This window comes from Salegentibacter sp. Hel_I_6 (assembly GCF_000745315.1).
Lineage (GTDB): Bacteria > Bacteroidota > Bacteroidia > Flavobacteriales > Flavobacteriaceae > Salegentibacter.
Genome location: NZ_JQNQ01000001.1, coordinates 3,056,044 through 3,113,714 on the forward strand (window position 1 = coordinate 3,056,044; position 57,671 = coordinate 3,113,714).

The 57,671-nt window shown below is 36.9% G+C and carries 59 protein-coding genes (2 of these 59 only partly in view); 31 read left to right on the forward strand and 28 right to left on the reverse strand.

The window, feature by feature from the left end:
* Together FG27_RS13440 and FG27_RS13445 are read right to left on the reverse strand one after the other, a co-directional pair.
* Positions 1 to 1,168, reverse strand: the 5' portion of a protein-coding gene (locus FG27_RS13440; RefSeq protein ID WP_037319941.1) for a glyceraldehyde-3-phosphate dehydrogenase. Its footprint begins 281 nt before the window's first position; the window shows 1,168 of its 1,449 coding nt (coding positions 1-1,168); its start codon is at positions 1,166 to 1,168; the stop codon falls past the left edge of the window.
* Positions 1,169 to 1,293: 125 nt separating this feature from the next.
* The gene (locus FG27_RS13445; protein ID WP_037319944.1) at positions 1,294 to 2,691 is read right to left on the reverse strand and encodes a S1C family serine protease; all 1,398 of its coding nucleotides are present in this window, start codon (positions 2,689 to 2,691) and stop codon (positions 1,294 to 1,296) included.
* A gap of 137 nt (positions 2,692 to 2,828) precedes the next feature.
* Between FG27_RS13445 and dapF the strand changes: the two genes are divergently transcribed.
* From dapF to FG27_RS13465, 4 genes are all read left to right on the forward strand, one after another.
* Entirely contained in the window at positions 2,829 to 3,623 is a 795-nt protein-coding gene (gene dapF / locus FG27_RS13450) for a diaminopimelate epimerase (protein WP_037319946.1), read from the forward strand.
* Positions 3,611 to 4,135 carry a GNAT family N-acetyltransferase gene (locus FG27_RS13455; protein WP_037319950.1) on the forward strand — a complete coding sequence of 175 codons (525 nt, stop codon included), beginning with the start codon at positions 3,611 to 3,613 and terminating at the stop codon, positions 4,133 to 4,135. The genes dapF and FG27_RS13455 overlap by 13 nt, the downstream gene beginning before the upstream one ends.
* Complete coding sequence (gene mltG, locus FG27_RS13460) at positions 4,135 to 5,178, forward strand: endolytic transglycosylase MltG (protein WP_037319953.1); 1,044 nt, start codon at positions 4,135 to 4,137, stop codon at positions 5,176 to 5,178. The genes FG27_RS13455 and mltG overlap by 1 nt, the downstream gene beginning before the upstream one ends.
* A gap of 213 nt (positions 5,179 to 5,391) precedes the next feature.
* The gene (locus FG27_RS13465; RefSeq protein ID WP_037319955.1) at positions 5,392 to 6,063 is read left to right on the forward strand and encodes a hypothetical protein; all 672 of its coding nucleotides are present in this window, start codon (positions 5,392 to 5,394) and stop codon (positions 6,061 to 6,063) included.
* Here the strand turns inward: FG27_RS13465 and FG27_RS13470 are convergent.
* From FG27_RS13470 to dnaA, 3 genes are read right to left on the reverse strand one after another with little or no spacing between them, the layout of a single operon-like run.
* On the reverse strand, positions 6,060 to 6,785 hold the full coding sequence (locus FG27_RS13470; protein ID WP_037319957.1) for an SAM-dependent methyltransferase: 726 nt from the start codon (positions 6,783 to 6,785) through the stop codon (positions 6,060 to 6,062). The genes FG27_RS13465 and FG27_RS13470 overlap by 4 nt on opposite strands.
* Positions 6,786 to 6,790: 5 nt before the next feature.
* Complete coding sequence (locus tag FG27_RS13475; protein ID WP_037319959.1) at positions 6,791 to 7,261, reverse strand: low molecular weight protein-tyrosine-phosphatase; 471 nt, start codon at positions 7,259 to 7,261, stop codon at positions 6,791 to 6,793.
* An 11-nt stretch (positions 7,262 to 7,272) separates the two neighbouring features.
* The gene (dnaA, locus tag FG27_RS13480; protein ID WP_037319962.1) at positions 7,273 to 8,700 is read right to left on the reverse strand and encodes a chromosomal replication initiator protein DnaA; all 1,428 of its coding nucleotides are present in this window, start codon (positions 8,698 to 8,700) and stop codon (positions 7,273 to 7,275) included.
* 205 nt (positions 8,701 to 8,905) lie between these two features.
* On the opposite strand from dnaA, the gene FG27_RS13485 reads away from it, so the two are divergent.
* Positions 8,906 to 9,301: a thioesterase family protein gene (locus FG27_RS13485; RefSeq protein ID WP_037319964.1), complete on the forward strand. Its 396-nt coding sequence runs from the start codon at positions 8,906 to 8,908 to the stop codon at positions 9,299 to 9,301.
* 174 nt (positions 9,302 to 9,475) lie between these two features.
* Here FG27_RS13485 and FG27_RS13490 read toward each other — a convergent pair whose 3' ends face one another.
* The 4 genes from FG27_RS13490 to ribD form a co-directional block, all read right to left on the reverse strand.
* Complete coding sequence (locus FG27_RS13490) at positions 9,476 to 10,090, reverse strand: YigZ family protein (RefSeq protein WP_037319967.1); 615 nt, start codon at positions 10,088 to 10,090, stop codon at positions 9,476 to 9,478.
* A gap of 202 nt (positions 10,091 to 10,292) precedes the next feature.
* Positions 10,293 to 11,165, reverse strand: coding sequence for an EamA family transporter (locus FG27_RS13495; protein WP_037319969.1), 873 nt, complete (start codon positions 11,163 to 11,165; stop codon positions 10,293 to 10,295).
* Complete coding sequence (locus tag FG27_RS13500; protein WP_037319971.1) at positions 11,162 to 11,770, reverse strand: HAD family phosphatase; 609 nt, start codon at positions 11,768 to 11,770, stop codon at positions 11,162 to 11,164. Before FG27_RS13500 ends, FG27_RS13495 begins: the two co-directional genes overlap by 4 nt.
* Positions 11,763 to 12,800, reverse strand: a complete 1,038-nt coding sequence (gene ribD / locus FG27_RS13505) for a bifunctional diaminohydroxyphosphoribosylaminopyrimidine deaminase/5-amino-6-(5-phosphoribosylamino)uracil reductase RibD (RefSeq protein ID WP_037319974.1) — start codon at positions 12,798 to 12,800, stop codon at positions 11,763 to 11,765. Before ribD ends, FG27_RS13500 begins: the two co-directional genes overlap by 8 nt.
* A gap of 28 nt (positions 12,801 to 12,828) precedes the next feature.
* Between ribD and FG27_RS13510 the strand changes: the two genes are divergently transcribed.
* The 7 genes from FG27_RS13510 to FG27_RS13540 all read left to right on the forward strand — a co-directional run bounded on the left by FG27_RS13510 (position 12,829) and on the right by FG27_RS13540 (position 18,541).
* Positions 12,829 to 13,314 carry a GNAT family N-acetyltransferase gene (locus tag FG27_RS13510; protein WP_037319976.1) on the forward strand — a complete coding sequence of 162 codons (486 nt, stop codon included), beginning with the start codon at positions 12,829 to 12,831 and terminating at the stop codon, positions 13,312 to 13,314.
* Between the two features lie 230 nt (positions 13,315 to 13,544).
* The gene (gene prmC / locus FG27_RS13515) at positions 13,545 to 14,390 is read left to right on the forward strand and encodes a peptide chain release factor N(5)-glutamine methyltransferase (protein WP_037319978.1); all 846 of its coding nucleotides are present in this window, start codon (positions 13,545 to 13,547) and stop codon (positions 14,388 to 14,390) included.
* A gap of 183 nt (positions 14,391 to 14,573) precedes the next feature.
* Positions 14,574 to 15,179 carry a TIGR00730 family Rossman fold protein gene (locus tag FG27_RS13520; RefSeq protein ID WP_037319981.1) on the forward strand — a complete coding sequence of 202 codons (606 nt, stop codon included), beginning with the start codon at positions 14,574 to 14,576 and terminating at the stop codon, positions 15,177 to 15,179.
* A gap of 10 nt (positions 15,180 to 15,189) precedes the next feature.
* A complete protein-coding gene (locus tag FG27_RS13525; protein ID WP_037319984.1) occupies positions 15,190 to 15,858 on the forward strand; it encodes a VOC family protein in 669 nt (222 codons plus the stop codon).
* A gap of 14 nt (positions 15,859 to 15,872) precedes the next feature.
* Positions 15,873 to 17,867, forward strand: coding sequence for an NAD-dependent DNA ligase LigA (ligA, locus tag FG27_RS13530; RefSeq protein WP_037319986.1), 1,995 nt, complete (start codon positions 15,873 to 15,875; stop codon positions 17,865 to 17,867).
* Between the two features lie 70 nt (positions 17,868 to 17,937).
* A complete protein-coding gene (locus tag FG27_RS13535) occupies positions 17,938 to 18,246 on the forward strand; it encodes a type II toxin-antitoxin system RelE/ParE family toxin (protein WP_231563329.1) in 309 nt (102 codons plus the stop codon).
* Between the two features lie 10 nt (positions 18,247 to 18,256).
* Entirely contained in the window at positions 18,257 to 18,541 is a 285-nt protein-coding gene (locus tag FG27_RS13540) for an addiction module antidote protein (RefSeq protein ID WP_037319990.1), read from the forward strand.
* A 72-nt stretch (positions 18,542 to 18,613) separates the two neighbouring features.
* Here FG27_RS13540 and FG27_RS13545 read toward each other — a convergent pair whose 3' ends face one another.
* Together FG27_RS13545 and FG27_RS13550 are read right to left on the reverse strand one after the other, a co-directional pair.
* Complete coding sequence (locus tag FG27_RS13545) at positions 18,614 to 19,522, reverse strand: bifunctional UDP-sugar hydrolase/5'-nucleotidase (RefSeq protein ID WP_037319993.1); 909 nt, start codon at positions 19,520 to 19,522, stop codon at positions 18,614 to 18,616.
* Positions 19,523 to 19,621: 99 nt separating this feature from the next.
* The gene (locus FG27_RS13550; RefSeq protein ID WP_037319996.1) at positions 19,622 to 20,380 is read right to left on the reverse strand and encodes a 5'-nucleotidase C-terminal domain-containing protein; all 759 of its coding nucleotides are present in this window, start codon (positions 20,378 to 20,380) and stop codon (positions 19,622 to 19,624) included.
* Between the two features lie 203 nt (positions 20,381 to 20,583).
* Between FG27_RS13550 and FG27_RS13555 the strand changes: the two genes are divergently transcribed.
* The 18 genes from FG27_RS13555 (at position 20,584) to FG27_RS13640 (ending at position 42,158) form a co-directional block, all read left to right on the forward strand.
* Positions 20,584 to 21,282: a hypothetical protein gene (locus FG27_RS13555; RefSeq protein WP_156101235.1), complete on the forward strand. Its 699-nt coding sequence runs from the start codon at positions 20,584 to 20,586 to the stop codon at positions 21,280 to 21,282.
* Positions 21,283 to 21,488: 206 nt separating this feature from the next.
* On the forward strand, positions 21,489 to 22,367 hold the full coding sequence (gene dapA / locus FG27_RS13560) for a 4-hydroxy-tetrahydrodipicolinate synthase (RefSeq protein ID WP_037320001.1): 879 nt from the start codon (positions 21,489 to 21,491) through the stop codon (positions 22,365 to 22,367).
* A gap of 300 nt (positions 22,368 to 22,667) precedes the next feature.
* Positions 22,668 to 23,495 (forward strand): outer membrane protein assembly factor BamD, encoded by an 828-nt coding sequence (locus FG27_RS13565; RefSeq protein ID WP_231563330.1) that lies wholly within the window; start codon positions 22,668 to 22,670, stop codon positions 23,493 to 23,495.
* Between the two features lie 13 nt (positions 23,496 to 23,508).
* A complete protein-coding gene (locus tag FG27_RS13570; protein ID WP_037320005.1) occupies positions 23,509 to 23,841 on the forward strand; it encodes a DNA-directed RNA polymerase subunit omega in 333 nt (110 codons plus the stop codon).
* Positions 23,842 to 23,846: 5 nt separating this feature from the next.
* Positions 23,847 to 25,052, forward strand: a complete 1,206-nt coding sequence (coaBC, locus tag FG27_RS13575) for a bifunctional phosphopantothenoylcysteine decarboxylase/phosphopantothenate--cysteine ligase CoaBC (protein ID WP_037320007.1) — start codon at positions 23,847 to 23,849, stop codon at positions 25,050 to 25,052.
* Positions 25,045 to 25,932, forward strand: coding sequence for a DUF4835 family protein (locus FG27_RS13580; protein ID WP_037320009.1), 888 nt, complete (start codon positions 25,045 to 25,047; stop codon positions 25,930 to 25,932). Before coaBC ends, FG27_RS13580 begins: the two co-directional genes overlap by 8 nt.
* Before the next feature lie 355 nt (positions 25,933 to 26,287).
* The gene (recN, locus tag FG27_RS13585) at positions 26,288 to 27,940 is read left to right on the forward strand and encodes a DNA repair protein RecN (protein ID WP_037320012.1); all 1,653 of its coding nucleotides are present in this window, start codon (positions 26,288 to 26,290) and stop codon (positions 27,938 to 27,940) included.
* 117 nt (positions 27,941 to 28,057) lie between these two features.
* Positions 28,058 to 28,885, forward strand: a complete 828-nt coding sequence (locus tag FG27_RS13590; protein WP_037320014.1) for an enoyl-ACP reductase — start codon at positions 28,058 to 28,060, stop codon at positions 28,883 to 28,885.
* Between the two features lie 451 nt (positions 28,886 to 29,336).
* Positions 29,337 to 29,558: a hypothetical protein gene (locus FG27_RS13595; protein ID WP_037320016.1), complete on the forward strand. Its 222-nt coding sequence runs from the start codon at positions 29,337 to 29,339 to the stop codon at positions 29,556 to 29,558.
* Complete coding sequence (locus FG27_RS13600) at positions 29,558 to 29,866, forward strand: type II toxin-antitoxin system RelE/ParE family toxin (protein ID WP_037320018.1); 309 nt, start codon at positions 29,558 to 29,560, stop codon at positions 29,864 to 29,866. The genes FG27_RS13595 and FG27_RS13600 overlap by 1 nt, the downstream gene beginning before the upstream one ends.
* A gap of 39 nt (positions 29,867 to 29,905) precedes the next feature.
* Positions 29,906 to 30,913, forward strand: coding sequence for a glycosyltransferase family 2 protein (locus FG27_RS13605; protein WP_037320020.1), 1,008 nt, complete (start codon positions 29,906 to 29,908; stop codon positions 30,911 to 30,913).
* A complete protein-coding gene (locus FG27_RS13610) occupies positions 30,906 to 31,862 on the forward strand; it encodes a hypothetical protein (protein ID WP_037320022.1) in 957 nt (318 codons plus the stop codon). Before FG27_RS13605 ends, FG27_RS13610 begins: the two co-directional genes overlap by 8 nt.
* The gene (coaE, locus tag FG27_RS13615) at positions 31,859 to 32,449 is read left to right on the forward strand and encodes a dephospho-CoA kinase (RefSeq protein WP_037320025.1); all 591 of its coding nucleotides are present in this window, start codon (positions 31,859 to 31,861) and stop codon (positions 32,447 to 32,449) included. The genes FG27_RS13610 and coaE overlap by 4 nt, the downstream gene beginning before the upstream one ends.
* Before the next feature lie 67 nt (positions 32,450 to 32,516).
* Positions 32,517 to 34,088, forward strand: coding sequence for a sensor histidine kinase KdpD (locus FG27_RS13620; RefSeq protein ID WP_037320026.1), 1,572 nt, complete (start codon positions 32,517 to 32,519; stop codon positions 34,086 to 34,088).
* Positions 34,089 to 34,092: 4 nt separating this feature from the next.
* Positions 34,093 to 34,815: a response regulator transcription factor gene (locus FG27_RS13625; protein WP_037320027.1), complete on the forward strand. Its 723-nt coding sequence runs from the start codon at positions 34,093 to 34,095 to the stop codon at positions 34,813 to 34,815.
* 414 nt (positions 34,816 to 35,229) lie between these two features.
* Positions 35,230 to 39,852, forward strand: coding sequence for an HYR domain-containing protein (locus FG27_RS13630; RefSeq protein ID WP_037320030.1), 4,623 nt, complete (start codon positions 35,230 to 35,232; stop codon positions 39,850 to 39,852).
* A gap of 596 nt (positions 39,853 to 40,448) precedes the next feature.
* A complete protein-coding gene (locus tag FG27_RS13635; protein ID WP_037320032.1) occupies positions 40,449 to 41,357 on the forward strand; it encodes a L,D-transpeptidase in 909 nt (302 codons plus the stop codon).
* A gap of 39 nt (positions 41,358 to 41,396) precedes the next feature.
* Positions 41,397 to 42,158 carry a hypothetical protein gene (locus FG27_RS13640; RefSeq protein ID WP_037320035.1) on the forward strand — a complete coding sequence of 254 codons (762 nt, stop codon included), beginning with the start codon at positions 41,397 to 41,399 and terminating at the stop codon, positions 42,156 to 42,158.
* A 1,059-nt stretch (positions 42,159 to 43,217) separates the two neighbouring features.
* Here FG27_RS13640 and FG27_RS13645 read toward each other — a convergent pair.
* The 13 genes from FG27_RS13645 to FG27_RS13700 form a co-directional block, all read right to left on the reverse strand.
* Positions 43,218 to 44,495 (reverse strand): hypothetical protein, encoded by a 1,278-nt coding sequence (locus FG27_RS13645; RefSeq protein ID WP_037320037.1) that lies wholly within the window; start codon positions 44,493 to 44,495, stop codon positions 43,218 to 43,220.
* A 108-nt stretch (positions 44,496 to 44,603) separates the two neighbouring features.
* Positions 44,604 to 44,996, reverse strand: a complete 393-nt coding sequence (locus FG27_RS13650) for a hypothetical protein (protein WP_037320039.1) — start codon at positions 44,994 to 44,996, stop codon at positions 44,604 to 44,606.
* Between the two features lie 19 nt (positions 44,997 to 45,015).
* The gene (locus FG27_RS13655) at positions 45,016 to 45,636 is read right to left on the reverse strand and encodes a hypothetical protein (protein WP_037320041.1); all 621 of its coding nucleotides are present in this window, start codon (positions 45,634 to 45,636) and stop codon (positions 45,016 to 45,018) included.
* A gap of 118 nt (positions 45,637 to 45,754) precedes the next feature.
* Positions 45,755 to 46,759: a TlpA disulfide reductase family protein gene (locus FG27_RS18720; protein WP_051935862.1), complete on the reverse strand. Its 1,005-nt coding sequence runs from the start codon at positions 46,757 to 46,759 to the stop codon at positions 45,755 to 45,757.
* 103 nt (positions 46,760 to 46,862) lie between these two features.
* Positions 46,863 to 47,057 (reverse strand): hypothetical protein, encoded by a 195-nt coding sequence (locus FG27_RS13665; RefSeq protein WP_037320043.1) that lies wholly within the window; start codon positions 47,055 to 47,057, stop codon positions 46,863 to 46,865.
* A 350-nt stretch (positions 47,058 to 47,407) separates the two neighbouring features.
* A complete protein-coding gene (locus tag FG27_RS13670; protein ID WP_037320045.1) occupies positions 47,408 to 48,250 on the reverse strand; it encodes a CPBP family intramembrane glutamic endopeptidase in 843 nt (280 codons plus the stop codon).
* Positions 48,251 to 48,278: 28 nt separating this feature from the next.
* Positions 48,279 to 48,662: a hypothetical protein gene (locus FG27_RS13675; RefSeq protein WP_037320047.1), complete on the reverse strand. Its 384-nt coding sequence runs from the start codon at positions 48,660 to 48,662 to the stop codon at positions 48,279 to 48,281.
* Positions 48,663 to 48,717: 55 nt separating this feature from the next.
* Positions 48,718 to 49,152, reverse strand: coding sequence for an RDD family protein (locus FG27_RS13680; protein WP_037320049.1), 435 nt, complete (start codon positions 49,150 to 49,152; stop codon positions 48,718 to 48,720).
* Positions 49,153 to 49,338: 186 nt separating this feature from the next.
* Positions 49,339 to 49,464, reverse strand: coding sequence for a hypothetical protein (locus FG27_RS19535; RefSeq protein ID WP_255351538.1), 126 nt, complete (start codon positions 49,462 to 49,464; stop codon positions 49,339 to 49,341).
* 80 nt (positions 49,465 to 49,544) lie between these two features.
* Positions 49,545 to 50,081, reverse strand: a complete 537-nt coding sequence (locus FG27_RS13685) for a 2'-5' RNA ligase family protein (protein WP_037320051.1) — start codon at positions 50,079 to 50,081, stop codon at positions 49,545 to 49,547.
* A 20-nt stretch (positions 50,082 to 50,101) separates the two neighbouring features.
* A complete protein-coding gene (locus tag FG27_RS13690; RefSeq protein WP_037320054.1) occupies positions 50,102 to 50,479 on the reverse strand; it encodes a hypothetical protein in 378 nt (125 codons plus the stop codon).
* Between the two features lie 3 nt (positions 50,480 to 50,482).
* The gene (gene lysA, locus FG27_RS13695; protein WP_037320056.1) at positions 50,483 to 51,715 is read right to left on the reverse strand and encodes a diaminopimelate decarboxylase; all 1,233 of its coding nucleotides are present in this window, start codon (positions 51,713 to 51,715) and stop codon (positions 50,483 to 50,485) included.
* 112 nt (positions 51,716 to 51,827) lie between these two features.
* Entirely contained in the window at positions 51,828 to 53,000 is a 1,173-nt protein-coding gene (locus FG27_RS13700) for an MFS transporter (protein ID WP_037320058.1), read from the reverse strand.
* Positions 53,001 to 53,362: 362 nt separating this feature from the next.
* Between FG27_RS13700 and sucC the strand changes: the two genes are divergently transcribed.
* Positions 53,363 to 54,556, forward strand: a complete 1,194-nt coding sequence (gene sucC, locus FG27_RS13705) for an ADP-forming succinate--CoA ligase subunit beta (RefSeq protein ID WP_037320061.1) — start codon at positions 53,363 to 53,365, stop codon at positions 54,554 to 54,556.
* A 498-nt stretch (positions 54,557 to 55,054) separates the two neighbouring features.
* Here sucC and FG27_RS13710 read toward each other — a convergent pair whose 3' ends face one another.
* From FG27_RS13710 to hutI, 4 genes are all read right to left on the reverse strand, one after another.
* Positions 55,055 to 55,864 (reverse strand): MBL fold metallo-hydrolase, encoded by an 810-nt coding sequence (locus FG27_RS13710; RefSeq protein WP_037322307.1) that lies wholly within the window; start codon positions 55,862 to 55,864, stop codon positions 55,055 to 55,057.
* 64 nt (positions 55,865 to 55,928) lie between these two features.
* Entirely contained in the window at positions 55,929 to 56,387 is a 459-nt protein-coding gene (locus FG27_RS13715; RefSeq protein WP_037320062.1) for a GNAT family N-acetyltransferase, read from the reverse strand.
* Positions 56,388 to 56,409: 22 nt separating this feature from the next.
* On the reverse strand, positions 56,410 to 57,417 hold the full coding sequence (locus tag FG27_RS13720) for a formimidoylglutamase (RefSeq protein ID WP_037320065.1): 1,008 nt from the start codon (positions 57,415 to 57,417) through the stop codon (positions 56,410 to 56,412).
* On the reverse strand, positions 57,417 to 57,671 hold the end of the coding sequence (hutI, locus tag FG27_RS13725; RefSeq protein WP_037320067.1) for an imidazolonepropionase. Its footprint extends 984 nt past the window's final position; the window shows 255 of its 1,239 coding nt (coding positions 985-1,239); its start codon lies off the right edge, out of view; its stop codon occupies positions 57,417 to 57,419. Before hutI ends, FG27_RS13720 begins: the two co-directional genes overlap by 1 nt.

Consider the following 57,671-nt stretch of genomic DNA (forward strand, 5'->3'; position numbering starts at 1 on the left):
CTTCAATTTCAAGATTTAAAATAGCTAGTGAACCGTTTGGCACGGGAACCCTAATTGCATTAGAAGTAAGTTTTCCTTCAAATACAGGTAAAGCTTTAGCAACTGCTTTACCAGCACCGGTTTCAGTAATTACCATATTTAGGGCAGCAGCACGACCTCTTCGGTATTTGCTGTGCATGTTATCTACTAGATTCTGGTCGTTGGTGTAGGCGTGAATAGTTTCTAAATGCCCGTGCACCACGCCAAGTGTATCCTGAACTGCTTTTAAAACCGGGGTTATAGCATTTGTGGTACAAGAAGCTGCCGAAAATATAGAAATCTTATCGGGGTTATGTTCTTTATGGTTTACACCGTGAACAATATTTGGAATGCCTTTCCCAGGAGCTGAAAGTAAAACCTTTGCAGCACCTTTTGCTTTCAAATGCCTGCTTAGTGCTTCTTTGTCTCTAAAAGCACCAGTGTTATCGATAATTAAGGCTTTATTAATTCCGAATTTTGTATAATCAATATCTTCTGGTTTGTCTGCAGAAATTATCTTTACAGTAGTGCCATTTATAATAAGTGCACTATTCGCTTCGTCTATAGCAACAGTTCCTGAAAAATCACCGTGAACTGAATCATTTTTTAATAAAGACGCACGTTTTTCCAATACCGTTCTATCTACCGCACCACGAGTGACAATAGCTCGCAACCGCAACTGACTGCCCTTGCCGGTTCTGGCCATTAATTCTCTAGCCACTAAACGACCAATACGCCCAAAACCGTAGAGCACAACGTCTTTAGGGACCACTTTATCATATTTTTTTGCATCTTTTAATTTATCAGAAACAAAAGCCATGGCGTTTAAATGACCTTGATCTTCTAAATGATATTCGTAGGTTAATTTCCCAATGTCAAGTTTTGCAGGTGGCAAATCCATATCCTGAATTGCTTTCGCAATTTCTACCGAATCAAATATTGAAATAGGTTTTTCTACAAATTCCCCTGCATATTCGTGAAGATTTAAAATATCGCTCACATTTCGATTAAGCAATTGGTTTCTGAATAAGACCAATTCAATTGATTTATCGTACCAGAGATCACTGATAATATTGATAAATTCTACGGTCGCTTTGCGCCGATTTGCCTGAAAAGCAAGTTCCTTTTCGTAAACTTTGTTAAAGCTCATGTGTGGTTGTGTGTTTTTAAATAATGGCGCAAAAGTATATATTTCAAACGTTTTCGTAAAGAAAATTTTGCATAAAAAAACTCCCTGATAATTAGGGAGTTTTCATCGCTAGGTCACACGGTCTCTTAACGCCATACCATGCGTTGTTTTTCGCCATTTTTATCTATAATACTAATGATGATAGATTCTGAAGGATTCTTTTTTCTAATAATGCGTTCTACATCCTGTACATTGTAGACTTTCTTATTATCTATTGCGGTAATTACAATTCCTACTAGTTCTTCAGATGGTAATTCAGGGGATAGGGTTCGATAAATTTTCACCCCATTTTCAGCATCCAAGGCTTGTAATTCTTCTTTGCTGGCATTTGAAACTTCAATTTTTATTGATTCTATAGCGTAGGTTTCAAACTTAGAAAGCGTTACATTAACTTGTTTTTCCCTACCGTCTCTAAGAAAAGTAACTTCAATTTCATCATTAGGTCGCTTTGAATTTATATAACCGGTTAGGTCAGAAAATTTATTAATAGCTACATTATCTAATTTTCTAATAATATCTCCTTCTTTTAAACCAGCTTTTTCAGCTCCGCTTCCGTTGGTAACCTCAGCAACTAACACTCCCTGGGATGTTTTTAGTCCAAATTCCTCGATAATACGAGCGTTAATCCCGGTGCCTTTAATACCTAAAATTCCTTTTTGAACATTACCATATTCCATAATATCTTCCACGATCTTTCTGGTATTATTAGAAGGAACGGCAAAAGCGTAACCTACGTAACTTCCGGTTTGTGAAGTAATAGCAGTATTAATTCCTACTAACTCTCCGTTTATATTTACCAGCGCACCACCGCTGTTTCCGGGATTTATTGCGGCATCTGTTTGAATAAAAGACTGTGGCGTTGCATCATACATATTTAAATCTCTGGCAGTAGCACTAATAATTCCTGCGGTTACGGTAGATTTTAAATTAAAAGGATTTCCAACTGCTAAAACCCATTCCCCTAGTTTTACATTATTAGAATCTCCAAAGGGAATATAATCTAAATTTTCAGCTTCAATTTTTAATAAAGCAATATCTGCAGTTTCATCGGTGCCTATAATTTCTGCAGTGTAAGTTTTGTTATTGTTTAAGGTAACTTCTACCTCATTAGCTTCTCTAATCACATGGTTGTTGGTTACTATATAGCCATCGGGAGAAATAATAACTCCAGAGCCTGCACCCTGAAGGGCTTTTCCGCCGCTGTTATTTCCGTAAATAAAATCTCTCATGGTTCTGGGACCTCTAAAAACGGCTACATTTTTCACGTGCACAACTCCGTTTACCGTATTTTCAGCTGCTTCTGTAAAATCGGCATTTGTGCCATAAATATTACCTGAGTAATTTGCCGGAATTACCTTTGCGGCGCTATTGGAGACCGGTGGTAATTCCTCTAACGTTTCAGCTTCAAAAAACATTTTATAGCTTCCTAAGGTGAGTGCGCCTCCCAGTATAGAAACGAACAGTAATTTTGATAAATCTTTCATTTTTTAAATAGGATTTTTATAAAATTCAACTTTAAAAATATAATATTAGTATATGGGTTATTTAATTTTAACTGCCATTTAACACGGCAAAAAATCGTGTTATTTATGGTATATTTGTAGTCCTTAAAATTTACGTAATGAAAATTCCATTTTATAAATATCAGGGTACCGGTAACGATTTTGTGATGATTGATAACCGCGAAAAATTAATATCCAAAAATAATACCAGATTGATCAAAAGATTATGTGACCGTAAATTTGGGATTGGTGGTGATGGATTAATACTTTTAGAAAATCCTGAAATTGAAGGAGACGATTTTAAAATGGTTTATTTTAATGCTGATGGTAATGAAAGTAGCATGTGCGGTAATGGCGGGCGCTGTCTTGTAGCTTTTGCTAAATTTCTGGGAATTATAGAAAATAATGCAAGTTTTACCGCGATAGATGGACCTCATAAGGCAAGTATAAGTGAGCACGAAGTAAGTTTACAAATGCAGGATCTTTCTGAAATAAAGCAATTAGGGAATAGTGCCTTTTTGGATACTGGATCGCCACATCACGTTATTTTCACTAAGAATGTTGCCGATTTGGATGTGAAAAAAGAAGGGGCGGTAATTAGATATTCAAATGATTATGTTGCAAATGGAGGCACCAACGTAAATTTTGTTGATATGCAGGAAGATAATACTTTCCTGGTGAGAACTTACGAAAGAGGAGTGGAAGACGAAACACTTTCCTGTGGTACAGGGGTGACAGCAGTTGCTTTAGCGGCACACGCCTCTGGAAAAGCCACAGCTAATACTATTAAACTCATTGTTCCTGGTGGAGAATTGTCAGTTTCATTTAAAAAGGAAAATGAAACCTATACTGATGTTTGGTTAACGGGACCGGCAGAACAGGTTTTTAAAGGCGAAATAGTATGTTTAGTTTAAAAGGCGATAAGGTTTACCTGAGAGCCCTGGAACCTGAGGATCTGGATTTTGTTCACACCGTGGAAAATACCGAAGATTTTTGGGAAATTAGCGCTACTCAAACACCCTATTCCCGGTTTATGATTAAGCAATATCTTGAAAATGCACATCGTGATATTTACGATATTAAACAGTTGCGTTTGGTGATATGTGACCTTAAGAATAGGGAAGTAGGTCTCATAGATATCTTTGATTTTGAACCTAAAGATAGAAGAGCTGCCATTGGTATTCTAATAGCCGAAGCTTCTGAACGTGGAAAGGGATTTGGTGCAGAAGCTCTTAAACTTGTTAGTGATTATTGTTTTAAGCATCTTGCCATGCACCAGGTTTATGCGAATATTACCTCCGGCAATGAAACCAGCCTAAAGCTTTTTGAAAATCAGGGTTTTCAAAAAGTGGGCGTAAAAAAGGATTGGACATACTCAGGGGGCCAGTTCAAAGACGAAATTCTATATCAATTGATCAGTAAATAATGTACTTTAAAAAAATATTTTTGGCTATTGCCATTCTTGGCCTTATAGGTCTTTCCATTTTTAGTTATTATATCTACACCAGCATTTTCTCAGCAAACACAAGCTTCTCAGAAAAGGAGAAATTGGTTTATGTACCTACAGGAGCAAATTACCAAACTGTTATTGATAGCCTTCAGCCTTATATTGATGATATGGAATCTTTTGATTTGGTTGCCAGAAAGAAAGGATATGCTTCAAATATTAAGGCGGGTAGATATAGCTTAAAGTCAGGGATGAATAATAATGAATTAGTGAATGCTTTACGCCGCGGGAATGTTCCGGTTAAGTTAACTTTTAATAATCAAGAGCGTTTAGAAAATCTAGCCGGAAGAATCGCCGTGCAAATTGAAGCTGATAGTACTGCCTTAATAGAAGCATTTAAAGATGAAGATTTTTTAGCGGAAAACGATTTTACTGAAGCTGAAGCTTTGGCGATGTATATTCCTAATCAATATGAATTTTACTGGAATACGTCTGCTGAAGAATTTAGAAGTAAAATGAAGCGGGAGTATGAACGTTTTTGGACCGAAGAAAAGATTCAAAAGGCTGAAAAAATAGGGCTTAATCCTAAAGAAGTTTCAACCATAGCGTCTATTGTGCATAAGGAAACAGCAAAAGTAGATGAGCGTCCCAAGGTTGCCGGTGTTTATATGAACCGCTATAAAAATGGCTGGAAACTGGATGCAGATCCTACAGTTATTTATGCGGTAAAACACGAAACTCAAAAATGGGACACCATTATAAAAAGAGTACTGTATAAAGATCTTGAATTAGATTCTCCTTATAATACTTATAAATACAAAGAATTGCCTCCTGGCCCTATTTTTATGCCAGACATATCTGCAATAAATGCGGTTTTAAATTACGAAGATCATAAATACTTCTATTTCGTAGCAGATGTTCAAAATTTCGGTTATCATAAATTCGCGGAAACTTTAGCGCAGCATAATCGAAATAAGCAGGAATATGTGCGTTGGATTAACAAGCAGGGCGTAAAAAGATAAAAAAATTTTCATCTCCAATTTATTAAGAAACCGCTAACGCCTTTAGTATCGGTTTCTTATAGGCTTGTTAAGCTAAAATCAAACTTTATAATTTGCTTAACAGCTTGTTCTTCAGATTTTTAAAATTTGTTGTACATTTGCACGGCAAAATTGAAGGGGGCGTAAGCTTAATTTTTTTAGCCCAAACCATTAACCTTTCAGAAACAAAATGTAATGAGAAGGAAAATTGCAAAATTTTCAATCTTGCCTGTATTCGCAGGCTGTATGTTTTTTAGTTTTTCAACGAAAAAAGCTGCAAATCTGGAAATTGAAGGTTATTCAACTTCCAATCTTGATCTAAACTATACCGTGGCTCTTTTGGAGGAAAGCGAATTAGCAAAAGATCAAAGCCTTGAAAGGGCGTTACCTGAACTGGGAAAGTCCTATGTTGGTTTTAAAGAAGCGCTGGGTTTTAAAGAATCCCGTGGAAATTATCAAACAATTAATGAGTTTGGCTATATGGGTAAATACCAATTTGGAATTGGCACCCTGGAACTATTAGGGATTTATAATGGTGCCGAATTCATGAACTCACCCGAACTACAGGAAGCTGCATTTTATACTAATGCTTCCAGAAACAAATGGATATTAATTCGTGATATTGCTCGTTTTGAAGGCCAGGTTATTAATGGTGTGGAAGTTACAGAATCAGGAATTCTTGCCGCTGCTCACCTTGCAGGACCTGGGAGTGTAAAGAAATACTTACGAAGCTGGGGAGCGCAGTCTTTTAGCGATGCCTTTGGAACTTCTATAAGAAATTATATGAAGAAATTTGGAGGCTATGATACCTCTTTTGTGCAGCCGGAGAAAAATCCAAGGGTGAATATAAAAGCTTATAGAGCTTAGATTTCTTTCTGAAATATAAATATAGCAGGCCTCTTATGGAGGTCTGTTTTTGTTTTACTCCAGTCAGAAACCGGTTTAGTTACAATGTATTCTGTAGGTAAAGTTAAATCACAAGCCACAGAAAGCCTGGTGGATGGATGTAAAAGCTGAAGAAAGTCTTCTAATAGCTTATTATTTCGGTAGGGGGTTTCAATAAAAATTTGGGCTTCCTGTTTTTCTAAAGAAAGCCTTTCTAAATCTTTAATTTCCTTTTTTCTCTCTTTTTTATCTATGGGCAAGTAGCCATTAAAGGTAAAACGCTGGCCGTTCATTCCACTACCCATCATTGCTAATAAAATTGAAGAAGGTCCCACTAATGGGATTACTTGAATACCTTCATTGTGGGCGATTTTTACAATTTCAGCACCGGGATCTGCAACGCCGGGGCAACCGGCTTCACTCAATAAGCCTATATTCTTTCCTTCTTTACAATCGTTTAAAAATGAAGGAATTTCTGAAGTTTCAGTGAATTTATTAAGATGAAAAAATTGAAGTAGAGATTGCTGTTTCTCCGGTAACAGTTTTTTTATATGTCGTCGTGCTGTTTTTTCATTTTCAGCGATATAAATATCCAAAGTTTCCATAATTTCTTTTACCTGTATAGGTAAAACCTGCATTGGGTTTGCAGCTCCCATAGTAGTGGGGATTAAATAAAGTTTTCCGGAATATTTGAAATCTGACATTTAACTTAGGCCTTATTTTCTTCTTTTAACTGCTGGGCGATCTTCTCACAGGCTTCATCCAGCATTTGGTATACATTTTCAAACCCTTGATCGCCGCCAAAATATGGATCTGGAACATCTACGTTTTCGGCAGGGAAAATTTCATCGAGAATCAATTGTACTTTAGCTCGATCGTCGTCATTTCTAGCAAGAGCGATCACATCTTTAAAATTCTGATTATCCATCACATAAATACGATCGAATTTATCAAAATCTTCCTTCTGGAATTGTCTTCCGCGTTGGTAAGTAATATCCAGGTTATTTTTTTTCGCCACTGCAATAGATCTTGGATCGGGAGAATCATCTATATGGTAATCTCCAGTTCCAGCCGAATCCACAAAAACCTTAGATTCGTCTATTTTAGATTTCAAAATACCTTCGGCAAGCGGTGATCTGCAAATGTTGCCTAGGCACACCATCAATACCTTAGTCTTCATAACATGTGCGTTTATATAGTGAGTTTCTTGTTGAGGTCTTCAACAAATTTTTTGAATTGCTTATCGGTGGTAGCTAAATTATCAACCGTTTTGCAGGCATGTAAAACCGTCGCGTGGTCGCGTTTTCCTATTTGAGAACCAATGCTCGCTAAAGAAGCTTTTGTAAATTTCTTTGCGAAGAACATAGCTAATTGCCTGGCTTGTACAATATGTCTTTTACGTGTTTTAGACTGCAAAGTTTGTACATCCATTTGGAAATAATCACTTACCACCTTCTGAATATAATCTATAGAAACTTCGCGTTTGGTATTTTTCACGTAGTTGTCTACAATCTTTTTAGCAAGTTCTAAAGTGATGTCTTTTTTGTTGAAAGAAGAGTGGGCGATCAGCGAAATAATAGCGCCTTCCAGTTCACGAATATTCGTTTTAATATTATTAGCCAGAAACTCCACAATCTCTTCTGGCATTTCTACACCGTCGCGATAAAGTTTGTTTTTAATAATAGAAATTCGGGTTTCAAAATCTGGATGTTGCAATTCTGCAGAAAGTCCCCATTTAAATCTTGAAAGCAGGCGTTGTTCAATATCCTGCATATCTACCGGTGCCTTATCACTGGTTAGAATTACCTGTTTTCCGTTTTGGTGTAAATGATTAAAAATATGGAAGAAAACATCCTGAGTTCCTGCTTTTCCGGAAAGTAATTGGATATCATCAACAATTAAAACATCAATGATTTGATAGAAATGAATAAAATCGTTTCTATTATTTTTCTTAACTGATTCTATGTACTGCTGGGTAAATTTTTCCGCAGAAATATATAAAACAGTTTTCTCTGGATATTTATCCTTTATTTCAACGCCAATAGCATGAGCAAGGTGTGTTTTTCCTAAACCTACCCCACCAAAAATAAGCAGTGGATTAAAAGAAGTTCCTCCCGGTTTATTGGCCACAGCTAATCCTGCCGATCTTGCTAATCGGTTGGAATCTCCTTCCAGGAAATTCTCAAAATTGTAACTAGGGTTAAGCTGAGATTCGATCTTTACATTTCTAATTCCAGGAATTATAAAAGGATTCTTTAATTCAGGGTTTCTGTTTTTTATGGGAACATCTACTTCCTGGGAAGCCATGTTGCTACGCTGGGTACTCGGAATTTTCTCGGTAAATGGCATTTTATTACCATAGGTATTTTCCATTTTGATCACATAGACCAATTTGGCTTTTTCCCCTAATTCTTTGGTTAATGAAACTTTTAAAAGTTTAACGTAATGTTCTTCCAGCCACTCGTAAAAAAACTTTGAAGGCACCTGAATGCTCAGTGCACAATCCGTAAGTTTTACTGCTTGTATTGGTTCAAACCACGTTTTGTAAGCCTGTGGAGTGATGTTATCTTTGATAAAAGCCAGACAGCTATTCCAAACTGATTGCGCAGTTTTTGACATGCTTTGCGTTGTATTATTTTAGATTAGTAGTGGTTTATAAGCAGTTAAAAGATATAGGGGTCTTTCAACTTGAGTGGAACAAATATGTGAACAAATTATGTAATAAAAAAACCTGTTTGGGGTTGAATTTTAAGAAAAATTTATGCATACTTAAATCCGATTATGAAAGTACAAAACCTCATCCACTTAAGCTGTTAAATTAAATATGAAAAGTCACGAATCTTTTGTTAAAGTCCGTTATGCGGAAACCGATCAAATGGGTGTTGTACACCACGGGAATTACGCACAATACTTCGAAATAGCCCGTCTTGACTGGCTTTTGGCACTTGGGATATCCTATAAATCTATGGAGGAAAACGGGGTTATGTTACCGGTTTATGAACTCAATACAAAGTTTTTAAAGCCAGCAGTTTTTGAAGACGACCTTAAGATTGAAGTAAAATTAAAAGAGCTTCCATCGGTAAAAATTACTTTTGAATATTTAATTTATAATCAAAACGAAGAATTACTTACAAAAGCATTTACAACCCTCGTTTTTATGGACGCTAAAACCAAAAAACCAATACGTTGCCCACAGTATATTTTAGATAAGTTGACGTAGAGGTGAGGTTTATATTTTTAAATCATTCCGTCATCCTGAACTTGTTTCAGGATCTGAGCTGTTTAGAATTATTTCAGGTTAGAAGAATCCCGAAGTTGAGTTGGGATAAAGTCTGAAACGAGTTCAGCTTGACGATATGTGTCATTGAATTTCTTCAAGTATTTTACATATCATTTATTCCTCTAATTTTTTAATCCCCACCTTATACGTTGAGTCAAATTTTTCAAAAATAGTTTCGGCATCTTTTTTCCTTACCGAAATATAGATCTTACAATCCAGTTCCAATTTTTGTTCAATAATATTAAGATTGTTTTCCTTTATTAATCGCATCACAATATTCATTTCAGGATAGTCGAAACTGATCTCGAAAAGCTCGTCTATGGTTCTCTTAACGATATTGGCCTCTTCAAGAGCCATTTGTGCTGCGGTCTTGTAGGCATTTATAAGTCCGCCCACACCAAGTTTTACACCGCCAAAATATCTCACAACCACAATTAGAATATTGGTGACTTCAAAAGATTGAATTTGACCATAGATTGGCATTCCGGCGGAGTTGGAAGGTTCGCCATCGTCGTTGGCGCGATATTGAATATCGGTTTCAGATTTTCCAAATTGCCAGGCATAGCACCAATGTCTTGCTTTATGGTGCTTCGTTTTTAATTCTTGTAAATGAATATTTGCTTCTTCTTCTGTCTTAACCGGAAATGCATAGCCGAAAAATTTTGAATTTCGGTCTTTGAATAAGACTTCAGGAGAAGCTTTGGTTATGGTTTTATAGGTGTCTTTCATTATTGCTGATATTGAATTTATAATATGAAGAACCGCTCATTAAATGAAAAAATAAATTACACATTATTCCTATACCTATAAGGTGAAAAAATAGACCTTGCAGGAGGAGCCTTCCTGCGAGGTTTTTGTAACCTCGTAGGTATATTCATTAAAATTTATTTATAGACAGGTTTTAGAAAACTGTGTAGCTTTTGCGATAAAACTACTGGCTACTCGCCACCAAAATAATACTTATCACAGCTAGTGCAATTCCAATCCAGTTTTTCTTTAAGAGAACCTCTTTAAAAAGTACGATTCCCAATATGGTTGATGCTAAAACAATTCCCACGTGGTTTAAGGTAAAGATCACCGAATTTTCAAATCCCGGAGATCGCAGTGCCATTACTAAAAAATAGATCGAAAAATAATTGGGAATTCCCAGTGCGATTCCTCCGGCTATGTTTTTCCAGGTGATCTTTAATTTGCCTAAAACTGCCTGGCCAATTAAAATAGCTGTTCCAATAATACCGGCGATTCCAAAAATACTGGAAGAGAAAAGGCCAACATCGGTTTCAGAAACATAGAAATTTTCAAGGTAGTTTATCGTGGTGTCGATAATCCCACTGCCCACGAAAACCAGTAAAGGAAATATTAGATTTTCTTTCTTTATGCTAATTCCTTTTTTCGTTTTAATGGAACTTAAATAAACCGCCGCGAGTGCTAGAATAATTCCGGTGACTTTTAAAAAACCCAGACTTTCATTATAAATAAAAATTCCGAAGAAAACAGGAATCGCAACCGACATTTTGGTAGCTACTGAAACCACCGAAAGTCCACTGCGTTGGGTGGTAATTGCTGCCAAATTAAAAACCGTAATAAAGAGTGCTCCTAAGATCAGCGTTCCTAAAAACCATTTTTCTGAAGGGATTCTCACAATATCATCAACACTTTCTATATAGCCAAAAAAGCCTACGATACAGGCGATAAAATAGTTAACGATAATGGCTTGCAGCGTATTTACCCCGTATTTTTTATAGAGCCTAAATACGATGAAAATAACTGTAGAAGAAAGTATGCTAAGTAGCAGGTAAATCAAAATAATTCCTTTTTGGTGGTAAATAAATCAATGACATCTTCACGGGTAGGTTCAATATTCCAGGTATGAAAACCTAAATTTTCAGCTGCTTCCGTATTTTCTTTGGTGTCGTCTATAAAAAGACATTCTTGCGGTTTTAGGCCGTGTTGTTTTAGTACGAGCTCATATATTTCAGCATCGGGTTTTCTAAAATTGATCTCGTGTGAAAGATAAAAAGCATCAAAACAAGCTTTAAAATCTTCAAAAAACGATACGTTTTCTTTTACCCAATCAATATGAATTTCGTTGGTGTTGCTTAAAAGAATTAATTGATAATTTTTTTCTTCGGAAATTTTCTTTAAAAACTGGTAACGATATTCAGGGAAATCTATTAAAATCGCGTTCCAGGAATTTTTGAAATGTTCTGGTTCAAGCTGAGAATGTTCGCTCTGATAAGATTTTACAAATTCTGCCGATGAAATAAGCCCTTTTTCATATTGCTGGTTGATATTCAATAAACTTTCTGAAAGTTCTTCGATTTCATATTTATTCATTTCGCGCATCGTGGCCGGTTTGTCCAGGTTGATGAATACGTCTCCAAAATCGAAAATTATGGTTTTAATCATTCTTGTAAATCTTTAAATTATCCCGCTCCAAATTAATTTCTGAAAGTTTAATTCCTGAAAATCGCGGTGCGTTTATTCCCTCATGAAATTCAGAAATTCCGGTAAAGACCCTCGCTTCATCCCAAAGATTTGCGTCAATAAAAGTCTGAAGCGTTTTTGCACCTCCTTCAATTATAACCGATTGTAAATTATGACGGTAAAGTACCTCGCAAATTTGTTGCGCTAGTTCCTGTTGAAAATCTAGCTTTTCAAATACTAAATTATCTCCTGGTTTTTTTTCATTTTCGGTTAAAACAATGGTTTTTATACTGCCATCAAACAATGCAGATTTCTGCGGAATTTTTAATTCTTTGTCTATCACTACCCGCACAGGGTTTTTGCCATTCCAAAGCCTTATGTTTAGTCTGGGATTATCAGCAATGGCTGTATTGGTGCCCACTAAAATGGCCTGTTCTTCACTTCTCCATTTATGCACCAGTTGTTTAGAATAATGATTCGTGATCCAAACCGGCTCGCGTTTTTCCTGGACTTTTGGAGCGATAAAACCATCGGCGGTTTGGGCCCATTTCAAAATAATATAAGACCGTTTCTTTTGATGAAAAGTAAAAAAACGTTTGTTGAGATCCTGGCATTCTTTTTCCAGAATTCCCACCTGAACTTCACACCCGGCTTCCATCAATTTTTTAATGCCACGACCGGCAACTTTAGCAAAAGGATCTACTGTGCCAATAATCACTTTTTTAATGCCCTTAGCGATAATTAGATCGCTGCAAGGCGGCGTTTTTCCAAAATGACTGCAGGGTTCCAGACTCACATAGATGGTAGATTTCTTTAAAAGCGATGCGTCCTTAACCGAATTTACCGCGTTTACCTCGGCGTGTGGAGCTCCAGCTTTTTGGTGCCAGCCTTCGCCAATAATTTTGTCTTTATCAACAATTACGCTGCCTACCAGCGGATTGGGATAAGTAGCTCCCAGTCCGTTTTTGGCCAGTTCAATACAGCGTTTTATATATTTTTCGTGTATATTCACGCCTCTAAAATAGGATTATTTACCAAGAATGAGCACGTTAAAAATACGGGAAATTCAACCCGAAGACAATCAACAAGTTGCCGAAGTAGTAAGAACGGTTTTGGTAGAAATGGGCGTTCCTAAAGTCGGCACCGCCTATGAAGACAAAGCGCTGGACGATATGTATGCGACTTACCAGAACCCACGAATGAATTATTTTGTGGTGGAAGAGAAAGGAAAGATAATTGGTGGCGCCGGTATTGCACCATTAATTGGACTCGAAGAAAAAATATGCGAACTGCAAAAAATGTATTTTCTGCCGGAAGCTCGTGGCAAAGGTCTTGGCGCGCAAATGATGGATACCTGTCTTAAATTCGCCAAATCCCAGAATTTTAAACAATGTTATATTGAAACCCTGCCTTATATGGAAAGCGCACGGAAACTTTACGCACGTAGCGGCTTCAAATCTTTAGAAAAACCCCTTGGAGACACCGGTCATTACAATTGTACGATGTGGATGATTAGGTATGTTTGAGAAGTAGGAGTGAATAGTGAAGGGTGAATAGTGAAGGGTTAAGAGTGAGGAGTCTTCTTTTACGTTTTTGCGAGAGGGGGAAGAACGCGGCGATTTTTTGTTTTTAATCAAGAGAAAAGAGTAGAGAGAAGAGAAAAAAGATTTGAGAAACAAGAGATAAGATTCAGGAATTTGGATTTTCCTCAAACTGACAACTCACAACTGATAACCGACAACCGACAACCGAAAAAATGAAACTAAAAGCCCAAAAAGAAATTTTTACTAAATCGCTGGAAAATGAATATCCTGTGGAAGAAGTGAATTCTTTTTTCTTTATGCTAACAGAAGCTTTTTTCAAGATCAATAGGTTAAATCTTGCTTTAAATCCTGAGCTTGAAATTGATAAAAGTCAGTTTGAGAAACTAGAGTCAGCCTTAGCGCGTTTAACAAACCACGAACCCATTCAGCATATTATTGGGGAAACAGAGTTTTTCGGATTGATTTTTAAAGTTGATCGAAACGTATTAGTGCCAAGACCAGAAACCGAGGAATTGATTGAATGGATTTTAGAAGACTTTTCCGAATTGGAATCTGGGCGAATCCTAGACATTGGAACGGGGAGTGGTTGCATCGCTATTGCCCTGGCGAAAAATCTTCCGGAAGCTCAAATTTCGGCTATAGATATTTCTGAAAAAGCCCTGGAAATCGCAAAAATCAATGCAGAAATTAACCAGGCCAAGATTAATTTTATTCAGGAAGATATTTTAAAAACTAAAGCTCTAAATGGGAACTGGGACATTATTGTCTCTAATCCGCCCTACGTTAGGGAACTGGAAAAAAAGGAAATGCACCGAAATGTTTTAGAATACGATCCACCTACTGCATTATATGTAAAAGACGAAAATCCTTTAATTTTCTATGAGAAAATCACGAAATTGGCCAAAACCGCTTTAAATCCAGACGGAAAAATCTATTTTGAGATCAACCAATACCTGGCAGAAGAAACCGAAAAGATGATGCAGAAATATGGTTTTAATACCGAATTGCGAAAAGATCTTTTTGGAAATTTTAGGATGTTAAGAGGTGAGATAAACTAATCCTGCGAGTTTCTTTTAACCTCGTAGTTATTTTAGCAGGAAAATTGTAAAATATAGAATCAGGCTTGTCAAAAGACATTCGCCACGAATACACGAATATTTTTAGGTATAAGAATACTTAAATCTTTTGTCACTTCGAGCGCAGTCGAGAAGTCTGGTTTGCAAATAAAAATCTATTATGTTTTGAAAAATAACAATAAAAACCAACTTAAAAGCATTGCCGTTTTTTGCGCAAGCAGCGAAGGTAATGATGAAAAAATATTCACCGAATCTTATCGATTAGGAAAGGTTTTAGCCCAAAAAAAAATTAAACTGGTTTTTGGCGGAAGTAAACTTGGTTTAATGGGGCAGGTTGCTGCCGGTACTCTTCAAAACGGAGGAGAAGTTATTGGGGTGATTCCAGGTTTTTTAAAAACCAAGGAAGTGGTCCATACCGAATTGACAGAGTTGATCACTACCAAAGATATGCACGAGCGCAAGCTCAAGATGCACGAATTAAGCGATGGATTTATCGCCCTGCCCGGGGGATTTGGAACTTTTGAAGAGCTTTTTGAAATCGTAACCTGGGGCCAATTAGGGCTGCATCAAAATCCAATTGGATTGCTAAATATCAATGGATTTTACGACGATCTAATCGCGATGCTTAAAAACATGGTGAGAAAAGGTCTGCTGCGAAAAGAGAATTTTGATCTTTTACTTATTGCTGAAAATATTGAGGAAATGCTGGAAAAAATGTATAATTTTAAACCTATGCCGGTTCCCAAATGGATGAATAAAGACCAGACCTAAAAAAGACGTTATGAAAATCCATAAACTTGAAATTTATTCCGATAATATCAAGGAACAACTTCGGTTTTACCGGGACCATTTAAATTTAAATATCACCGATTATTCCGAAGAACATTTTGAAGTTGAGACCGGGTATTCTACCATAAAATTTCAGCAAAAAGAAAATGCAACAGCTTACCATATCGCCTTTCATATTCCCGATAATCAACATAACGAAGCCCTGGATTGGATTAAAGAACGACTACCGGTTTTAGAAGGTAATGGGCAGGAAATTGTAGATTTTATGGCGTGGAGTGCAAAATCGCTTTATTTCTATGACAAGGATAAAAATATCATAGAATTCATCTCCCGCGAGAGTTTCAGTAAACCGGAGTCGGCATTGTTTTCAGAAAAAAGTGTTTTGGGAATTAGTGAGGTAGGCCTTGTAACAGAGAACATTCAGGAGAAATTCGACTTTCTAAATTCAAATTTTCAGTTAGAAAAATATGATGGTGATTTTGAACGTTTCTGTGCGATAGGTGATGACGAAGGTTTGCTTATTACCATAAACCAAAAACTTAAAGATTGGTTTCCTACAGATGATAAAGCCTATAAATCTGAATTTAAAATGGAATTTACGCACCAGGGAAAAAAGCATTCCCTTGTTTTTGAAAACGATCAACTAAAAGCCCAGCAATAACTTACCAGCCTTTTATGAGTACCGAAGAAAAGATCAAGCAATTACGCGAAGAATTACACCACCATAATTATTTATATTATATCGAGGATAAGCCCGAGATCAGCGATTACGATTTTGATATGAAGCTGAAAGAATTGCAGGAGCTGGAAGAGAATAATCCTGAATTTGATGATCCTAATTCTCCCACGCGCCGTGTAGGTGGTGCAATAACTAAGAATTTTGAGACCGTAGTTCACGATTATAGAATGTACTCCCTTTCCAATTCATACTCTAAAGAAGAGTTGGAGGACTGGGAAAAGCGAATCGAGAAATCTATTGGTGGTAAAGTACAGTATGTTTGCGAGTTAAAATACGATGGAGCTTCTATTAGCCTGACTTATGAAGATGGTAAATTAAAACGCGCGGTTACCCGTGGGGATGGTTTTCAGGGAGATGATGTTACCAATAATATAAAAACTATAAGATCTGTTCCTTTAAAGCTGAAGGGCGAATTTCCGCAGAAATTTGATATTCGAGGTGAAATTGTTTTGCCTTATGAAGGTTTTACAAAAATGAATGCCGAAAGGGTAGAAGCCGGGGAAGAACCTTATGCTAATCCGAGAAATACCGCTTCTGGAAGTTTAAAACTCCAGGATAGTGCTGAGGTTGCCAAAAGACCTTTAGATTGCCTGTTGTATAGTTTGGTAGCCGATAGTTTACCGGTGAAATCTCAGTTTGAAGGCCTTGAAAAAGCCAGAGATTGGGGTTTTAAAGTTCCACCGGAAGCCGAGTTAAAAGATAGTATTGCTGAAGTGCTCGATTATGTAAATTATTGGGACCAGCACCGCCACGATTTGCCTTATGAAACCGATGGGGTTGTGGTGAAAGTAAATAGTTTCGATCAGCAGGATGAATTAGGCTATACCGCCAAATCTCCACGCTGGGCAATGGCTTATAAATTTAAAGCCGAACAGGAAAGCACCAAATTAAATAAGATCACCTACCAGGTTGGGAGAACAGGAGCAATTACGCCCGTAGCAAATCTTGAACCGGTACAATTAGCCGGAACAACGGTGAAGCGTGCGTCTTTGCATAATGCCGACCAGATTGAAAAACTTGATGTTCGCGAGGGAGATATTGTTTTTGTCGAAAAAGGTGGCGAAATTATTCCGAAAATCGTAGGTGTTGATTTCACTCAAAGAGATCCTGAAACCCCGGAAACAAAATATGCCGAAACCTGCCCTGTATGCGATAGTGAATTAATTAGAAAAGAAGGAGAAGCGCAGCATTACTGCCCTAATTATAATGGTTGCCCACCGCAAATTATAGGGAGAATTCAGCATTTTATTTCCCGAAAAGCGATGGATATTGAAGGTCTTGGTGGCGAAACCGTTGCTTTGTTGGTGAATGCTAATTTAATTACCAATTATGCCGACCTCTATACACTTAAAAAGGAAGATATTCTTCCATTGGAACGAATGGCAGAGAAATCGGCAGAAAACCTTATTAATGGAATTGAAAAATCTAAAGAAATTCCTTTTGAACGAGTTTTATTCGCGCTTGGGATAAGATATGTGGGTGAAACCGTAGCTAAAAAACTCGCAAAACATTATAAAAATATAGATGCTTTGGCTTCGGCTTCAACCGAAGATCTTACAGAGGTTGATGAAATTGGAGAACGCATCGCCGAAAGTGCAACCGATTTCTTTGCTTCTGAAGAAAACAGGGAAATCGTTCAGCGTTTAAAGGACTACGGACTTCAATTAGAAATTGCTGCAGAAGAACTGGAAAACCAGAGCGATTTACTTGAGGGCAATACTTTTGTGATTTCCGGGGTTTTTGAGAAAGTTTCCAGGAATGAACTCAAGAAAATGATTGAAGACAACGGAGGGAAAGTTTCGGGTTCCATTTCAGGAAAAACCGATTACCTGGTTGCAGGCGAAAATATGGGCCCAAGTAAATTGGCAAAGGCAGAAAAACTAGGAACTAAAATTGTGAGCGAAGACGAATTCCTGGAGATGTTATCTTGAGTCTGCATACCCTTTAAAAACTTCATTATTAGAAATCTGAATTCAAAAAATTATATACTTTTGTATCTAAGTGAATACACTTAGAAGAATGTATTTTGTAGAGAAAATAGTAGAATTTGACAAGTGGTTAAGCAAATTAAAAGATTTGAGGGCAAAATCTAAGATTTTGTTCCGAATCCAGAAACTGGAAAACGACGAACACTTTGGAGACTGTAAACCTGTTGGAGATGGAATAAGTGAGCTGAGAATTAATTATGCGAAAGCTTATAGAATATATTTCAAGGAAAGAGATGGGAAAATTATTATTCTGCTGATTGGCGGTGATAAATCAACCCAACAAAAAGACATCGAAAAGGCAAAAAAATTTGGAGCAAATTAAAAAATTAAGAATGGAAACATCAAAATTTGATATTTCAGATTATTTGGATAGCAACGAAATGATTGCCGAATATCTTAACTCTGTTTTAGAAGAAGGGGATACTTCAGATTTAATTATTGCATTAAGGCATATTTCAAAGGCTATCGGAATGACAAAAATTGCTGATGAAACCGGGTTAAGTCGTCCTAGTATATACAAAGCTTTATCTGATGGGGCAAAACCACAATTTTCAACAATAATGAAAGTTTTAAAAGCTGTTGGCGGACAAATTAAAATAAACCCGATTTCAAATTAGATGCAACCCATTATCACTTCAATTCTTACATTCAAAAATTAAGTAAGATCTTTTTTGACTTTTGAAAAATCGCTAAACCTCAATCTTGACTCCGTTTGTTTCAATATTATTTTTATCATCTAAATAAAAATCAATTCTTCCCAGGTAAAGTCCGTAGCAACCCACCTGGTTCACTAAAACTTTTTTACCGACTTTGTTGGTTTCCACAGTTGGTTTATCCAAAAAAGTATGAGTGTGACCGCCAATAATGAGATCTATATTTTCGGTGGTTTGCGCTAGTTTAATATCAGAAATCTTATCGCTGCTGTATTTATAGCCTAAATGCGAAAGGCAAATAACCAGGTCGCAATTCTTTTCCTCTTTTAGAATTCGGCTTTGATCCTGCGCAATTTCTATAGGATCCAGGTATTTTGTTTCCTTATAAAGACTGTCGTTTACCAGACCTTTTAACTCAATTCCCAAACCAAAAATGCCAATTTTTACTCCGTCTTTGGTGAAAATTTTATGATCGTGGGTATGCCCGTCCATCACCGTATTACTGAAATCGTAATTGGAAGAAATAAAATCGAATTCGGCGTGTGGAAGTTGCGCATATAAGCCATCTATCCCATTATCAAAATCGTGGTTTCCTATGGTAGCCGCATCGTATTTCATTTTACTCATCAGCTTAAACTCCAGTTCGCCTCCATAGAAATTAAAGTAAGGCGTCCCCTGAAAAATATCCCCGGCGTCTAATAATAATGTATTGGGATTTTCATTTTTAATCTGCTGAATTAAAGTCGCTCGCCTGGCAACACCTCCCATATTAGGATTCCTGGAATCATCAGGGCCAAAAGGTTCTATATGACTATGCACATCGTTGGTGTGTAAAATGGTAATGTGCTTTTTATAATCAGGTTTAAAAGAAAGTGAACTTAAGCCACCAATTCCTATAAAAGCGGTTGCTGCTGAGGTTTGTTGTATAAAATTTCTTCTTTTCATCTTCTTACTCGATAATCGAGATTAAATACTCCGAGGCTTGCCTCGAAATCAAATTATATTTTCCAATAATAATGCGTCGTGAGCTTGCTTCGAAATTGTTTACTTTCTTATAAATCTATCGTCTTTCTCAGCCCTTAAAGTATCTACCTTTTCAAAATAATCTATAATGGCATTGCGCAGTTTATAGTCTACTTTAAATAACTTGATTGGATCTTTAAAAAAGTTCATATTATCGCCGCCTTGCTGCAAATAATCTGAAGTAGCTACAAAATAGGTTTTATCTTCATCAATATCTTCGCCGTTTATTTTTGCGCTGGTAACCTTATAATCCTGATCCATTTCAATTTGGATTCCACTAACGGGATGAGCGGTTTTTGCACGTTCCAGGTAAGTAAGTATTTCCTTAATTTTTTCTCCGGAAAGTTCTGCTACTACGATCTCATTTTCAAAAGGCATTAAGGCATAAGCACTTCTGGTTGAAATATTTCCTTTGTTGAGGCCAGCTCTAATTCCACCGTGATTTAGCAAAACCATATCTATTTCATTTCCGGTTCTGCTTTTAAAAACGGGATTGGCTTGCTCCATCACCACATCGGCCATTAAGTTTCCAATTGCAGTGTTAAGGTCGCCGTCGCTTTTTACCATATCGCGGGGATTATAGGCTAAAGTGCTGTCTAAAGTCTTATTTATATGTGCTTTAAAAGGAGCTATAAATTCTTCGATTTCGGGATCGGCTTCAATATTTTCATCAATTGTAATTCGCTGCCCTTTAATTTCGGCAGTTTCAACCGAATTTCCTTTGCAACTCAAAATGATTAAGGTGAGCAAAAGATAAATACCTAATCTGAGTGTTTTCATTTAATTATCATTAAAGCCGTAAAGGTAAATAGATTATCCGGGTAGGCTAAAATTTTATTTTTGAAAATTTAACGGTAATTCAGCGTAAAAAATAAGCATCTTATCGAAAAAATAGAACCTTTACTTAAAAACGCTAATGCTTTAGTAAAAAAGCTAATTATAGCCAAAGTATTTTTTTATTTTCGGGCCGCAATTAGATGAAAATGAATCTATTCCAATATGTATTAATCCTGCTTGTTCCACTACTTGGTGTAAATTTATACGCCACATTAGCAGAACTTGATTTGCTGATGCAGGTTAGTCAGCTGTTATTTATTCCCGGGATTCTTGGTATTTATTTAAAGCAGGTAAAGAAGCCTGATTTTAATGCTGTAATTTTCATTTCACTTTTCTTTATTGCTCAAATGAATGAAATTTTCGAAAAAAGCGAGAATCTTAGTTTAGCTTCACTTTTCTTATTTATTGTTGCTTATATTTTTTTGAGTAGAGAAGCGATTCGTAATACAGAAAGAGAAACCGCCAGTAAAAGAATGTTGTTGTATTTTGTTCTTCTTATCCTTGTAATTTTCTATTTGCTGCTTACTCATGTAATAGAAATAAAAACGTATACCAGCAGTACTATAGAATTTGCCGGTTATATTATTTATTATCTCAATTTACTTATCCTGGGAATTATTTCCCTAATTTATTACCTAAACTCTTATTCAAAAAAATCGGTTTATTTTATCACTTTGGTACTGGCATTTATTTTTGCCGACGTTTTTCGAGATACAGCCAATTTCTATATTAAAGATTCGGCTATTCTAATAACCGGCAATTTGCTTTGGTTCACCGGACTTAGCTTTAGCCTGCTTTTCTTTCTAACACCCGAGCGAAAACTACGCTTAATGAATTTGATATAATCCTATTGGGGGGCTCACCACCTGTTTATTTTTTAACAGAAAAATCAAAGCTGTTAAATATGTGGTTTTATTTTAAATACGGAAGTAGATTGTAGTTTCTGAAATTGACAAAATCAATACATTTGTCGCCCGAAAATTTTGCATTTTTCAGTTATTTTGAGAAAACGCACATATATTTTCGATTATCATAAAAAATTAAAGAGAGAATGAAGTCATTTATTGGTACCGGTGTGGCCCTAATCACTCCTTTTAAAGAAGATTTATCTGTAGATGTACAGGCACTGGAAAATCTGGTAGAGAACCAGATAGAAAATGGAATAGATTACCTGGTAGTACTTGGTACAACTGCCGAGAGCGCCAGCCTTAATAAAGCCGAAAAACAACTGGTTATAAATACTGTGATCAAGCAGAATAATAAACGTTTGCCTTTGGTTTTGGGACTTGGAGGAAATAATACCCAATCCCTTTGTGAGGAATTGGAAACCGGTGATTTTTCAGGCTTTGAAGCTATACTTTCTGTTTCCCCATTTTACAATAAACCAACCCAGGAAGGTATTTACCAGCATTTTATGGCGGTTGCCGCAGCTTCTCCTTTACCTATAATTCTATATAATGTACCAGGGAGAACAGCTTCTAATATGCTTCCTGAAACTATAAACCGAATCGCCACAAATTCTGATAAAATTATTGGCGTTAAAGAAGCTGCCGGTGATATGGTGCAGGCAATGAAATTAATTAGCCTGGTGCCAAAAGATTTCCTGGTAATTTCTGGAGACGATATGCTTACTTTACCTATGGTTTTAGCTGGCGGAAAAGGTGTTATCTCGGTAATAGCACAAGGTTTACCTGCGGAATTTTCTAAAATGGTTTCTTTAGGTTTAAAGGGCAATAATACTGAAGCCTACAATCTTCATTATAAAATGCAGCGCTCAATAGATCTTATTTTTGCCGAAGGAAATCCTGCCGGAATTAAAGCTTTGCTGGCTCAAAAAGGAAGCATTCAAAATTACCTTAGACTACCTTTGGTAAAAGCTACGCCTGCACTTCAGCAGCAAATTGAAGATTTTCTGAAAAATTTTGTCTAAAGTTATTAGTTACTTATTATAAGGTCTAAAAGTTTTAAATGTCGTAATCCTGAATTTATTTCAGAGCTTGCCCCGATTTTTACTCGGGGATCTAATAAGTTGATATTCGATTTATGTTAGAAGCTGAAACCAGTTCAGCTTGACGATAGAAGAATTCTTAGACCTTTTCTTTTTTCAGTAAATACCTTAATCTTTCCATTTTCTGCATAATAAAAAGAAGAGAATTTTGTTCTCTAAGCCTATAACACAAAGTTTTTTTTATACTGAAGAAAAATGTACTTTTGCAAGATGTTTTTACCAATGATGAAAAAAGTAATTTTATTAGCGGCAGTTTTAATGTTAACTGTATCCTGCGGAGAGTATCAAAGCTTACTTAAAAGCGAGGATACCGGGAAGAAATACACTTACGCAGAGCAGCTGTATAATGAGGCTCAGGAAGAAAACGATAATCGGAAATATCGTAAAGCACTTCGGTTATTTGAACAAATTGTTCCCGAGTATCGTGGTAAACCTCAGGGGGAAAAGCTTAGCTTTTTGTTTGCCGATACGTACTACGAATTGGAAAATTATTACCTCTCTTCTTACGAATTTGAACGCTTTCAGCAATCTTATCCAAATAGTGAAAGGGTAGAAGAAGCTGCATATAAAAAGGCAAGAAGTTTCTACGAACTGTCTCCAAAATATAATATAGATCAAACCGATACTCATAAAGCTGTCACAGAATTACAGTCTTATTTAAATACTTATCCTGAGGGTGAATATGTAGATATAGCTAATGAAATGGCTTCTGAATTACGAATTAAACTGGAGCAAAAAGAATACGAAATTGCAAAACAATATCATTTAACAGGCGAGGCCAGGGCAGGAAACTTCCGTGCAGCTATTAGATCGTTTACAAATTTCCTTTCAAATAACCCGGGATCACCATTTAGAGAAGGAGCACATTATTATAGATTTGATTCAGCATACCAACTGGCGGTTAATAGTTTTATGAATGTAATGCAGGAGCGTCTTGAAGAAGCGCTTGAGTATTACGAGAGTTATAAAAAATATTATCCAGAAGGCGAGTATATTGAGCCAATGGAAGCTTCAGTAGAAGATATAAAATCACGCTTACAAAATTTTTAATAGTAGAATAAAGATGGATATTAAAAAGACAGACGCACCAATTAACACAATTACCTTTGATAAGAATAAGGTAGACGAGCCGACAAGTAACATATACGAGGCTATTTCAGTGGTTGCGAAAAGAGCAAACCAAATCAATTCTGAAATAAAGAAGGAATTGTTGGAGAAGCTTGACGAATTTGCTACTTATAACGATAGTCTTGACGAGATTTTCGAAAATAAAGAGCAAATAGAGGTTTCTAAGTTTTACGAAAAACTTCCAAAGCCGCACGCACTTGCTATCCAGGAATGGTTAGACGGTAAGATCTATTACCGAAATACAAAAGATTCTGAAGCAGAAGCTTAATTAAGATGTCTGTACTAAAAGGCAAAAAAGTGCTTCTGGGCATAAGCGGTGGTATTGCCGCTTACAAATCTGCATTTTTAGTACGTTTACTTATTAAAGCCGGTGCACAGGTAAAAGTTGTGATGACGCCGGCTGCAAAAGAATTTGTTACTCCGCTTACACTTTCCACCCTATCCAAAAATGAGGTGTTTTCTTCCTTTACAGAAGATGATGAAGATGAGCAATGGAACAATCACGTAGAACTCGGCCTTTGGGCCGATTTTATGGTTTTAGCCCCAGCCACTGCCAATACCATGTCTAAAATGGCTTCGGGCAATAGCGATAATCTTTTACTCGCTACCTATCTTTCGGCCAAATGTCCTGTTTTCTTTGCTCCCGCAATGGATTTGGATATGTTTAAACATCCTTCCACAAAAAATAGTTTTGAAAGTTTAAAATCTTACGGGAATATCATGATTCCCGCAGGTACCGGCGAACTTGCAAGCGGATTAAAAGGCGAGGGAAGAATGGCAGAACCCGAAGAGATTATCGAATTTCTGGAAGCACATTTCTCCGAAAATTTACCATTGCAGGGAAAAAAAGTGCTTATTACCGCAGGCCCAACTTACGAGGCTATAGATCCTGTGCGCTTTATTGGAAATCATTCCAGTGGAAAAATGGGTTTTGAACTGGCTAAAAAAGCCGCTTCACTTGGAGCTGAGGTTATCCTAATTTCCGGCCCCACACATCTGAAAATTGAAGATCCAAAAATCAATTTAATTAGAGTGGTAAGTGCCCGGGAAATGTACCTTGTCGCACACGACCATTTTGAAAATGTAGATGTAGCTATAGCTGCCGCAGCCGTTTCAGATTATAAACCAAAGATCGTAGCGGCTCAAAAAATAAAAAAGGCCGAAGAAAATTTGAGCCTGGAACTTACCAAAACTCAGGATATTCTCTTATCCCTGGGTAAAAAGAAAACTCATCAAAAACTTATTGGATTTGCTTTAGAAACCAATAACGAATTGGAGCACGCCCGGGGAAAACTGCTAAAGAAAAACCTTGACTTTATCGTGCTTAATTCTTTAAATGATGCCGGGGCAGGTTTTAAAAAAGATACCAATAAAATTACCCTGGTTTATAAAGATTCAGAAAAAGCCTTTGAGTTAAAATCCAAAACCGAAGTTGCTGTAGATATTTTAAACGAAATCGTACATTTGTTAGATGCGTAAATTACTATTTCTTTTCATTTTAGTTGCCGGGATGCCTTTTGCAACCGCTCAGGAACTCAACTGTGAAATAGTGATTAATACCGAGCAAACCGGGCAGAGTAATCTTTCGGTTTTTAGAACTCTTGAAAATTCACTTCGGGAATTTGTAAATCAAACTTCCTGGACCAATAAAGAATTTGAACCTCAGGAGCGTATTAATTGCAGCATGTTTATTACCATTAACGAGTTTGAAGGAGAATCTTTTAGCGGGACCATCCAGGTGCAATCTTCAAGACCTGTTTACGGTGCTAATATGGTTTCCCCGGTGTTTAATTTTAACGATAATCAGTTCAGTTTTAATTATCGGGAATATCAGCCACTTAATTATAGCCAAACCTCGTTTTCCAGCAATTTGGTTTCTGTGGTCTCTTTTTATGTGTACACGATTTTAGGAATGGATGCCGATACTTTTGCTCCTGAAGGTGGTACTGCATATTACCAGGAAGCCAACCGAGTGGTAAATACCGCCCAACAAAGTGGTAGGCCGGGCTGGAGCGGTGCCGACGGCCAAACCTCCAAGTTTCGGTTAAATACCGACTTGCTCTCTAATATGTTTGTAGAATACCGTACTGCGTTATACCAGTATCACCGCCAGGGTTTAGATGTGATGCATAAAGATCCTGAAGCGGGAAAAATTGCTATTGCTGATGCGATAGAAAGCTTAACTACTATGAATTCCAGGAGAGCCAATTCTTTATTACTTCGAAGTTTTTTTGATGCTAAAGCCGATGAGGTAACGCAAATTTTTAGCGATGGTCCGGATATTAATCGCCCTGGTTTAGTACAAACTTTAAGCGGACTGGCACCACGATATGCCCGAAACTGGAGAAATATTCAGTAAAGAATTTTTACTCGATAATCGCGGTTTAAAAGTTGAAAATCCATAAACAGTCATACTTTAAAATTTAGACGTCACCCTGAATTGGTTTCAGAGCCTGCTCCGAATTTTTATCGGAGGTCTAAATTGAATGGTAGGTACTATTCGTGTTAAATGCTGAAACAAATTCAGCATGACGATTTTTTCATAAATTCACTTCTATGAGGGAAACCGGATATACATTTGAAAAGTATTATTTCTTTAGCAAACGTCTGTATAATCGAATTTTTCCCTTTTGATATAACTTCCGGGTTTACCAAAAGTTTATTGTTGATTAGGAATTATTTCTCCCGTATATTTAACGCAAATTTAGTTCACTTTGCTCACAACTTTATCTATAAAAAACTACGCCTTAATTGAAGATATAAATATTAAACTTCAGGAAGGCTTTACTATAATTACAGGGGAAACCGGTGCCGGGAAATCGATTATGCTTGGTGCACTCGGGCTTCTTTTAGGGAACCGTGCCGATTACGGAAGTATTCGCGATGCCGATAAGAAATGCGTGATAGAAGGTTCTTTCAATATTTCTAATTACAGGCTAAAAGATTTCTTTTTAACCGAAGATCTGGATTATGAAGAAAACACCATAATTAGAAGGGAGATCCTGGCCTCAGGAAAATCCCGGGCTTTTGTAAACGATACGCCCGTAAAACTTACTTCGCTAAATAAACTGGGGGAATATTTAATCGATATTCATAGTCAGCATGAAACTTTGAGTTTGGGAAATAACGATTACCAGTTTAGGGTGATCGATACCATAGCTAACAGTGAAACCTTACTTTTAGAATATAAAACCGAACTAAAAGCCTATAAAAAATTACAAAAGCGGCTTGTTGAATTAAAAGAGGAGCAGGCGCAAGCCACCAAAGAATACGATTATAACCTGTTTTTGCTGAATGAACTTGAAGAAGCTCGTTTAGAAAACGGGATGCAGGAAGAGCTGGAAACCCGGTATGAAGAATTAAGCAATGTAGAAGAACTTACCGAAAATTTAAGTTCAGCTTTAAATTTATTAGAGCAGGAGGAAATTGGTAGTTTAGACAGTTTAAAACAGGCACGCACTTCGCTGGCCAGAATTGCAAATTTATCTGCAAATTATGAAAATTTGCATCAGCGTATAGAAAGCGTGATTATAGAACTAGATGATCTTTCTTCAGAAGTAACTGACGCATTGGATAGGGTAGAAGCCAATCCTGAGGAATTGGAAGCTACTAATCAAAAGCTTCAGGTAATCTATAATTTGCAGAAAAAGCATTCCGCAGAAAATATTGCTGAATTACTACAAATAAAAGACGAGCTTCAGGAAAAAGTTTCGGTAAGTGAAAATGCGGAAAATGCACTTTCAGAATTAGAATCGGCTATTGTGAAGCAGGAAACAAAACTTGCTACGGTAGCAACTAAACTCCACGACAAACGAAAATCTATAATTCCGGCTTTTATTAAAGAAGCGGAAGCTCTGCTAGGCGACCTTGGAATGCCAAACGCCCGGTTAAAAATAGATTTAAAGAAAGTTCCAAATTTCCTTATTAACGGTCAGGATGAATTATTCTGGATGCTGGCGGCGAATAAAGGCGGCGATTTTAAAGAAATAAAGAAAGCCGCTTCAGGGGGTGAACTTTCCAGGATTATGCTGGCGGTAAAAAGTATTTTGGCCGCACAAAGTAAATTACCTACCATTATCTTTGATGAAATTGATACCGGGGTTTCCGGAGATATTGCGCAAAAAATGGCAGGAATTTTACAGCGCATGGGCAATGCAATGCAGGTAATTGCTATTACCCATCTTCCGCAAATTGCGGGGAAAGGAAACAGTCATTTCAAAATATTTAAAGAAGATTCAGCTAATGCTACTACCACAAAGATTGAGGAATTAAAAGATGGCGAGCGGGTAGAAGAGCTGGCGATGATGCTGGGTGGCAAAAATATTGGAGAATCGGCGCGGGCCCACGCACGGGCACTTTTAGATTAAGCCAATGTTCCGAAACTAATTTTATTATATTTACCCGATAATAGAGTTTTAAATAATTTTCCCAGAAAACCTCGTAAACCGAGGTGATGGACTAACAACCAAGAAAAATATATCACTATGTCATATAACCTGTTAAAAGGAAAAAAAGGAATTATTTTTGGCGCTTTAGATGAGAATTCTATCGCCTGGAAAACTGCTGAACGTATTAAAGAAGAAGGCGGGGAATTTGTGCTTACTAATGCTCCAATTGCATTAAGAATGGGAACTATTAAAGAACTGGCTGAAAAAACCGGATCTGAAGTTATTCCTGCTGATGCCACTAAAATTGAAGACCTGGAAAACCTGGTTGAAAAATCTATGGAGATCCTTGGCGGAAAAATAGATTTTGTACTTCACGCTATCGGGATGTCTGTAAACGTAAGAAAAGGAAATCATTACACAGAGCAGAACTACGATTTCACTCAAAAAGGCTGGGATATTTCTGCGGTTTCTTTTCATAAAACCATGCAGGTGCTTTATAAAAAAGAAGCGATGAACGAGTGGGGAAGTATTGTGGCGCTTAGCTACATGGCCGCACAACGTGTATTCCCTGATTATAATGATATGGCCGATAACAAAGCCTTTTTAGAATCTATTGCGCGTAGTTTTGGTTATTTCTTTGGGAAAGATCATAAAGTGAGAGTGAATACCATTTCACAATCGCCAACCCCAACTACTGCAGGACAGGGAGTTAAAGGATTTGACGGATTTATCGCTTATGCCGATAAAATGTCTCCGCTTGGTAATGCCACCGCATTAGAGTGCGCCGATTATACGGTAAGTCTGTTTTCTGACCTTACCAGAAAAGTAACGCTTCAAAACCTCTTCCACGATGGTGGTTTCGCTAATATGGGGGTAAGCCAGGAAGTGATGGAGTCTTTTGTAAAAGGGCAGGAGGAGAAGTAGATTGATTTAATGCTACATCATGTTGAATTTATTTCAGCATCAAAAATGAACTGAATTTCACTCAACCTAGATTCTGAAACAAGTTCAGAATGACGAAAACAACAACGTCACTGAACTCGTTTCAGCGTCTAACACCAAATGGAATTCTCGGCTTATAACTCCATTGAAAATCGGGGCAAGCAATGAAACCATTACGGGGTGAGGTTGGTAGAAAAGTTATTTCAGAATGACGAAAACCATTTTACCGTCACGCTGAATTTATTTCAGCGTCTAACGTCAAATGAAGTTGTCTTGACTTAGACCTCCGATAAATAAAAATCGGAGCAGGCTCTGAAACCAGTTTAGGGTGACGTTTTGGTTTCACGTCATACTGTCCCGAAGCTCTTTTTAAACATCTAAATATGAATCTAATTAAACAGGGTTTCGTATTTTTATTATAAACTTTTTAGATATGGATATTCAAACTGAGAAAATAGAGTTAGCAAAGTTATTGTTAAGCACCAATGATCCAGAGATTATTCAATCTATCAAGAAAATCTTTAGAAAGGAAACCTCGACTGATTTTTGGGATGAATTAAATTCCGAACAAAAAAAAGAGATCCAAACCGCAAGAAGGCAAATTGAAGAGGGAAATTATACCGATTACGAGGCTTTTATAAGTAAACATAAATAATGGATAGAAGGGTTATAATTTCTCCAATTGCGGAAAAGAAATTACAAGCTCTTCTTGAATACTTGCTGGAGGAATGGTCCTTAAAAGTGAAGACAAATTTTATTAAGCGTTTAGAAGACTATCTCCAAATTATAAAACAAGAACCGGAAAGTTTTCCGGAATCTGGGAAAATAAGTGGTTTAAGAAGGTGTGTGATTACTAAACAGGTCTCTATCTATTATGAATTTAATGATACAGAAATTAGAATTCTAACATTCTTTGATACCCGCCAGGATCCTGGGAAATTAGCCAAAGATTTTGAAAAGTGATTATTGAAAAACATTAAATCCTTGAATCATACTCACTAAATGAATTTAAATTATTCTTTTGTAATTCCCGTTTATAACCGCCCAGAGGAGGTGAGGGAGTTGCTGGAAAGTATGCTTCAGCTTCAGTTTTCACGGGATTTTGAGATCGTGATCGTGGAAGATGGTTCCAGTATTTCTTCACAGGAAATCGTTGAAAAATTTCAGGAGAAACTTAATATCAGCTATTATTTCAAAAAGAATACCGGCCCCGGCGATTCCCGGAATTTCGGGATGCAAAAAGCAAAGGGCAATTACTACCTTATCCTTGATTCAGATGTTTTATTACCGGAAAATTATTTACGGGAAGTAGATCGTTTTCTCCAAAAGAATTACTGCGATTGTTTCGGCGGACCAGATGCTTCCCATCCTTCTTTCAGTAGAACGCAAAAGGCCATAGATTACACCATGACCTCTTTTTTAACTACGGGAGGAATTCGAGGTAAAAAATCTTCGGTTAACGATTTTCAGCCCAGGAGTTTTAATATGGGAATTTCCCAAAAAGCTTTTGAAGCTTCCGGTGGTTTTGGTCAAATTCATCCCGGGGAAGATCCCGATCTTTCGCTTCGACTTAAAAACCTGGGATTTAAATTATGTTTGATTCCTGAAGCGGTGGTTTTTCATAAACGCCGAATAGATTGGTCTAAATTCTATACGCAGGTGCAAAAATTCGGGATGGTTCGCCCTATTCTTAATATGTGGCATCCCGGTTCTGGCAAGATCACTTACTGGTTTCCTGCAGTTTTTAGCCTGGGACTTTTATTTTCGGTTTTACTTTTAAAATTGGGAATTTGGTGGTTGTTTGGTTTATATGTGCTATATTTTATGCTCATTGCTATTGATGCTGCTATAAAAAATAAAAGCCTGGGTATTGGTTTTTTATCGGTTTATGCCGCTTTGGTACAATTTTTTGGCTATGGTTATGGTTTTATGAAATCTCTGTGGCATATTCAAATTTTAAATCAGGATCCTGAACACGAATTCCCGAATTTATTCTTTAAAAATGTTTAAAAACATAAGATTTAAGCGTATTTCTATTAAAAAATCCAGCCTTAAGAGTTTTGGTTTCTTTTTACTATTCTCTTCTCTAATCTGGTTTTTTGTTCAGATTTCTAAAGAATACACGCAGGTGATAGATATCCCGGTGTCTTATGTAAATATCCCTATGGATAAAAGCATTAGTAAAGAAAAGCCGGAACATTTACAATTGCGAATTCAGGATAAAGGTTTTGCGATTTGGTACTATAAAATATTTAGACCCGAAATTAAATTAGACCTGGGTAGAGCTATAGAAGAAAGTGGGGAATTGGTTTACAACTTTGAAGCGAACCGGGAGTACCTGGAAGAACAGGTGAATATTAATTTCGAAAAGGCACGGTTTATCCAGGAGACGCTTGCTATAAAATTTCAGCCTAAGAAAAAGAAGCTGGTAAAAGTAGCGCCAAGGATTAGGCTAAATTACGCGGTAGGTTACTCGGCAGGTGAAGCGGTTACCCTACGCCCAGATTCTGTACAGGTAAGTGGCCCCGGGGATATTATTGATACTTTGCAAACTTTGCGCACCCGGGAATTACAAATAAATAACATAAACTCCAATGTTTCGGGGAAAGTGAAAATTGATACTTCTAACCTGGGAATGTTAAGTTTTTATACCAATGAAGTTGCTTATAGCCAGAAAGTTGAAAAATTTACCGAAGGCAGTGTTAGCGTTCCGGTAGCTATTCGTAATCTTCCTGAAAATACTAATATCACAATTTTTCCGAAGAAAGTTTTGGTTTATTTTCAAGTGAATTTAAGGCAATATGAAATGGTAGAAGCCGATAATTTTAAGGTGGTTTGTGATTTTAATGATATTCATGAGGGAGATGATTTTATAATCGCCAGGATCGTAGACTCACCTTCTTTTGTTAGGAATCTACGGCTTAATGAACGTAAAATTCAATTTGTAATAAAACGATGATGGTAGTAGGACTTACCGGCGGAATTGGCAGTGGGAAGACCACCGTAGCAGGCTTTTTTAAAGAAAAAGGGGTTCCGGTTTATATCGCTGATGATGCCGGAAAACGTTTGCTGGAAACTTCAGAAGAGATCAGGGAAAAAGTGACGGCCTTAATTGGTGAAAAGGCTTATTCCGCAGAGAATCCAAATCGCAAACATATCGCTTCCGTAGTATTTAATGATTCTAACAAACTGGAAGCCCTCAACAAGATCATTCATCCTGCCGTCGCTAAAGACTTTGAGGTTTGGAAAAACAAACAAAATGCTGCTTACGTGCTTTATGAAGCCGCTATTTTATTTGAAGCCGGGGGCTATAAAAAATGTGATTTCAATATTTTGGTTACCGCAAATAAAGAAGAAAAACTAAAAAGACTTCAAAAGCGAGATGAAAGTACCATTGATGAAATTGAAGCCCGAATGGCCAAACAATGGAGTGACGAAGAAAAGAGAAAGCTGGCAGATTTTGAAATTGAAAACCACCAACTAACCCTTACCAGCGCACGGGTTAACGAATTACATGAGAATCTCTTAAAACGAGGTAAAAATTAGCAGAAGTTTTGTTAACATTTGGTTAAACGCTTGAAGCCCTAAATGTTAAAATCTTACTTTTGGCAGCATGAATAAAAAGCTTTTTTTACTTCTCGTTGTCTTAATGAGCCTTTCCCTTATCGGTATTATATTCGTGCAGGGTTACTGGATTAAGAGTACCGTAGACGATAAAGAAGAGCAATTTACATACGATGTTAAACAGGTGCTGTTAAGGGTTTCTAACCAAATTCAAAACCAGGAAATTGAAGATTACTGGATTAAATTTAAGGATTCAGATACTACTAATAGTAGATTAGAATCATCAACGATCACTGAGTACTCTTACGTAAATGAAAATAAATTAAGAAACCAAACGCTCTTCCATTCTGATGCGATTTTGGAAGAGGATTATAAAGTTTCTTCAGGATTTATAGAATCGGCGCGAGATAGTATTCCGTTCACAAAACTCATCAATAAAAAGGTGACCAATATTGTGAATAACCGTAATAATATGGACGGGAGCGGTTTTAGTGCACAGCAGCAAATTGAGCGAATTATTCGTATGGACGAATACGAAAAGAATTTGCTTAAAGAATATATTTCAGAGCATACCAGTAGACTGCCGTTGCACCAAAGAGTAAGCGAAGCAACGATTAAAAAACTTTTAGCGCAGGAGCTTAGTAATCGCGATATAAAATCTGAATTTGAATACGGGGTTTACAGTAACAGTATTTCTACAAATCTACACAGTGATGATTTTTCGCTAAGCCATCCCGCAACCTATGGCGTACCGCTGTTTGCTGATGATATGGGAAATAGCAATTACCAGTTGCTGGTTAATTTTACCGAAAAGAAAAAAGTGGTCTTATCCTCGGTAAGTTTGATGGCGGCTTTATCTATAATTTTTACGCTTATTATTGTGATCGCCTATTCCAGTGCATTGTCCCAATTAATAAAACAGCGTCAAATTTCGCAGATAAAAACCGATTTTATCAATAATATGACCCACGAATTTAAAACACCTATTGCCACTATAAACCTGGCTTTAGATGCGATTAAAAATCCTAAGATAAGCGGGGACGAAGAAAAGAAAAAGCGTTATCTTAAGATGATTCGGGATGAAAATAAAAGAATGCACGCCCAGGTAGAAAATGTTTTGCGTATTTCTAAGCTGGAACGAAACGAACTGGACCTTAAAAAAGAGAGAATTCAGTTACACGAACTCGTAGAAGATGCTATCACGCATATAGAACTTATAGTAGAAGATCGTGGCGGCTATGTGCAAACTCATTTTGGCGCTTTGCGTTCTTCAATTTTGGCTAACCAGGATCACTTTACCAATGTGATTGTAAACATCCTGGATAACGCGGTAAAATACTCTACAGAAGAGCCTAAGATTGATATTTATACTGAAAATGTAAAGAATTACATCATTTTGAAAATTCGCGACCAGGGCGCGGGAATGACGAAATTGGTTCAAAAGAAAATATTTGAAAAGTTTTATCGCGAACATACCGGCGATATCCATAATGTGAAAGGTCACGGATTAGGTTTGGCTTATGCCAAGCGAATTGTAGAAGACCATCACGGGCAGATCTCGGTAGAAAGCGATAAAGGAAAAGGAAGCACATTTATAATTAAATTACCTCTAATATCTTAAATATATGGAAACTGAAGACAAGAAAATTTTGTTAGTAGAAGACGATCCAAACTTTGGAACTGTCTTAAAAGATTATTTGGCGATGAACGATTACGAAGTAACGCACGCCAAAAATGGAATGGAAGGATTTGAAAAGTTTAAAAAAGACGATTTCGATCTTTGTATCCTGGATGTTATGATGCCTTACAAAGACGGCTTTACGCTGGCTAAGGAAATTAGGGAAAAGAACGAGGAAATCCCTATTATCTTCCTTACCGCAAAAGCGATGAAAGAAGACGTGCTTAAAGGCTACAAGGTAGGAGCAGATGATTACCTGAACAAACCTTTTGATAGCGAAGTATTGCTTATGAAGATTAAAGCTATTATGCAGCGTAAAGCTACAGATAGCGTTGCAGACTCTAAGCAATTTGAATTCGAAATAGGTGGTTTTCACTTAAACTCTAAGTTGAGATTCTTAACTTATAAAGATGAAGAAGCCCAAAAATTATCGCCAAAAGAAAACGAATTATTACGTTTGCTTGCACTCCACGAAAACGATTTGATGCCAAGAGAACTGGCACTTACCAAAATTTGGAGAGACGATAACTATTTTACCTCCAGGAGTATGGATGTATATATCGCCAAACTGCGTAAATACCTTAAGAAAGACGAGAATGTAGAGATTTTAAACATTCACGGCGAAGGATTTAGATTGGTGATTAAGAACAATGAAAATGCCGAAGCATAAAGCGAGGTAATTTTCAGTTTCCGGGAATAATGAGCGTGGCTTAACTGTTTATTTTAGGCCATGTACCGCTAAGCTGCCCCGAAGTTGCGGGGCTGTTTCAAAGGCTCGTCATCCTAACGTCATCCTGAACTTGTTTCAGGATCTAACTTGTTAGAACTTATATCAACTTAGATGCTGAAATAAATTCAGCATGACGATAATTAGACGAATGCCTGACGTGTAAAAGAGGCTTTAACCAAAAAGGTCACGCTCATTGTTTTCTTACCCGGAATATTTATTAAATCTTTCCCGGCCAAAGCCTGGCCGCTTATTTTGCTGCGTTTTTAAATACGGAAACCCGTATAATTAACGTAATTTTTAATGCGTTCACGCTACAAGTTTTATCTTTACTGCCGGAGGCGTTAATTTCCGGCTATGAAGCAACACTACCCTACAATCCCCGGCTTTACTTTTCGGCAACAGCCGTTTGGATTTTCTACAGCGCTTTTTCTCCTCTTTTTTTTACTGAATATTACTTTTGGGTTTGGGCAGGGAGACTGCACAATAACCAGCACAGCCCCCGATCCTACAGATGAAACTCCAATTCTTTTAGATCTTAATTTTGAAGGGCCAATAAATCGTGATTTAGTAGAAAATGATTTTATAGTAACCAATGGAGAAATTGGAAGTTTTGAGAGAGGAATTCCTGAATTTCAAAATTCAAATAGTTCTGATATTAATGAGTTCCCAGTTATTGCTGGTTTAACCGATTTTATTGAATCAGGTTACACAAATCCTTTTAATGAAGAACAAAGGATGGCTTATTTAAGTGAAAAAATAAGTAGATCTGTAATATCAATCGACGTGGACTCCGATGGGGACATTTTCTATTTGACATTTGCAGATGGAGTTTTTCAGTATTTTGAAAATGACGCTGATGAAAATATTATTTCGGGTGATGAATTCGCCGTACCATTAGATATGGTGATTGATAATAATGATAGAATAGTAGTTGCGGATCCAGATAATCTAAGGGTTAGGATTTTTGATCAAAACGGTATATTAGATTATGATATTGGTGGTGGTTTTGGGAATGGAAGTGGTGACTTTTATGGTCCAAGTGGTTTGGCAGTTAATGAGGATAATATTTTATATGTAGCTGATCAATATTCCGGCGAGTATGAAGGTGAGAATTTAGATTTAGTTAAATTATATGACCTTAATTCTTCATCAGAGGATTATATTAGACAATATGGTTTTGACATATTAGATGATCCTTATAGAATTGCGGTTGACCGTTGGGATAATGTTTATGTTTCCGATTCAGGTAACTCGGGTAGAGTGATTGTGTTTAATGATCAAGATCAAAATGTAGATATAATTTTGAGTGGTTCTGAAGATTCGCCTGGAAGCATTATAACAGATGATTTTGGTTATGTTTATATTATAAATTATAATGGTGATTTAACATTTTCAGATATTTACGTAGATCCATTAGTTCTAATTAACAATTATGAAGAAATACAAAATGGAGATTATCAGGTAGATGTTTATTCTCCGTTTCCTGAACTTAATCCTATTACGACTTTTTCGCATAATTTAAACTTACCTGTCGATTTAGCATTGGATAATTGTAATAATATTTTTGTTAATGATCTTGAGTTAGGTGGTCAAGCCGAATCTATTCTAGATATCCAGGCTAACTTCAATTTTGATTTAGAGAAGTTTAAACGAAATGACAATTTTACTGCAGAAGTAACACCCGAGGAAGAAGGTGAAGTCGTGGTAACTTTAAATTCTGACAATGATTTTTTTCCTTGTGATCCTCAACCTGAATGTAGTTTTTCTATTGATTACGAAACTGAGGAAGAATTGGATCCAATCGTAAATTGCCCTGGAAGTTCAATTTTAGATGAGCTGGAATTAGGTGAGAATTGCAATTATATTTTACCAGAAATAGGGCAATTTATCGAAACTGAAAATTTTGAAAACGAGGATCTTTTGGTTGTAGATGAAAATATATCTGATAATATTTTAACTGTTGAAGTAGAAGTTTTAGATGGCGAAGAACTTATAGAAACCTGCGAACTTCGTTTTGAATTGGTAGACCAAACACCACCAACAATTTCTTGTCCCGAGAATATCACTAGAGAAATTCCAGCCGGTGAAGATTCCGTAGTTATCAATTATAATTTACCTGAAGTTTCTGATAATTGCAGTGAAAATCTCGCACCTGTTCTAAGTGATGGGTTAGCTTCGGGAAGCGAATTTGAAGAAGGAGAATACTTTATAGAATTTGAAGTTACAGATGATGCAGATTTAACCGCTAGATGTGAATTTAGAATTATAGTAACTCGAGAAGAACCTGCACCTTACAGTTTCCAATGTATTGAAGAAATCACAGTAAGACTAGGAGAAGAAGCTCAAAATTCTTTTGTTACTGAAATTCCAACTTCAGAATTTATAACCAGTGATACCTCAAATTTAGATTTTGAACTAACCAATCAACAATTCACTTGTGAGAATATAGGAACAAATTCCAGAACTATTAAGGCTACAAATAGTATAACCGGAGAACAATATTCCTGCGAAGTCATGGTTACGGTGGAAGATGTGGGAGCGCCATTAATTACTTGTCCTGCCGAACCAATTACTACGAATCTTCCGGATGGTGGCTATGAAGTGCCTAATTTCTTTGAAAACAATGTTTCGGATAATTGTAACAGTTTAGAAGAATTAGAATTGGTACAGGATGTAGAAGCAGGAAGTATTATAAATACTCCAGGAACTTATACCATAAATTTAACGGCAACCGATGTTTATGATAATGTGGAAACTTGCGAAGTGATTGTTATTTTAGAAGAGAACAATCCCGCCGCCCCCGAATTAGATTGCCCCCAACCTCAAATCCTGGATCTGGAAGGAAATTGCGAAATAGAACTTCCTAATTATATTGAGGAGGCAAATTTCACTGATGGTGCTATTGTTACCCAGGATCCCGAACCAGGAACTTCGGTTAGCCAAAATCAAACTATTGAACTTACGGCAAGTTTAAACGGGGAAAGTATTTCCTGCGGTTTTCAACTGGAAGTGATAAACCCTGCAAATGATCTAAGCTTAAGTTGCCCTTATGAAGGAACCCACGAAATAGAAATTCCAGCTTCCCAGGATTCTACAATTTTTGAATTTGATGATCCTGAAATTAGCGGGGGTTGTGGAGAGGTTACTTTATTACAAACAAGTGGGCCTACTTCGGGAGAATTTTTTACCGAAGGAAATACCACCGTAACTTTCACGGCTACTGATGAAGCAGATAATTCAGTTTCCTGCAGTTTTACTGTCCGGGTAGAACGGGAAGGAACACCAACCCAACCCAGCTTTTCCTGTAGCCAGGATGGAGAAATTCCAGATCTAAGATTAGACGAGAATTGCGAGATTGATATTCCCGATTATGCTTACCTGGTAGAAACTCAAAACTTTACACCTCGTTTTGAGCAAACCGAAGAACGTTTTGACGAAACGCTTTATGTGGTGGTCGAAATTTGGAATGAGGCAACCGATGAATTGGTGGGAGATTGTTCGTTTTCAGTAAGTATTGTAGATCTTATACCGCCACAAATTTCCTGTCCAGAAGATCAAATCGAGAATTTTAATCCTGAACAGGGCTTTGTAGTTCCCAATTATGAAAATATGGCCAATTTTTCAGATAATTGTGGCGAAGTGAGTTTCAGGCAGGAACCTGCGGCAGGAGAAATTATTTATGAAACTACTTCGGTAAGGCTTACCGCGTTCGATGAACGTGGACTTGGAGATAGCTGCAGTTTTCAACTTATACTCACAGATTCTGATGTGCTAAATATTTTTTGCCAGATAGACCAAAATGTAACTCCCGAGGAAAATTGCAGTTTTACCTTGCCCGATTACCGTGATACTGCAACGGTGAGTTTACCCGGGGCTACAATTACACAAACTCCACCTGAAGGCACAGTTATTACCGAAAACACACAAATAAAGCTTACTGCCAGTCTTGACGGTGAAACAGACGACTGCTATTTTATGGTAAATCTTGTAGATGAAGAAGCGCCGGTAGCAAACTGCGTTTCAGGCTTTGTGGTAAATTTAGACGAAAACGGCACCGCCAATATAAGTCCGGAAGACTTAGATAATAACTCTACCGATAATTGCGGCATCGCTTCTATGGCTTTAAGTCAGACGAATTTTACATCTGCCGATATTGGGCAAGTGCCGGTAACTTTAACGGTTCGAGATGAAGCCGGGAATGAGGATTCCTGCGAAACGATTATTGAAGTAATAGAAGAAGAATCTGGAGATTTTCAGTGTAGAGAAAATGTGGTGGTTAATCTTAACGAGAATGGCGAAGCAAATTTAAGTCTGCAGGATCTTTACACCGGGGACGCCAGCGGCGTTGATTTAGAAGCAAATCAACTCGATTTTAACTGTAGCGATTTGGGGGTTACTCAAATTCAATTGGATTATTCCGGGGAAGAAAGTGGCAGCTGTATGATTAATGTTGAAGTTCGGGACGGAATTCCCCCGGTGGTTATTACCAATATTGTAGAACTCACTTTAGACGGTTCCGGTTTTGCCTACCTGGAGGAAAATGATGTTTTAGCTGAAGATAACTGTAGTGAAACGCTTATTTATGAGTTCAGCAAGTCGGTTTTTACCTGTAAAGATGTAGGTTCAAATACAGTAAGTGTTCAGTTAGAAGACGCTAATGGAAATGTAAGTCAGGCGAATATCGAAGTGAGGGTTAGGGGTGAATCTTGCGATATTCCGGAAGGGGATGATATAGAATTTCTATTTCTCTACCCTAATCCAAACGATGGAGTTTTCACCATCGCCACCCCGCAGGGAATGTTTATAGAAAGCGTTCGGGTTTTCGATTCCCGTGGCCGTTATATTATGCAGCAGGATTATAACGCCAACGCTCGCTTTTACAGAATGACCATCCAGGGCGTTGCGGAATCGGTTTACACCCTGCAGATCTTCACCAATGAAGGAACAATTATAAAACGCGCGATTATTAAGCGATAAATGATATTTCATTAGGACAACAAGCTGGAGTTTACGTCATGCTGAACTTGTTTCAGCATCTAAGTTGAGAGAAAAGAGAAAAGAGAAAAGAGAAAAGAATAAAGAATCAAGAACCAAGAGTCAGGATTATTTACTTTAAATTTTAACTCAAAACTCAAAACTCAAAACTCAAAACTCAAAATTCAAAACTCAAAACTCAAAAATAAACTCACAACTCAAAACTACAAACTGAAAACAGATTACCACGTTGACACTTTCCTCCTCTTAATTGCACTTGTTTTCGCAACACATAACCTATAACTGAGAACCGAAAACTGACAACCGAAAACTGACAACTGAGAACCAGGATCGCAAGTTTAAACCACAAACAATAAACAATAAACAATAAACCACAAACCACAAACCACAACCCCAAACCTCAAACCCCAAACCGAATACCGCCAACCCACAACTCACAACCGAGAACTGATTTTTTTTACCAATCCCACAACAAATTATTAACGCTTCTTTGGCAGCGAAAAAACACATAGCAGTCTAATTTCGTAGGGTCTACGGGAAGGAAATCTTTCCGGGGATACAACCTAAACCTACACATTTTGAAACAACAATACTTTAGATTGAGCCTGATCTTTTTAGGGCTGTTTTTATTTATTATTTCGGCCTGCAATAAAAATATACAGGAAAAAGAGGAGGCGGTGCCTCGAGTTCAATTAGACACGATTTCTATGGAACCGCCGGTTTTTACAACTACCTACAGGCTTGATTCCATTTCCAGCCGGGAACACCTTGATAGCCTAAAAAACAGCTTCTCTGAAGAAGAACGTAAATTAGTCTATACCTTAAACCGCATTGACGAAAACCGAATTAAACCCGGAAATAAACTTATAATTCCAGATTCGCTGGTAAGCGACTTAAATCTCTACGCGCCATTTCCAAAAGTATTAAGTCCGCTTGATTCCATAAGCAAAACCGTTGTGATTTCACAGCGTGTCCAGGCTTTTGCACTTTATGAAAATGGAAATTTATTGCGTTGGGGTCCCGTGAGTACTGGAAAACAAAGTACGGGTACACCCGCCGGACTTTATTACGGAAATTATAAAGCCAAGCGTAAAATAAGCACCATAGATGAAAGCTGGATCATGCCTTACTATTTTAATTTTATGAATTTTGAAGGCATTGGTACTCACGAATATAGCCTGCCGGGCTATCCCGCCAGTCACGGTTGTGTAAGAATGTACCGTGATGATGCAAAGTATATCTACGATTGGGCGAATATGTGGCAATTAGAAAGTGACGTGATCGTGCAAAACGGGACGCCTTTTATGGTTATTGGAGAATATGATTATAAAGAAATTCAACCCTGGTTTAAGCTTGCTGAAGATACTAAGCTTAATGAGTTAAATCCTTCTGAAATAGATACACTAAATAATTATGCACAACGCTATAAAAATGATCCTTTAAATTTTGAATTCGAGAATTTGAAGGAAACCGATATTATGCTCTAAATCTTTATTCATTTTGTATTTTAGTAAGAAATCCAGTTTATGAAGTTTAGATTCCGCTTTTTCTGTTTGTTGAGTGTTTTTTTATTTTCCTTCGGAAGTCTTAGTGCCCAGGAAACCAGTGTAATGGTTAGGGCTTTGGCCAAAGACGCAAAATTTATAGGTAGTTCTATTGGGGGCGCTAAAATAATTATTAGAAATGCTGAAACAGGGGAGATTCTCGATGAGGGTTTAACCTCCGGAAGCACGGGAGATACCAAACTTATCCTGCAAACACCCCAAAAGCGCTACGATCAACTTACCGATGATAAAACAGCCGGTTTTGAAGCTAAATTAGATATTGACCAACCTACCTTTGTAAACGTTGAGGTTCACGCTCCAATTAATAAAAAGCAGGCGAAAGTAGTTTCAACTACGCAACTTTGGGTGATTCCTGGGAAAGATATAAGCGGCGATGGCGTGGTGCTGGAAGTCCCCGGATTTGTAGTAGATATTCTTTCTCCGCAAACCCACGAACGCATAAAATCTTCAGAAGAAATAAGCTTAAAAGCCAATATTGTAATGATGTGTGGCTGCCCGGTAACCGAAGATGGTATTTGGGATGCTAATCAATATGAAGTAAAAGCAATTATTCATTCCGAAGAAAAAGAACCCAGGGAAATCACTTTAACTCCCACCGAAAAGCCCAGTACTTTTGCTGCCAATACCAATTTGGAAAAAGGTTATCATACAATAACTATCTATGCTTTTGATCCCGTAACCGGTAATACGGGAGTTGATAAAACCAATATAATTGTGAATTAGGTTGTGCGTTATCAGTTGTCTGTTGTGAGTTATCCGTTGGAATTTAAAGGGGAATAGAGTAAAGAGAATAGATTCAAGAACTAGGATTTAGACCCGCAAACCGCAACCGAAGAACTTCTCACAACAGATTACCACGTCGGCACTCGCCTCCTCGTAATGTGCTGCTACTGTTCGTCATTGCGAACGAATGAAATGAATGCGGCAATCCTTCGTTGTGCCAAGTTAAAATTGAAGAGTGAAGAATGAAAAGTTAATAGTGAATAAACTCCGTCACTTCGAGTGGCCCGATGAGAGTCGGGATGTATCGAGAAGTGCTTTTCACTTCCAACTTCAAGAGGTTCTCGATACACCGCTATTTTCGTTTCCACTAAAATATCGCTACTCGAACTGACGGGAGCTAGATACGAGCATGCGGATTTTTTGTTTTGAAGGGAATAAAGAGAAAAGAGCAAGGAATCAAGAAGCAGTACCGCTAAGATTAAACTACAAACTACAAACTACAAACAAAGAACTACTCAAAACAGATTACCACGTCGGCTATAGCCTCCTCGTAATGACGCTGCTACTGTTCGTCATTGCGAACGAATGAAATGAGTGCGGCAATCTTTCGTTGTCCAAAGTTAAAAGTGAGTAGTTAAGAGTGAAAAGTTAATAGTGAATAAACTCCGTCAATTCGAGTGGCCCGACGAGAGTCGGGATGTATCGAGAAGTGCTTTTCAGTTCCAACTTCAAGAGGTTCTCGATACGTCGCTATTTTCGTTGCCACTCAAATATCGCTACTCGAACTGACGGGAGCTAGATACGAGTGTGCGTATTTTTTGTTTTAAAGGGAATAAAGAGAAAAGAATGAAGATTCAAGAACCAGTACCTCGAGCTTAAACCCTAAACTACAAACAACAAACGAAGAACTACTCACAACAGATTACCACGTTGGCGCTCGCTTCCTCGTAATGACAGTAAACAACCCCTAAACCGCAACAACAAACAACAAACAATAAACTCACAACGGAGAACTCACAACAGAGAACCCACAACCGACACCCCATAACCGACAACCGCTCAACTTTTACACTCAAAACATCTAATCAATTCGGGACTAATTTCAATGTCTTCTGAGCCTTTAAGTGGTTCATTGAGCAATTTTTTTTCAGTAATAATTCGGTGAAATTCTTTTGCATATTCTACTAGGTTTTCTCTGCGAGACTTTATCTTTTCAGCAATCTCTTTTCCATCAAGCTCATAAATTTCTTTAGGCCAAATTTTAAAAGCATCAGCAATGGCCTCATCGCTCATTAATTCCTGCAGTTTTTTTGCTTCTGTAGTAAAAATTTCTATCGGAGTCTCGGTAAGAAAATAAACATCGTTAGGATAAACAAGTCCAGGCAAATAATCGATCTCTTTTTCAAAAGGTCTTACTTCAGGCTCAATGTTTTCGTTGGAGATTATCCCGGGAATCACGCCGCCCAGTTTAAAAAAAGCATTGTCACGATCTCCGGCTACAGGAATAGCCTTAAAAGTATCGTCATTTTCCTGGATTACCCAACCCCATTGTTTTGCGTGCCTGTCCCAATCGCCAATAAGCATATCGAATAACCTGGCTCTAACCAATGCGTTTTTATCTATGGAAACTTTTTCGGGATGTTTATCCTTTAATTCCTGGAGATGCTTAGTGTCAATAATTTCATCTACATAATCATATTTTGTCCAGTTCTTTTTGCCTTCGGTTTCATATTCCAATAGGAATAAGCGATTAGCATATTTATCGTTGTATTTATCACCTAAAAATTCCTGTTCTGGCACAAATACTACTTTTGGGTGGGTATGCAAAACCCCTGCTTTTTCAGAAAGAGAAGCGGTTAGAATCGCCCCGTAAGGATGTGAAGCAGAAATAGCATCTATTACAATATTTTGAAGCCCAAGCTTTCGGGCAAATTCGGGGACGTGGGTAGAAGGATCTTTATTCACACTGCGCAGGGAATACAAATAGCCATCTTTATCTTTAAGCCGAAGGGAATGGGTTTGTGTACCACCACCTTCTTTTATAATCTCCATTCCTCCATAAAGCGTATCAAGAAAAAGCACCGGAATTTTCACCGGCGTTGCCCAGGCCTCGCGGTAATTTTCTCCCTGCATAATATTTTTTAACGGATTGGTTTTATATAAACTGCTGGCGGCTACCAAAACCGAATCGTATTCCTGGAAATCTATACTTTCCAGGTCTTCAAAATCTTCTATGCTTGCGGTTTCAAATTCTTTATCGGTAGAGGCAAGCGAAAAATAGACCAACGCAATAAATCCTACCAGCAGGATAAAAATTAGCCAAAGCAGCTTTTTCATTTTCTGTTATTTTTAATCGATAATAAAATGCCCCGAATGAAAGAATACTTTTCGATTAATGATGATCTAAAAATACAGATTTATCAATAATTGTGGTACTGAAAAAACTTATACTTTTTGAGTTGCCAACTCAATTTCATTTAGAAAATCGGTGAGACGATACAGGGAATCGGTAGCTATTACATCCTTATATATTTTGATGCTTTGATCTTTTGATTCCAGCACAATACTGTTCTTAAATTTCCTGATAGCAGTAAGTTTATTTAGATCAATACTTTTAGAAAAGAGGGAATTTTTAGTGAGAATGTTGTTTTCAATTCTTATGTATTGGTGTTTGCTCTGGTAAAACCAGGTGCCAATTTGTAAAATTCCAAGGATAAGCCAGGGATATGCAATTAAGGGTTTGGCGTCTAAGACAATACCAAAAATTCCCAATAATGCCGATAATATTCCATAAAACAGCTGAAATTTTAAATTCTTCTTTTTGTAGTAAATTGTCACTGATGCGTTTTTAATATTTCTAGTTACAAGTAGATTTCAGGCTTGTTTTTCCGTTTTCTTCAACCATCTCATACCCATTATCCAACATAGGTTGAAAACTTTTTCTGCCGGTAAAATGCCATAACAAATGCCCATAAGTACATTTATTGATTCTTCCTTTTTCCAGTTCATTTTTCATCAAAGACTTTAGCTCTTCCTGGTACTCTTTTGGTGCGTGCACTAAAATTATATACGGATTAAACTCTTTATCAGTGAATTCCCTGTTGTAGAACTTCTTGATTCTTTCTAAATCTGGAAAGCCATACTTCTTTGTTATTTCAATCATTCTTTCGGTATGTTCTGCATCTTTTGGATTGATATAATTCTTCCAGATTTGTTTGGCAAGGCTATCAGACTTAAAATTTCTACGAGAAATTTCCTTCATTCTCAGGCTATCATTAAGATTCTCAATTCGGTCGGTTTCCGATTTATCGAAAGTTTTAAAAACCGTGTATTCTCTCATTGTTTGGTCGTAACCATACATAAATTCCATTTCCTCTATAAGAATATCAATGTCTTTTTCTAATAATTGGTCTTTAGTAGTTTGTGAAAATGCTGAAAATGTAATTAACGAGATAATGATGAAAACTTTGCTAGTCATGATTTTTGATGAAATCTCCAGGTTAATATTTTAAGCGAGTGAAATTAAACAAAAATTAATATTACTGGATAATCTAGATTTAAATGTTTTAGGCTTTAAATGCCTAATTTGAGTGAGTTTATTTCAATAAATTTTTTACCTCCTCTTCCAATTTCTCTCCCCTAAGGTCTCGAGCAACAACCTTACCCTGATTATCTAAAAGGTAATTAGAAGGCGTCCTACTTATCCCATAATTTTTAAAAACGGGATTCTCACCTTCTTCTAAACTACTAAGATGATACCAATTTAAATTATCTTTTTCTATTGTGTTAATCCAGTCTTCTTTGGTTTCATCCCGGGAAATAGCTACGATCTCAAAACCATCGGCCTTAAACTTTTTATAGAGCTTTTTTAGCTCTTTATTCTGTAATTTACTGGGGTTACAAGTGGAAGACCAAAACTGTAGCAAAGTTACTTTCCCGGTTAATTCTGAAAACCATGGTTGTTTACCGGCAGGATTGGTAGCTTGAAAATCATTGTATTTTTCGCCTATTTGTGGAATATTTTCATTTTCTAAAAATGAAATAATTCGTTCACCAAAAGCACTTTTCTTAATTTCTTCGGGAAACATTTCAAAATAATGGGCGGTAGAATCTTTTCCCCATTTTCCGGAAACTTCATAAAGCATCCGTGCGCTTATGAGGGCGTTAGTGTTATTTTGTATAAATTGTTTTTGTCTGGTTTCAAGTTCTTTATCGCTAAGTTTATTTCTTTCCAGGTAAATAGCTTCTTCTTTTTCAACTAATTGGTGGGAAACAGAACCTGTGATCTTAGCATCCTGAAATTCGGTTTTACTGGCATCAAAATACATAGGCGTATCCTGTAGCCATACTTCGGTAAATTTAGACCGGTCTTTTGTATGCAGCATTACCCATACTCTTGCCTGGGGAAGTTTAGTATTAAATTTAAAGCTATTGTTTTTTACTTCTGCGGAATCTATGGTTCCACCGTTAACAAGGTCTTGAAAATATAACCAGCTGCCATCTTTGATGTCACTTGTTTTCCCAGCTAATGAGAAGGATTCCTGCGCCTGAAGCGAACTGAGGATAAATAAAGAACTGAAAATGATTAAAATTACTCGCATAAACCTGTTTAAATAGCATGGAATCTCTTCAAGATAGCGATTAAAATCTATTTTTAAAGAAGCGCAACTTTAAGAATTGGCTAACTTCCTGAAAATTTAAAACTTAGTGTTTATGCTCTGGATATTTCCAGGTCCAAAAACGGAATTTTCCAGTGAGGAAAAAAGGAACTCCTGCCCCGGTAATCATCCCGGCAAGGAAATTATAAGCTTCAAAATTAGAGCTCCAGAGAAGTCCGGAGATAATAAGAAAAAGACCAACTAATCTTGCTTTATTTACAATTTGAAATAATTTATTCACCCTATAACAATAGCTTTAAAAGCAAGGTCTAATAAAATAACCAGCATAAATGAGGTAAAAATAATTCCTACTAATTTTAAAATATTTACTCGATCTTTCATATTCAAATTTTTGGTGAAACAGAGATTTTAATAATGCTTTCCTAGTTAAAATTAGGTTGATTTTGGACGCATCAATCTTTGATAAAATTAGTTTTAAACCACGATGTTTTAACAAAACTAGCAGTAAATATAAGGAATTTTATATGCTTTATCCAAATTTAATCTTAACGTCAGACTTTTTAAACGTATTTCAGTTAAAAAATTAGCATATTTTCAAAGTCTTATTTTTGGTGGAAATACAGTGATTTTTTAGCTAAGATTTACTTTTTTCTGGTAGTATTTAAAAATAAGAAAGATTAGAATTATCTGTAGGATTAGAGAAAAAATAGAAGCTTCAAACCCGAACTTTCCTCCGTTTAGAATATTCTCTTCCACAATATTAAATTCAATAATTGAATAAAATTCCTGACCACTTACATTAAACCCAAAATAGGCTTGAAATAAATTCCAGCTAAAGTGCAGCGAAATAGGGAACCAAAGGTTTTTAGTATAGATATAAGAAAGGCCCAATAAAATTCCCGCCCCAAATAGGCCGGCAAGAGCTATCCAACTAAGATTGGGGTTGAAACCATGAGCTGCCGCGAAAATTAATGAAGAAGCGATTAAAGCGATATAATTATTAAAGCTATACATTAAGTTTCTTTGAATATAACCTCTAAACAATAGTTCTTCGGCAATACTTACGGCCATAAAAACTCCAATTGATAAGAGAATTTCCAATGGATCCAGGTTGAAATTTTGAAAATTAATTTCACCTAAAGCGATAAGCAGAAAGAATGCCGTAGTCATTACAACGAGCCCTATAGTGATTCCTGCAAGGAAATCGATCCCGCGATCTTTAAGCTTTAACCCCAGCTCCTTAAATTTTCTTTTTTCAATGAACACCATAAAGAGGTAGAGAACTAAAATTGTTCCCAGCATTGTGGCTATAGTTATAATAAATGATTGTAGGCTGGTTTTGGGAAGATCTTCTTCAAAAGATATTTCAGCAATGCCGTAGGCTATGAGTTGAAATACAGCAATTATAATGAGATAAGGGATAATAAGGAGGAGTACTCTTATCCAACCCATTTTTTTGTCGTCTTTTTCCATTCTTAATATTCGGGAATGTCTATGGTTGTTAGGGGTTCAATTCAATCTGGTTTAAGAAATCGGTAAGCTTATTTAAAGACTCATCTTCTATTAAATCTTTATCAATTTTAATTTTATTCTTTTTTGTTTGAAGTGTAAAACTGGTTCTAAGCTTCCAAATTGCGGTAAGTTCATTAAGTTTTATACTTTTTCGAAAAAGAGAGTTTTTGGTTAGGCTGTCTTCCGTAATGTATAAGTATTGATGTTTCTTTTCATAATACCAGGTGGCTAATTGTAGCAAGCCAAGTAAAATCCAGGTATAATAAATAAGCGAGAAATTATTTAGGAGCGCTATTGCAATGCCAATAATTAAAAATCCTATCCCGGTATATAGTTTGTAATTAAGCCTTTTCTTTTGATAATAGATAATCACGGTTTAGGATGCTTTATAAGAGAATTGCGGAAAATCGGTTTAATTGAAACCAGGTCTAGTTATTTTCTACTACTAAAGTTTTGGAGAGTTTATCATAAAGGTTTTGTTTTTTATCGTCCCAAAGCAGCCATATAACGGGAATAAGTAAATAACCTAAAACATACTTAAGCAGCTCTCTAATTGCACCTTCAGGAGCTTTGTTTACTTCCATACCGGTTTCTGATGAGATGACTTTTAAGTCGAAAATGCGATGGCCCAGGTTTCCTGAAAAAAGAGGATAAAAAATAGCTCCTACAACTAAACCTGTAATTGCTGAAACCGGGATATCAATAAGTTGTAGATCCCGATTCCAGTAATAGCCGAAAGATTTTCCGAAAAGGAGGAATATCCCGATCATTACAAACATATAGATGATTCCTTCTGTAAGTGATGCCAATAATCTTTTTCCTCTTGAGGCGAGTAGATAGCCGTGAAATTCTTCTTGTTGCATTTTTTTATTTCTTTAAAATTTTAAATCAAAGCTGTTGATAAACTTAAATTTTAGTCTTTTTACATAGGATTGTTCCAGCCATCTAAAGCGGCTTCTAAGGTGAAATCAATTATATATATGGCGATTATTATTAGAGCTATTATCGCGACTATTTGTAGAAAAGTAAACTTGCGTTTCATAAATAGATTAAATTCCTAAAAGGCCTTGTTTAAAATGTTCCCAATCGGAAAGGATGAAATAAACAACGATAAGCGCAACACCTATTAAGAAAATACTGGTTTTTGAAATTCTTTTAGTTTTCTGGTTTTCCATGCTTTATTTTCTTGATAAGTAGATAAAAATATTAAAATGTTACAGAAAACCTTAAAAAGTACTGCTTTGGATGCTAAGGGTTATTCTAATTTAAATTTACAATGGCGATGCCACTGCTTTCCATCATGTTTTAGCAGTGTAAATGATTTCGCGGTAAAGGAAGCCTGAAACTCACGTTCTTTAAAATCTGCCCAGGCGTTGGGAAATTCATTATAATGCAGATCCCGACTGGCCAGGGTGATATGCGGATGAATTTTAGGAAATGCTTCTTGCTTTTTAAAACTGAAATTTTCTGAAAGCACTTTTTGTAAGTTGGCGTGGAGTTTCTTAATTGGTTCGTGATCTTCAATATTAATAAAAATCACTTTTTGGCCAAACCTTCCAAAATCTTTTAAATTAAGCGGAAAACTATTTTGATTTTCAGCGAAATTCTCAAGTAACTCAATGAGTTTTTCTTCTTCGGTTTCTGGAATTTTAAAGGGAATTTGAAGTGTTATATGCGCCGGTAATTTCAGCGCTTGTTTCGCTCCATATTTTTCGGCAATTTCCAGTTTAAGCGATTTTACCCGTTTACAAATTTCTTCCGAAGGAATTATAGCGAGGAAATAGAGAGGCATTTCAGTTGAATTTTCGAGAATTAATTTAATCCTCTTTCTCTTACAAAAACCGTTTTCTTATTAAAATAATAGATCAATAAGCCGAAAGTGAATAAAAGTAAATTTTGCACAAGGCTATCTACCATAAAATTTAAATCATCTCCCGTTGCGACTTTTATGAGCTTCCCTAAAATTGAAAGCCCGGAGCCAACCATCATGATAATTGCCCAAAAATGGATGGCCATTTTCGCAAGTCGGTGTTTGTTAAATAGCAAATATAGAAGCGCTAGTTCTATAACTACCGCAATTAAGCCGAGGTAATTACCGGAAATAACCATATAGGTATTCCAAATAAGTATTAGGAAAATATAAATAATGAGCAGCCTGTAAAACCATTTGTTTTTAAAAACTGTTTCCATAAATTATTTAGAAGCTTTTGCAGTTTTTGGTGTAAAATCTATAACCTTTTGATGTCTTACTAAATCTTCAAAAGTTTCGCGTTCCCTAATTAAATGACCTTTACCTTTATACCATAAAACTTCTGCCGGGCGGTAGCGAGAATTAAAATTACTGGCCATAGAAAAAGAGTAAGCGCCTGCGTTGCTAAAAGCGAGGATATCTCCTTCGGTAATTTCAGCGATTCGGCGGTTGTTGGCAAAAGTATCGGTTTCGCAAATATATCCTACTACCGAGTAAAATCTGAATTTACCCTCAGGATTTGAAACGTTTTTTATATCGTGGTGCGACCCGTAAAACATAGGGCGAATTAAATGGTTAAAACCGGTGTCTACCCCTGCGAAAACGGTAGAAGTGGTTTGTTTAATCACATTTACTTTTGCAAGAAATTTCCCGGCCTCACTCACTAAGAATTTTCCGGGTTCAAAAACAAGAGTAAGTTCACGACCATATTCTTTACAGAAATTCTTAAAACGTTCGGTTAGTTTTTCGCCGAGTTCTTCTATATCAGTTTCAATATCATTTTCGCGATAAGGTACTTTAAACCCGCTGCCAAAATCAAGGAATTCCAGGTTTTTAAAGTTTTTAGCGGCATCAAATAAAATCTCCGACGCACGAAGAAAAACCTCAATATCCAGGATATCACTCCCGGTGTGCATATGGATCCCATTTATGGTCATCCCGGTATTTTCAACAATACGCAGCAAAAGCGGCATTTGGTGAATGGAAATCCCAAATTTAGAATCTACGTGACCTACAGAAATTTTTGAGTTTCCGCCGGCCAAAATATGCGGATTTATACGAATACAAACCGGCACATCGGGATGTTTCGCGCCAAATTGTTCCAGGATAGATAGGTTGTCGATATTAATCTGAACTCCTAATTTTACAACCTGTTCGATTTCCTCTAATGACACTCCGTTTGGAGTGTAAATAATATCTTTAGGAGTCACACCCGCTTTTAAAGCTAATTTCACTTCCTGTATCGAAACGGTATCCATACCGCTACCCAATGAATTTAAATATTTCAGGATAGAAATGTTAGAAAGCGCCTTTACCGCGTAATGAATACGCAAATCTTTAACTTCAGAAAATGCATTTTTAAGTCGATTAAACTGAAAAGCAATTTTTTCGGCATCATAAACATATACGGGGCTTCCAAACTCTTTGGCAACAGCAAGCAGATCTTGATTGGTCATAACAGGTGAAAAATTTAAGTGGCAAAAAACAGGAGAAATTTCAACTCCCACAAGTGCAAGTATCAAAAATAACGAATTCCCTGAAATTGTGAATATTTATAAAAAATATAGTTTAACTCGCAGTAGCGACAGCACTTTCTTTTCGTCTTCTAATAATAATAATCGCAAGGGCTATAAAAACGCCCAACCCGGCCATAACCGCACCTACTAAAGAAGCCGAGGTAAATCCAAATCCCAGAGCGATAGGCAATCCGGCAAAATAAGCGCCAGAGGCATTTCCCATATTAAAAGCGCTCTGGTTCATAGAAGAACCCAAACTTTCTGATCCTTTCGCTGAATTGATCATTACCATTTGAATTGGGGTAGAGAGGCAAAAGGCAATGGTAGCGATTAAGAAAGTCATTACTAAAATTGCGATTTGATTTTCAGCAACATAGGCATTGGTAATCAAGGCAAAAACCATTAAAACCATACTCATAATTACTGCATAAATAGGAGAGAACTTTTCCGCGAGCTTGGCCCCAATGAGGTTTCCTATAACCATTCCCACACCGGCAAGAACCATAACATAACTTACAAAACCTTCGGGGTGGCCGGCTACATCGGTAATTAATGGCGCGATATAACTGTACCAGGCAAAAAAGCCACCGGTTCCAATGGTGGTAAGTAAAACCACCATCCAAAGTTCTCCACGCTTTAATACATTTAAATCTTTTCTTATTCCTTCAGAAGAGGATTTTGGTAATTCAGGCATCCAGAATTTTACGCTGGCAATGGCCAGTAAACCTATTACACCCACGAGCATAAAAGAAACATTCCAGCTATAATTATGGCCTAAATAGGTGCCCAGTGGCACCCCAAAAACATTCGCCAGGGTAAGTCCCGTGAACATTATTGCGATAGCTTGTGCAGATTTCCCCGGTTTTGCTAATTGGCCGGCCACCACGGCACCAATGCCGAAGAAAGCTCCGTGAGGTAATCCAGAAAGAAACCGCGATACCAATAAAAGTTCGTAAGAATTGGCAAAAGCCGAAAGCGAATTAAAAACAGTAAACCAAACCATAAGTAGGAGCAGTGTTTTATGTGCAGGCCATTTTCCGCCAAAAGCGGTAAGCAGCGGCGCACCAACGACAACCCCTAAAGCATAGGCCGAAATGAAATGCCCGGCTTGCGGAATAGTAATTTCTAAAGCCGCAGCCACATCTGGAAGAATTCCCATGATAACGAATTCGGTCATTCCAATTCCGAAACCTCCAATAGCCAGTGCAACAAGTGCTTTATTCATTCTTAGGTTCATTTTTGAGCAAAGAGCAAAATTAAATGGGATAATTCTAATAACATAGAATATCGGCTAAAAACTACGATAAGCTTATAGTAAGGAAATCGCAACATTGGCGCGGATTTTAAAAATCTGTAATCCTTAAGGAAATGCTAAATTTTCCTGCGGAATTAGATTATCGCAGGGCTGGGGATATCCTAAAAAAGATTGGTACAATAGCTATACATTTGTTACTTTTGCTAACCATAAATTAAGAACCTCTATGGAAGCAAACGAGGTTTGAATTGGAAAATGATTTTAAAATACGAGGCAAGCCTCGGGGGAACTAAACCCTCATTGAGGGATTAATACTGAAGAAATAGCTGATTATGAACATACACGAATATCAAGGAAAAGAAATTTTAAGCAGTTTTGGCGTACGCATTCAGCGTGGTTTAGTTGCACATAATGCAAAAGAGGCCGTAGATGCCGCTAAAGAACTAACCGAGCAAACCGGTACCGGATGGCACGTAATAAAAGCCCAGGTACACGCCGGTGGACGTGGAAAAGGTGGTGGTGTAAAACTAGCCAAAAACCTTAAAGAGGTGGAAGAAGTAGCAGGAAACATCATTGGGATGAATCTTGTAACTCCACAAACTACCGCTGAAGGTAAAAAAGTACACCAGGTTTTAGTTGCCGAGGATGTTTACTATCCTGGCGATAACGAGCCAGAAGAATATTACATGTCTGTATTGCTAAACCGTGCAACCGGTCGTAATATGATTATGTATTCTACTGAAGGTGGTGTGGATATTGAAACTGTTGCTGAAGAAACTCCGCATTTAATTTTTACTGAAGAGATAGATCCTGCAACTGGACTTATGCCTTTCCAGGCCAGAAGAATTGCATTCAATTTAAAACTTAGTGGTACAGCTTTTAAAGAAATGACCAAGTTTGTAATGTCACTTTACACAGCTTTTGAAAAATCTGATTCTTCACTTTTCGAGATCAACCCGGTTTTGAAGACAAGTGATGATAAAATTCTTGCTGTAGATGCTAAAGTAACCCTTGATGATAACGCACTTTTCCGTCATAAAGACTATGCTGAAATGCGCGATACTCGTGAAGAAAATCAAACTGAAGTTGAAGCTGGGGAAGTTGGGCTTAACTTTGTAAACCTGGACGGAAACGTTGGGTGTATGGTTAACGGTGCCGGACTTGCCATGGCAACAATGGACCTTATTAAACAAGCTGGTGGAGAACCTGCAAACTTCCTTGACGTTGGTGGTACAGCTGATGCCAAGCGAGTTGAAGAAGCTTTCCGTTTGATCTTAAAAGATGATAAAGTAGAAGCGATCCTGGTAAACATTTTTGGAGGAATTGTTCGTTGTGACCGTGTGGCGCAGGGAATTGTAGATGCCTACAAAAACCTTGGAGACACTATTAACGTGCCAATTATTGTACGTTTACAGGGAACCAATGCAGATATCGCCAAGAAATTAATTGACGATAGCGGATTTAAGATCCACTCTGCTGTTCAATTCCAGGAAGCTGCAGATAAAGTACAGGAAGTACTTAAATAATCCCGAAGCTTCGGGACAGGAATTTTATTTCCTGTTTTGATTAGGCTGTCTAAAGTTTATCTTACTACGTCATCCTGAACTCGTTTCAGGATCTAGCTTGATAAATTTTAGACAGTTTTTTTATGTCCTTATATTCTTAGTTGGTGATAAGCATTTAAATTAGATTGGAAAATTATTTAATACGCTGAAGGTTTTTATGCTTAATTATTCAGAATTAATAATCGTCATTCTGAATTTATTTCAGAATCTAAGACGTTAAGAATTATATAAGCTGAAACAAGTTCAGCTTGACCGAAGAGAAACTTTTTATACAGTTTACCTATAAACTTTAGGCACTTTTTTTATGCCCCGATGAAATATTAAGTAATGAAAGGCATTTTGAAAGCTTTCAGTTAGTTTAAATTATTCTTCTTTCTGTTTTCCTTAACCGGACATTACATATAAAAACGCAAAAACCCGGCTCATCACCGGGTTTTTTATTTTATAACATAGAAAATTTTATTCTTCGCTATTGGGATACCATTCTAATAATTCTACTTCAATATCTTTATTGCCTTCGTTTACCAATTTCTTGAATTTCTCTACATCAGCAAATCCATCCTGACCCCTAAAATGGAAAGGAATTACCTTATCTGGTGCAAAAGCCAAAACGCCATCGGCAGCATCTTCAACCGTCATGGTATAAGGCATGTTCATTGGGATTAAAGCGATCTCAATGTTTTCAAGTTCCCTCATTTCGGGAATGTCTTCAGTATCCCCGGCGATATAAAGTCGCTGCCCATTTCTCTCTACAATATAGCCATTGCCTCGTCCTTTTGGATGCCTGGAATCTTCATCTTCAGGTAAATTATACATAGGGATCGCCTCAATATAAAAATCAAGCACACGGGTAGTAGCGCCATTTTCTAAGGCTCTGAAAATATCTTTCAATTCTTCCGGCATTTCATCAACTACGGCCTGCGGAGCAATAATATGAACTCCGTCAAGATCCATTCCCTCCAGGGTTTCCACGCTCATATGGTCTCCATGAATATCGGTTATAAGAATGAAATCTGGTTTTTCCTGGCCTTCAAATGCTTCAGCGCCGCCAACGGGATCTATATAAAAACTATGATCTCCCCAGTCTATAACCGCCGTTGCGTGAGATATAGGATGAATATCTATAGCGGCAGAATCAGCTTCCAACACGTTTTTCTCCTCTCCATAGGGATTCTTCTCCATAGAGCTATTGTTTTCAGCTTCTTTTCCTTCATTTTTACAGCCGGTAAAAAGAATTACCACTGCCATTAAAGTGTATAAAAATTTCATTTTTGCTTGTTTTGCCATAAATTTAATTAACCTAATTTAGAATATATTGGTTTTTTTTAAAATTTTAGTAAAGATCAAGGCGCATTTTGATATCTCCCCGGGTGTAGGGATTATTTTCTCCTATTGGAATTTCTTTAAAGCCATACTTTTTATAAATATAAATCGCGTTTTCAAGCTTTCGGTTTGAAAAGATTATCAAATGATCCCAGCCTTGTTTTTTAGTGAAATCTAATGTGTGTTCCATTAATTTTTGCCCTACTTTCTTTCCCTGGTATTCCGGAGTAATGGCCATTTTGGTAAGTTCAAAAACTCCATCTTCTATTTTCATTAGTGCCACACACCCAATGATCTTTTCTTCATCTCTTACAAAGAAAATATTCCCACCAGGTTCAATTATATATTTTCCAGGGTTTCCAAGTACTTCTTCATCATGAGGTTCTACCCAAAAATATTTTTCTAACCAGGCTAAATTGAGGTTTTTAAAATCTTCGGCGTAGTTTGACTGGTAAGCGGTTATTTCCATTTTTTAAATTGAGCTTAAAGAATTAATTATTACTTTTTTCCATAAAATCGGTAATGAAATAGGCCAGTGCTTTTCCAACCTGTCCCGGGCTGGTGGAGGTAGGTGCGGCTTCGCAAATATGTAGGTATTTACAATTTTTTTCTTCAGCAGTAAGTTGTAAAAAGTTCCTTACCATATTCAAAGCAAAACCCGAAGGTGATTGCGCACTGCTTGGGAAATTACTTATCGCATCACAGTCCAGTTCTAGACCAAAAGCCTGTTTATTTACAAATTCCAATTGTGAATTAAAGGCGGCCATTTTTCCCTGGTGTGTTTGTAAAATAAGGTCTTCAAAAAGATGAAATTTAATATTAGAAACCGATTTTAATTCATCAAAAATATATTGAGGAGTATAATTCTTATGTAAACCAAAAATCGCATATTTTCCCAGGAACCCGTCACGCTGCGTAAAGCTAAAACCATTCCCGCTATGGCGGTGTTCCAGTTTTCTAAGATCGGTATGTGCATCAATATTTAGAATATTTACCGGCTTTTTAATAGCTTTTGAAGTTCCTATTATATTGCCAAAAGCATTGTTGTGCCCCCCGCCAATTATTATTGGAATTTTTCCTGCCGAAACTATTTGCTCTACCAAAAAACTCACTTTATCATCAATCTTTTCTACCAGGTCGCCAAGTTTTGGATAATAATTAGGATCATTCTCATCTATATTGGCTGCTTTTTCCATTTCTGCCTTACAGCTTATTTCACCAAGTAATACGAGATTCTCTGGAGTGGTAAATTCATTATTCTGAATATTTAAAAGTGAATTTAAACAAACTTCCCAGGCTTTTGAAGCCCCAGGTTTACCGTGGTTGGCCCTAATGCCAATATCTTCAGGGATTCCAAAAAGAACATATTTAGCTTTAGATTTCTTCAAGGACTCTAAACTTTCTACAAAACCAATTTTTTCTCCAAAGCGGGTTTCTCCATCTCGAATTGAAATAAGCTTTTCAACCGATTTATAATTATAAATTTTTAAAGCTTCCATTACTCCACGGGTTTTCCGTTAATATAAACCGATTCAATAGAATTGGTGCCGAAAGCATATGGTAAAAAGGTATACGAGGGAATTTCTTTTGTGATTATAAAATTTGCCTGTTTTCCTTTAGTAATACTACCGTGGGTTTCGCTGAGTTCCATGGCGTAAGCTCCGTTTATTGTAGCTGCATTTATAGCCTCCTCGGGAGTCATTTTCATTTTAATACAAGCCAGGGAAACTACCAAATTCATATTTCCGCTGGG

Excerpts from the sequence above, each read along its gene's own strand:
- FG27_RS13445 (WP_037319944.1), bottom strand. The coding sequence starts at position 2,691 with ATGAAAGATTTATCAAAATTACTGTTCGTTTCTATACTGGGAGGCGCA.
- dapF (WP_037319946.1), top strand. The coding sequence starts at position 2,829 with ATGAAAATTCCATTTTATAAATATCAGGGTACCGGTAACGATTTTGTG.
- FG27_RS13455 (WP_037319950.1), top strand. The coding sequence starts at position 3,611 with ATGTTTAGTTTAAAAGGCGATAAGGTTTACCTGAGAGCCCTGGAACCT.
- mltG (WP_037319953.1), top strand. The coding sequence starts at position 4,135 with ATGTACTTTAAAAAAATATTTTTGGCTATTGCCATTCTTGGCCTTATA.
- FG27_RS13465 (WP_037319955.1), top strand. The coding sequence starts at position 5,392 with ATGAGAAGGAAAATTGCAAAATTTTCAATCTTGCCTGTATTCGCAGGC.
- FG27_RS13470 (WP_037319957.1), bottom strand. The coding sequence starts at position 6,785 with ATGTCAGATTTCAAATATTCCGGAAAACTTTATTTAATCCCCACTACT.
- FG27_RS13475 (WP_037319959.1), bottom strand. The coding sequence starts at position 7,261 with ATGAAGACTAAGGTATTGATGGTGTGCCTAGGCAACATTTGCAGATCA.
- dnaA (WP_037319962.1), bottom strand. The coding sequence starts at position 8,700 with ATGTCAAAAACTGCGCAATCAGTTTGGAATAGCTGTCTGGCTTTTATC.
- FG27_RS13485 (WP_037319964.1), top strand. The coding sequence starts at position 8,906 with ATGAAAAGTCACGAATCTTTTGTTAAAGTCCGTTATGCGGAAACCGAT.
- FG27_RS13490 (WP_037319967.1), bottom strand. The coding sequence starts at position 10,090 with ATGAAAGACACCTATAAAACCATAACCAAAGCTTCTCCTGAAGTCTTA.
- FG27_RS13500 (WP_037319971.1), bottom strand. The coding sequence starts at position 11,770 with ATGATTAAAACCATAATTTTCGATTTTGGAGACGTATTCATCAACCTG.
- FG27_RS13510 (WP_037319976.1), top strand. The coding sequence starts at position 12,829 with ATGAGCACGTTAAAAATACGGGAAATTCAACCCGAAGACAATCAACAA.
- prmC (WP_037319978.1), top strand. The coding sequence starts at position 13,545 with ATGAAACTAAAAGCCCAAAAAGAAATTTTTACTAAATCGCTGGAAAAT.
- FG27_RS13525 (WP_037319984.1), top strand. The coding sequence starts at position 15,190 with ATGAAAATCCATAAACTTGAAATTTATTCCGATAATATCAAGGAACAA.
- ligA (WP_037319986.1), top strand. The coding sequence starts at position 15,873 with ATGAGTACCGAAGAAAAGATCAAGCAATTACGCGAAGAATTACACCAC.
- FG27_RS13540 (WP_037319990.1), top strand. The coding sequence starts at position 18,257 with ATGGAAACATCAAAATTTGATATTTCAGATTATTTGGATAGCAACGAA.
- FG27_RS13545 (WP_037319993.1), bottom strand. The coding sequence starts at position 19,522 with ATGAAAAGAAGAAATTTTATACAACAAACCTCAGCAGCAACCGCTTTT.
- FG27_RS13550 (WP_037319996.1), bottom strand. The coding sequence starts at position 20,380 with ATGAAAACACTCAGATTAGGTATTTATCTTTTGCTCACCTTAATCATT.
- FG27_RS13555 (WP_156101235.1), top strand. The coding sequence starts at position 20,584 with ATGAATCTATTCCAATATGTATTAATCCTGCTTGTTCCACTACTTGGT.
- dapA (WP_037320001.1), top strand. The coding sequence starts at position 21,489 with ATGAAGTCATTTATTGGTACCGGTGTGGCCCTAATCACTCCTTTTAAA.
- FG27_RS13565 (WP_231563330.1), top strand. The coding sequence starts at position 22,668 with ATGATGAAAAAAGTAATTTTATTAGCGGCAGTTTTAATGTTAACTGTA.
- FG27_RS13570 (WP_037320005.1), top strand. The coding sequence starts at position 23,509 with ATGGATATTAAAAAGACAGACGCACCAATTAACACAATTACCTTTGAT.
- coaBC (WP_037320007.1), top strand. The coding sequence starts at position 23,847 with ATGTCTGTACTAAAAGGCAAAAAAGTGCTTCTGGGCATAAGCGGTGGT.
- FG27_RS13580 (WP_037320009.1), top strand. The coding sequence starts at position 25,045 with ATGCGTAAATTACTATTTCTTTTCATTTTAGTTGCCGGGATGCCTTTT.
- FG27_RS13590 (WP_037320014.1), top strand. The coding sequence starts at position 28,058 with ATGTCATATAACCTGTTAAAAGGAAAAAAAGGAATTATTTTTGGCGCT.
- FG27_RS13595 (WP_037320016.1), top strand. The coding sequence starts at position 29,337 with ATGGATATTCAAACTGAGAAAATAGAGTTAGCAAAGTTATTGTTAAGC.
- FG27_RS13600 (WP_037320018.1), top strand. The coding sequence starts at position 29,558 with ATGGATAGAAGGGTTATAATTTCTCCAATTGCGGAAAAGAAATTACAA.
- FG27_RS13605 (WP_037320020.1), top strand. The coding sequence starts at position 29,906 with ATGAATTTAAATTATTCTTTTGTAATTCCCGTTTATAACCGCCCAGAG.
- FG27_RS13610 (WP_037320022.1), top strand. The coding sequence starts at position 30,906 with ATGTTTAAAAACATAAGATTTAAGCGTATTTCTATTAAAAAATCCAGC.
- coaE (WP_037320025.1), top strand. The coding sequence starts at position 31,859 with ATGATGGTAGTAGGACTTACCGGCGGAATTGGCAGTGGGAAGACCACC.
- FG27_RS13620 (WP_037320026.1), top strand. The coding sequence starts at position 32,517 with ATGAATAAAAAGCTTTTTTTACTTCTCGTTGTCTTAATGAGCCTTTCC.
- FG27_RS13625 (WP_037320027.1), top strand. The coding sequence starts at position 34,093 with ATGGAAACTGAAGACAAGAAAATTTTGTTAGTAGAAGACGATCCAAAC.
- FG27_RS13630 (WP_037320030.1), top strand. The coding sequence starts at position 35,230 with ATGAAGCAACACTACCCTACAATCCCCGGCTTTACTTTTCGGCAACAG.
- FG27_RS13640 (WP_037320035.1), top strand. The coding sequence starts at position 41,397 with ATGAAGTTTAGATTCCGCTTTTTCTGTTTGTTGAGTGTTTTTTTATTT.
- FG27_RS13645 (WP_037320037.1), bottom strand. The coding sequence starts at position 44,495 with ATGAAAAAGCTGCTTTGGCTAATTTTTATCCTGCTGGTAGGATTTATT.
- FG27_RS13655 (WP_037320041.1), bottom strand. The coding sequence starts at position 45,636 with ATGACTAGCAAAGTTTTCATCATTATCTCGTTAATTACATTTTCAGCA.
- FG27_RS18720 (WP_051935862.1), bottom strand. The coding sequence starts at position 46,759 with ATGCGAGTAATTTTAATCATTTTCAGTTCTTTATTTATCCTCAGTTCG.
- FG27_RS13670 (WP_037320045.1), bottom strand. The coding sequence starts at position 48,250 with ATGGAAAAAGACGACAAAAAAATGGGTTGGATAAGAGTACTCCTCCTT.
- FG27_RS13680 (WP_037320049.1), bottom strand. The coding sequence starts at position 49,152 with ATGCAACAAGAAGAATTTCACGGCTATCTACTCGCCTCAAGAGGAAAA.
- FG27_RS19535 (WP_255351538.1), bottom strand. The coding sequence starts at position 49,464 with ATGGAAAACCAGAAAACTAAAAGAATTTCAAAAACCAGTATTTTCTTA.
- FG27_RS13685 (WP_037320051.1), bottom strand. The coding sequence starts at position 50,081 with ATGCCTCTCTATTTCCTCGCTATAATTCCTTCGGAAGAAATTTGTAAA.
- FG27_RS13690 (WP_037320054.1), bottom strand. The coding sequence starts at position 50,479 with ATGGAAACAGTTTTTAAAAACAAATGGTTTTACAGGCTGCTCATTATT.
- lysA (WP_037320056.1), bottom strand. The coding sequence starts at position 51,715 with ATGACCAATCAAGATCTGCTTGCTGTTGCCAAAGAGTTTGGAAGCCCC.
- FG27_RS13700 (WP_037320058.1), bottom strand. The coding sequence starts at position 53,000 with ATGAATAAAGCACTTGTTGCACTGGCTATTGGAGGTTTCGGAATTGGA.
- sucC (WP_037320061.1), top strand. The coding sequence starts at position 53,363 with ATGAACATACACGAATATCAAGGAAAAGAAATTTTAAGCAGTTTTGGC.
- FG27_RS13710 (WP_037322307.1), bottom strand. The coding sequence starts at position 55,864 with ATGAAATTTTTATACACTTTAATGGCAGTGGTAATTCTTTTTACCGGC.
- FG27_RS13715 (WP_037320062.1), bottom strand. The coding sequence starts at position 56,387 with ATGGAAATAACCGCTTACCAGTCAAACTACGCCGAAGATTTTAAAAAC.
- FG27_RS13720 (WP_037320065.1), bottom strand. The coding sequence starts at position 57,417 with ATGGAAGCTTTAAAAATTTATAATTATAAATCGGTTGAAAAGCTTATT.